This window comes from Arthrobacter sp. NPDC057259, from assembly GCF_042668995.1.
GTDB lineage: Bacteria > Actinomycetota > Actinomycetes > Actinomycetales > Micrococcaceae > Arthrobacter.
This window is the reverse complement of record NZ_JBHUYA010000001.1, coordinates 731,675-788,888: the sequence shown is the minus strand read 5'-3', so window position 1 is coordinate 788,888 and position 57,214 is coordinate 731,675. Positions and strand designations below refer to the sequence as shown.

Below are 57,214 nucleotides of genomic sequence, written 5' to 3'. Positions count from 1 at the left end.
GAGTTCACCTCCTACTACGGCCGCCCCGTCGTCAAGCCGGCGCCGTGGGGTGACGACGTCGCCGCGTACCTGTTCCTCGGCGGCGTTGCCGGCGGATCGGCCCTGCTGGCAGCCGGCGCCCAGCTGAGCGGACGGCCGCTGCTGAGGCGGAACGCCCGGCTGGGTGCCCTGGGCGCCGTCGGCCTCGGCGCCGCCGCCCTGGTCAAGGACCTCGGACGCCCGGAGCGCTTCCTGCACATGCTGCGCACCTTCAAGGTGACGTCTCCGATGAGCGTCGGCTCCTGGATCCTCAGCGCCTTCAGCGCCGGGGCCGGCGTCGCCGCCGCGGCTGAGGTGGACCGGCTGACCGGCGAACGGCTGCCGCTGGGACCGCTGCGGGGCGTGCTGCGCGCCGTCGAGGGCCCGGCCGGCCTCGAAGCCGCCGTCTTCGCGGGCCCGCTGGCGGCATACACGGCCGTCCTCCTCGGCGACACCGCGACGCCGACCTGGAACGAGATGCACGGGGAACTGCCGTTCGTGTTCGTCAGCTCCGCCAGCCTGGCCTCCGCCGGGCTCGCGATGGTGACGACGCCGGTCCGCGAGGCCGGGCCCGCGCGGAACCTCGCGCTCCTCGGCGTGGTCGGGGACGTCGTGGCGATGAAGATCATGGAACGCCGGATGGACCCGGTGGCCGCGGAGCCCCTGCACCAGGGCAAGGCCGGCACCATGCTGACCTGGAGCGAGCGGCTTGTTGTGGCCGGGGGACTGGGCACCCTGTTGGGAGGCCGGAACAGGATCGTCGCGGCGGCATCGGGAGTGGCGCTGCTGGCAGGTTCGGCGCTGACCCGCTTCGGCGTGTTCGAGGCCGGGCTCGCCTCGGCCAGGGATCCGCGCTACACGATCGAACCGCAGAAGCGGCGCCTGGAAAAGCGGCGGGCCGCCGGGATCACCGGCGACGCCATCACCACCGGCAGCTGACACAGCGTCCCGGGCCGACCTCGCGGCGCCGGCCGCCCCGCACAGTCGCCCTGCACGGCCGCCCCGCATGGCAGCGCGCCGGGCCTAGCGGATCCGGATGCCTTGGCCCGCCGTCGTGTGGCCGATCACCGGGTAGCCGGGCACCTCGCCGACCACCAGCAGGCCGCCGGAGGTCTGCGCGTCCGCCAGGAGCAGCAGGTCGTCCTCGGTGATTCCGGCATCGGCGTCAAGGTGGGCGCGCACCCAGTCCAGGTTGCGCTTGGTGCCTCCGGAGACGAACCCGTCGCGGAGCGCCTCGCGGGCCCCGTCGACCAAGGGGACGGACTGGAGGTCGATCACGGCGCCGATTCCGGAGGCGCGGACCATCTTGTAGAGGTGTCCCAGCAGGCCGAAGCCGGTGACGTCCGTGGCGGCTTTCGCCCCGGCGGCGACGGCGGCGTCGGAGGCGTCCCGGTTGAGGCGAGCCATTGTCTCGACCGCCTCGGCGAAGATCTCCCCGGTTTGCTTGTGGCGGTTGTTGAGGAGCCCGACGCCGATGGGCTTGGTCAGGGTGATGGGCAGGCCGGGCGCGGCGGCGTCGTTGCGCAGCAGGCGGTCCGGATGGGCGACGCCGGTGACGGCCATGCCGTACTTGGGCTCCGGATCGTCGATGGAGTGGCCGCCCAGCACCGGGCAGCCCGCCTCGGCGGCGACGCTGAGCCCACCGCGGAGGACCTCGGTCATGAGTTCCATCGGCAGCACGCCGCGCGGCCAGCCGAGGAGGTTGATGGCCGTCACAGGCCGGCCGCCCATGGCATAGATGTCCGAGAGGGCGTTGGCCGCGGCGATGCGGCCCCAGTCGTAGGCGTCATCGACCACCGGGGTGAAGAAGTCGGCCGTGGTGAGGACCGCCAGGTCCTCGCGGACCAGGACGGCGGAGGCGTCGTCGCCGCTGTCCAGACCGACCAGCACCTCCGGCCCGGGGTGCCCGATCAGGCCGCGGACGGCGTCCTCGAGTTCGCCCGGCGGTATTTTGCAGGCGCATCCTCCGCCGTGGGCAAAGCCTGTGAGCCGGATGGGCTCGGCGCCCTCTTCCGGCTCCCGGATGGTTGTCTGGGCCTCGGTCACCCGCCCAGCGTACCCCCAAGGCAACCCTGCTATATTGATGCGCGGTGGCGTCCGGGTCCTGGTGGGCCCCCCGGTCTTCAAAACCGGTGCGGCCGAGCATCTCGGCCTGGCGGGTTCGATTCCCGTCCGCCACCGCCAACTTCAGGCGTGACTGCCGCCGGCCGAGGAGGACCGTGGACCAGACCGACCCCCGGCGGCATATTCCGCGGACGAACGACCTGCTTGCCCTGCCCGCCGTCCTGGACGCCGCCGGACGGCTCGGCGGCCACGTCATCCGCGAGCTGGTCCGGGACGTCCAGGACCGGGCCCGGCGCGGCGAACTGGCCCCCGGCCAGGTGGAATCGACGCTGACGTCGGAGGTGGACGCCCGCCGTGCCACCACATTGCGGCCGGTGCTCAACGCCACCGGGGTCATCGTCCACACCAACCTCGGACGCGCCCCGCTCTCGGACGCCGCAAAGGAAGCCCTCATCGCCGCCAGCGGCTACGTCGACGTCGAACTCGACCTCCGGGACGGCAGCCGCTCCAGCAGGGGAGCCGGCGCCCGGGCGGCGCTGCTCGCCGCCTGCCCCGCCGCGGAGGCCGCGCTGGTGGTCAACAATGGAGCGGCCGCCCTCGTCCTGGCCACCACCGCCCTGGCGGCCGGCAGGGAAGTGATCCTGAGCCGCGGCGAACTGGTCGAAATCGGCGCCGGCTTCCGGCTGACGGACCTGATGGAATCCACCGGCGCCGTGCTGCGGGAAGTCGGCACCACGAACCGGACACACCTGGCCGACTACGAGGACGCCATCGGAGCGCAGACGGGGTGCGTGCTCAAGGTCCACCCCAGCAACTTCCGGGTCGACGGGTTCACCTCGGCCGTCCCGGTCCAGGAACTGAGCCAGCTCACCCGGTCTGGCGACGTTCCCCTGGTGGCCGACCTCGGCAGCGGATTGCTGGCCCCGGACCCCCTGCTGCCGGACGAGCCCGACGTGACCTCGGCGCTCCTGGACGGCGCCGACGTCGTGATCGCCAGCGGCGACAAGCTGCTCGGCGGCCCCCAGGCCGGGCTGCTGCTGGGCCGCAAGGACATCATCGACAAACTGGCCCGGCACCCCCTGGCCCGCGCGGTCCGCGCCGACAAACTCGCCCTCGCCGCCCTCGAAGCCACCGTCACCGCCGGCGCCACGCCCGTGCACCAGGCACTGCACGCCGACGCCGACGAGCTGCGCCGGCGCACGGACCGTCTCGCCGCCGCCCTCGACGTGCTGGTCGTGGCCCACGACGGCAGGGTCGGCGGCGGCGGCGCGCCCGGCGTGCCGCTGCCGGGCTGGGCGCTGCGGCTGCCGGAACGGCTCGCCGGGCCGTTGCGTACCGGCACCCCGGCCGTGTTGCCGCGGGTTCACGACGGCGCCTGCCTGATCGACCTCCGCTGCGTGCCCGCCGACGACGACGACCGGATCCTCGACGCGGTCCGCCAGGCCCAGGCAGGGTTCGCTGCCGCCGGCGCTGCCGCCGGTGCCGGGGGCGCGGCCTGACCCATGCACGTCATCGCCACGGCCGGACACGTTGATTCCGGCAAAAGCACCCTGGTCCGCGCCCTCACGGGAATGGAACCGGACCGTTGGGAAGAGGAGCGCCGCCGCGGGCTGACCATCGACCTGGGCTACGCCTGGACCCCGCTGCCTTCCGGCCGGGATGTCGCCTTCGTGGACGTTCCGGGACATGAGCGGTTCCTCGGGAACATGCTCGCCGGCATCGGGCCCGCGCCCGTGGTCTGCTTTGTGGTGGCCGCCGACGAGGGGTGGCAGGCGCAGTCCGGTGACCACCGGGACGCCGTCCTGGCACTCGGCATCGAGCACGGCGTGATCGTCCTGAGCCGGTCCGACCGGGCCTCGGAGCAGCGCCGCGCCGAGGTCCTGGCAAGGACCCGTGCGGAGCTCGCCGGAACCGGCCTGCGCGACGCGCCCGCCGTCGCCGTCGCCGCCATCGACGGCACCGGACTGGACGAGCTGCGGGCCGCGCTCGACGACGTCCTCGCCCGGGTGCCGGCGCCCACCCTGACCGGACGGGTGCGGCTCTGGGTGGACCGGTCCTTCACCATCACCGGCTCCGGGACCGTGGTGACGGGGACCCTGGCCGCCGGAACCCTGGCCCGCGGGGACCGGCTGATGCTCCTCGGGGACGCCACCGCACGGCCGGTGACCATCCGCGGGCTGCAAAGCTGCGACACGGCACGGACCTCGGTGGAACCGGTCAGCCGGGTGGCCTTGAACCTCCGCGACGTCGGCCCCGCCGAAATCCACCGGGGCGACGTCCTGGTCACCCCGGACGCCTGGCCCACCACCGCCGTCGTCGGCATCCAACGCGCATCGGGCCTGGAGTACACGGAGGTGCCGGAGAACATCATGGTGCACGTGGGAAGCGCCGCGGTCCCGGCCCGGCTGCGTCCGTTCGGAGCCGACCTTGCCCGCCTGGTGCTCGACCGGGCGCTGCCGCTGGTGCTGGGGGACCGGCTGGTGCTGCGGGACCCCGGCCGGCACTCCGTCCTGGGCGGCGCCCGCATTCTCGACGCCGACCCGCCCGCACTGGAGCGCCGCGGCGATGGGGCGAAATGGGCGAGGCGGCTGGCCGCGATGGACCCCGCCGGCGACCTCCCCGGCGCGGTCGCGGCCCGCGGCGCGGTCCGGGAGGATCACCTGCGGCGGCTGGGGCTGCTGACCGGCCAGGACCCCGCGGGGTTCGACGACATTTACGTCGTGGGGGACTGGTGGGTGCACGCCCCCGTCCTGGAGGCGTGGCAGCAGCGGCTGCGGGCGGCCGTTGAGGACCTGCAGCAACGGGACCCGCTGGCCCCGGGGCTCTCCATGGGGGCCGCGGCGGGCCTGCTGAACCTGCCGGACGAACGGCTGCTGCCCCACGTGATCGAGGGAGCCACGCTGGAGGCCGACGCCGGCCACATCCGGGTGCCCGGCAGCCGTGACGATCTCGGCGCCGCCGAGACCGCCGTCGCTGAGATCGAACGCCGGCTGACCGCGGACCCGTTCCACGCCCCGGAGGCCGACGACCTCGCCCGGTTGCGCCTGGGCAACCGCGAACTGGCCGCGGCCGAACGCGCCGGCCGGCTGCTGCGGCTGAGGGACGGGGTGGTGCTGCTGCCCGCAGCGCCGGCCTTTGCCATGCGTGCGCTGGCCCGGCTGGACCAGCCGTTTACCACCAGCCAGGCCCGGCAGGCGCTGGATACGACCCGCCGGGTGGCTATTCCGCTCTTGGAACACTTGGATTCCCGGGGCTGGACCCGGCGCCTGGACGCGGGCCACCGCACCGTGGTGCGCTGACCCGCTCCGGCCGGGCTACGGGTTGGTGCCGCCGCTCGGGGTGCCGCCGCCTTGGGCGCCGTCCTGGGAGCCGCTTTGGGAACCCGGCGCCGTCGGCTGACCCTGCCCGCCGCCGCGGCGGCCCTGGTTGTTGAAGCCGCCCTGGCGGCCGTTCTGGAACCGCTGCGCGGCCTGGTGCGCCGCATCCGACTTCCCCATCGAATACCCAATCGCGGCGCCGCCGCCACCGGCGAGCAACACCGCGAGACCGGCAGCTACCAGGACCTTCGGCAGGCTCCACCACGATCTCTTGGCGGGCCGTCCCGGGCCGGGGGCGCCCGGGACTGGGGTTCCGGGACCGGGGGTACCGGGACCTGCGGATCCATTGCCCGGGTAGGCCGGGCCCGGGGTTCCCCACACCGGGGCCGCCGGGGCCGACGACACCGGCTGCGGCCCCGCGTTCGATGTAACCGGCCCGGCATTCGGTGCAGCCGGCCCGGTGTGCGGCACCGGCATGGTGGGCGGCGTGGTGGGGCCATAGGGCGGGGTGCCGGGGGCCTGGCCGGCGCCCTCCGGGTAGCTCTGTTCGTCCACGGTATTTCTCCTCAAAACTGGATGTTTCCGCCCCAAGTAAAGGGCAGAAGACTGGGCGGATGCTGTGATCCGGCAGGGGATCCGCCGCGCACTGGCGGGACGGGGCGGACGACGGCGGAACCGGTCCGTCATCCGGAACGCCGCGGCCAAACCCTTGGGCTGCCAACAATTTGCAGTTACGATGCAAATTGTTGCCCCGATGTGACCTGGATCGCAGGGGCCGCGCACCCCTAGGCAAAGGAGCCCCGCAGTGTCCGGACCGGAGATCACCAGTGATTACTTCCTGCTCGACGACGAACTCTCCGCGGAGGAACGCGGGCTGCGGGACCGGGTCCGGGCCTTCGTCGAGGCGGACATCCTTCCCGTGATCAATGACCACTGGGAGCGGGCCGAGTTCCCCTCCGGACTGATTCCAGGCCTGGCCGGCCTGGGCATCATCGGCAGCACCATCCGGGGCTACGGCTGCCCGGGACTGAGCCGCCGCGCCGCCGGCATCGTGGCCCGCGAGATCGCCCGCGGCGACGGCTCCATCAACACCTTCGTCGGGGTCCACTCGAGCCTGGCCATGGGCAGCATCAACATGCTCGGCTCCGAGGACCAACGCCGCCGCTGGCTCCCGGCCATGGCGGCCATGCAAAAGATCGGCGCCTTCGCCCTCACCGAACCGCTGCACGGCTCCGACTCCGTCGCCCTGGAAACCTCCGCCCGACGGGACGGGGACAGCTACATCCTCAACGGCCACAAACGGTGGATCGGCAACGGCCACATGGCCGACGTCGTCGTCATCTTCGCCCGCGACGACGCCGACGGGCGGGTGAAGGCGTTTGTCCTGGAAAGGGACGACGACGGCAACCACCCGGCCGGCTACCAACCCACCGTCATCACCGGCAAGATCGGCAAGCGCGCCATCCAGCAGGCCGACATCGTCATCGACAACCTCCGCATCCCGGCAGAAAACCGGCTGGAGAACTGCACCTCCTTCAAGGACGTCACCACCGTCCTGTCCGCCACCCGGGGCGGCGCCGCCTGGGAGGCCATGGGCCACGGCATGGCCGCCTACGAGATCGCCGCCCGCTACGCGCTGGACCGGGAACAGTTCGGCCGGCCGATCGGCTCCTTCCAGCTGGTACAGAACAAGCTCGCCAACATGCTCAGCGAACTGACCGCCATGCAGCTGATGTGCCACCGCATGGCCGAACTGGCCGAGACCGGGCGGCTGACCGGGCCGATGGCGTCCATGGTCAAAATGTCCACCGCGCAGAAGGCCAAGTGGATCTGCGCCGAGGCCCGCGACATGCTGGCCGGCAACGGCATCCTCCTCGAGCGGCACGTCGCCCGCCACATGACCGACATGGACGTCGTCAGCACCTACGAGGGCACCGACTCCATCCAGTCCCTCCTGGTGGGCCGCGACATCACCGGCATCTCCGCCTTCAGCTGACCCCTCCACGCCGGAACGGCCTCGGCCACCGGCAGAAAGGCAGGCACCCCGTGGGCGAACCTGCAGATCGAATCGTCGACGTCTCAATAGCGGACGGCGTCGCGCGCCTGACCATGCGCAGCGGCAGCGTCAACGCCCTGGGGCGGGACCTGCGCCGTGCGCTGGCTGCCGCGCTGGACCGCGCCGCCGCCGACCCGGACGTCACCGCCGTCCTGCTGCTCGGCCAGCCACGGGCCTTCTCCGCGGGCGCGGACATCACCGAGTTCAAGAGCACTGAACCAGAAGTTGCCGGCGCCGGGCAACCCGGGCACGCGGACGGCCCGGACCTCCGGGCACTGGTGGCCCGGGTGGAGGATTTCCCGAAGCCCGTCATCGCCGGGATCACCGGCGTGGCCCTGGGCGGGGGACTGGAACTCGCCATGGCCGCGCACGCCCGGATCGCCGACCCTGAGGCCCGGCTCGGACTGCCGGAAATCACGCTGGGCCTGATCCCCGGAGCCGGCGGCACCGTCAGGCTGCCCCGCCTGGTCGGGCCCCGGCGCGCCCTCGGGATGATAGTGACGGGCAAGGACGTCACCGCGGCCGATGCGCTCCGCGACGGGCTGATCGACGCGATGGCGGAAGACCCCGGCGCATCCGGCGCCGTCAGGGATGCCATCGCCCGCGTCAATGCCCTGCCGGCGCGGCGCACCCGGGACCGGGATGACAGGATCTCGGAGACTGCCGCCACCCCCGGCTCGGTGGAACGGCTCGCCGGGGCGGCGCTCAGCAAGGCCAAGGACCCATTCGCCGCCCGCGCCGCGGTGGACGCCGTCGCGGCCGGCATCGAGCAGTCCTTCGACCACGGACTGGAGGTGGAGCGGGAGAAGTTCCAGGAACGGCTTGCCAGCGCAGAATCGGCGGCCCAGCGGCACCTCTTCGCCGCCGAACGTGCGGCCCGCCGCCCGGCGGGCCTGGACCCGGAGGCGGCCCAGCCCGTCCGCCGGGCCGGGGTGGTGGGCGCCGGAACCATGGGCGGCGGCATCGCCATGGCACTGGCCTCCGCCGGCATCCCGGTCACGGTGGTCGAAGCCGAACGCTCCGCCCTGGACCGCGGCCTCGCCCAGGTGGACAAAAACCTCGCCGTGTCCGTCTCCCGCGGCAGCCGGGGCGAGGAGGACGCCGCGGCACTGCGGTCCCTCATCACGGGAAGCCTCGATTACGCGGACTTCGCCGACGCCGACCTGGTTATTGAGGCCGCCTACGAGGACCTGGGCGTCAAGCAGGGGATCTTCACCACGCTGGACGCCGTGGTCCGTCCCGAATGCATCCTCGCCTCCAACACCTCCTACCTGAGCATCGACGTCATCGCCGCGGGCACCCGCCTGCCGTCCCGGGTGCTCGGCCTGCACTTCTTCAGTCCGGCCAACGTCATGCCGCTGGTGGAGGTGGTGCGCGGGGCCGCCACCGACGCCGCGGCCCTGGCCACCGGGGTCGCCACGGCGCGCCGGATCGGCAAGACTCCGGTCGTCGTCGGGGTCTGCCACGGATTTGTCGGCAACCGGATGCTGGAGGTCCGTTCCGCGCAGGCCGAGCAGCTGCTGCTGGAGGGGGCGCTGCCGGGCCAGGTGGACCGGGTCCTCAAGGACTTCGGATTCCGGATGGGTCCCTTCGAGATGGGGGACATGGCCGGCCTGGATATCGGGTGGCGCAACCGCAAGGCCGAGGGCACCACCGCCCCGGTCTCCGACGCGCTCTGCGAGGCGGGGCGGTTCGGCCAGAAAACCGGCGCCGGATACTACGCCTACGACGGGCGGGAGGGCCGCGAGGACCCTGAGGTGGAACGCCTGATCGTCGAGGTCTCCCGTGCCGAGGGGATCACCCGGCACAGCCTCACCGACGGCGAGATCCTCGAGCGGCTGCTGTTCCCGATGATCAACGAGGGCGCCCGGATCCTGGCCGAGGGCATCGCCGAGCGCGCCGGGGACATCGACGTCATCTGGGTCAAGGGCTACAACTGGCCCGCCTACCGCGGCGGACCCCTCTGGTACGCCGGCCACGTGGGCCACGGGTACGTCGCCGAACGGCTGCGGCACTACGCGGAGCAGACCGGCGACGCCTCGCTGCTCCCGGCCGGGTTCCTCGCCGGCGCATGACCGCCACGGACGGGCGCAACGCACGGACCCTGCGGACCCGGCAGGTCATCCGCGACGCCCACATGGACCTCCTGAGGGACGGCGAACTCAAACCCTCGGCCCGGCAGATCGCGGCCCGGGCCGGGGTCTCGGTCCGTGCCCTCTGGGACCACTTCAAGGACCTGGAGAGCCTCATGGCCGCGACGGCCGCCCGGCAACTGGCCGACCAGGACGCCGGCGTCGAACCCGTCCCGGCGGTGCTGCCACTCGGGGAGCGGATCGCGGCCTACTGCGCCCAGCGCGCCGCCGTGCTGGAAGCCCTGGCGCCGCTGGCGCGGGCGGCGGACGTGCAGCGGCCCTTCTCCGCGGCGCTGCAGGAGAACCTGCGCGGGAACCTGGACCGGATCAGGGCCGACGTCGAACGGCTGTTCGACGCGGAGCTGGCCGCCCTGGACCCGGAACACCGCACCCGCACGGTCCTCTCCGTCTGCGCCGCGGCGGACTGGGCCACCTGGAAACTGCTGCGGGACCACCTGGGGCAGTCCCCGGAGCAGGCCCGGGCGGTCCTGGAGAACACCCTGACGGCCGTCCTGGCCGGAACCCCCACCGGACGTGAACACGAGAGAAAGCAGAACCCATGACAGCGTTGTCGCTCGCTTCGATCCTGGCCGAATCCGCCCGCAAGTACCCGGAGAAGACAGCGGTGATCAGCGGGGGCCGGTCCTATTCGTACGCCACCCTGTGGCGGCAGGCCCTCAGCTACGCCGGCCAGCTGGAGGCCGCCGGGGTCCGCCCCGGGGACGTGGTGGGACTGATGGCCCCCAACGTCGTCGAATTCCCCGCCGCCTACTACGCCATCCAGGCAACCGGCGGCGTGGTGGTGCCCGTGCACCTGTTGCTGACCGTGCAGGAAGTCATCCACGTGCTCCGCGACAGCGGCGCCACCGCGCTCCTCTGCCACCCGGCGTTCCTTGAGGTGGGGCGGCAGGCGGCGGGGGAGGCCGGGATTCCACTGCTGTTGGTCGGCCCCGCGGCGGCCGACGGCGGACCGGGCCCGGGCGGGACGGGCCGGAAGGGCGACGACGGCGTCCGGCACCTCGACCCCGAGGCCCCCGGCGGCCTGGAGACCTACGTGAGCCGTGAGGCGGAGGACCCCGCGGTCATCTTCTACACCTCCGGCACCACCGGCCGTCCGAAGGGTGCCATCCTGACGCACCTGAACATGGTCATGAACGCCACCGTCTCCGCCGTCGACGCCAACGACGTACGCTCCAGCGACGTCGCCCTCGGCTGCCTGCCCCTGTTCCACGTCTTCGGGCAGACGGCCAGCATGAACGCCCTGTTCCGGCTGGGCGGCACCCTGGTACTGCTGCCCAAATTCACCGGCGAGGCGGCGCTGGAGCTCATCACCACGCATCAGGTCGACATCTTCCACGGCGTCCCGACGATGTACATGCAGCTGCTCGCCGCCGCCGAAGGCCGGCCCAAGCTGCCCACGCTGCGGCTCTGCGTCTCCGGCGGCGCGCCGATGCCGCTGGCCGTGATGGAGAAATTCAACGCCGCCTTCGACGTCACCATCTACGAGGGGTACGGCCTCTCCGAGACCTCTCCGGTGGTCTCCACCAACACGCCCCACGCCGGGGCGCGGCCCGGGAGCGTGGGCCATGCGGTCTGGGGCGTGGAGGTCACCATCGCCGACCACCGCGAGCCGGAGCGCGTGGTCCCCATGCCCACGGGCGAACTGGGGGAGATTCTGGTCCGCGGCCACAACGTCTTCGCCGGGTACCTGAACAACCCGGAGGCCACGCGCGAGGCCATGGTGGACGGCTGGTTCCGTACCGGCGACCTCGGCACCATGGACGAGGACGGCTTCATCTACGTGGTAGACCGGACCAAGGACGTCATCATCCGCTCCGGCTACAACGTGTACCCGCGCGAGGTGGAGGAGGTGCTCTCCCGGCACCCCGCCATCGCCCAGGTGGCCGTCGTCGGATTGCCCGACGAACTGCGCGGCGAGGAGGTCTGCGCCGTCGTGGTGCTGGACCCAGCGCACGCCGACAACCCGCCAACCGAGCAGGACATCATCGACTGGAGCCAACAGCACCTGGCAAAGCACAAGTACCCCCGGCATGTCCGGTTCACCGGCGAATTCCCGCTGGGGCCAAGCCACAAGGTGCTCAAGCGGGAGCTGCGCCGCACGCTGGCGGACGGCAAGGCGTAAGGGGCGACGCGTCGTAGGCAGACGACGGCGGCGGGGCCGGGTGAGGGGGCGGAGCGGGACGTCCACCGCCGCGCAGTGTGATGTTCGCCGGGAGTAGGCCCGGCCGTTACCTTGCACTGGAACAGTGCGGCGGGGGTCAACTGTAGAACAATGCATGAGGAGCAACTCAGTGCCAGCCGTGAACCGCCGTCGTTTCCTTCAACTCTCCGCCGCCGCCGGTGCGGCCACCGCGATCTCGCAGATGATGGGGCAGAGCATCGCCCGCGCCGCCGAGATCCCTGCGAACCGGGCGACCGGGTCCATCAAAGACGTCGAACACGTCGTGATCTTTATGCAGGAGAACCGCGCCTTCGACCACTACTTCGGCACGCTCAAAGGCGTGCGGGGCTTCTCGGACCCGCACCCGGCCCTGCTGCCCTCCGGGAAGGATGCCTTCCACCAGGCCAACGCCACCCGCGAAGTCACGCCCTTCCACCCACCGGCACCCGACCTGGGCATGCAGTTCATGGAGGACCTCGACCACTCGTGGCAGCTCACCCATGAAGCCTTCAACAACGGCCGGTACGACAAGTGGCTGCCGGAGAAGACCGATGCGACGATGGCGTTCTACGGGCGCAAGGACATCCCGTTCCATTTCGCCCTGGCCGACGCGTTCACCGTGTGCGACCAGTACCACTGTTCGGTCCTCGGCCCCACGGACCCCAACCGCTACTTCATGTTCACCGGCGGCGACGACCCGGGCCGGAAGGGCGGCGGGCCCGACCTGTGGAACGGTGAAAAGGGCTACTGGTGGAGCACCTACCCGGAAGAGCTCGAGAAGGCCGGGGTGGGCTGGAAGGTCTACCAGGACATCGGACAGGGCCTCGACCCGGCGCACTACGAGGGCTGGACCGATGACGCGTTCATCGGCAACTACGGGGACAACTCCCTCCTGTACTTCAAGCAGTACCAGGACGCCAAGCCCGGTTCGCCGCTCTACGACAAGGCCCGGACCGGGACAAACGCCAAGGCCGGCGATGACCTGTTCGGGATCCTCCGGGAGGACGTCAAGAACGGGAAGCTCCCGCAGGTGTCCTACATTGTGGCGCCCGAAGCCTACTCGGAGCACTCCAACTGGCCGCCCAACTTCGGCGCCTGGTACGCGGCCAACGTCATGGACATCCTGACTTCCAGCCCGGAGGTCTGGAGCAAGACCGCGGTGTTCTTCATGTACGACGAGAACGACGGCTTCTTCGACCACATCGTCCCGCCGCACCCGAACACCCCGCAGATCCCCGGCGCCTCGACCGTACCGACCGACGGCGAGTGGTATGACGGTACCCCCACCTTCTACGGCAGCAAGGACGTGCCGGGCCACTTCGGCCTGGGCGTCCGGGTGCCGATGATCGTGGCGTCGCCGTGGAGCATGGGCGGCTTCGTCTGCTCCGAGACCTTCGACCACACGTCCATCATCCGGTTCCTGGAGAACCGTTTCGGCGTCGCGTCGCCCAACATCACGCCGTGGCGCCGCGCGGTCAGCGGCGACCTGACGAGTGCCTTCGACTTCTCGGCCGCGGGCGGGGCGGCGCCGGCCCTACCGGACACCTCCGGGTACAAGCCCGCCGACCACGCCCGCCACCCGAGCTACGTACCGACACCCCCGGCGACGAACACGGTGCCGACACAGGAGAGCGGAACGCGACCGTCCCGCCGCCTCGGCTACGCGCTCGACGTCGAGACGAGCCTCGCCGGCGGGAAGCTCGCGGCCCGCTGGACGAACCGGGGCACGCTCGGGGCGCAGGTGCAGGTCCGCTCGAACCTGCTGCCGGCCGCGCCGTACTCCTACACCATCGGTGCCGGCGCGGCCCTCGACGCATTGTGGGTCCTCGGTCCCTCCTACGACGTGCAGCTGCACGGCCCGGCGGGCTGGTACCGGCGCCTCGCGGGAACGACGGCCTCCCCGGACCTCCGGGTCAGCGTCGCCTCCGATGGCAAGTCCCCGCACGCCCGGTTCCGGATCGAAAACACCGGCCGCGCCGCCGCGCCGCTGACCCTCAAGGACGCCTATGGTGCCGGCAACCAGGTCCTCACGCTTAACCCGGGGCAGGCGAAAACGGTCATCATCCCCACCCAGGGCGGCTGGTACGACCTCACCATCACGTCGGCCGCGGACCCCACGCTGGTCCGGGTCCTCGCCGGACGGTTTGAAAACGGCGCCGGGCTCACCAGCGACCCGCAACTCGGCACCGCGTCCACCGGCCGCTAGCTCCGGCCCGGCCTGCCGCGATTTTCCCGTGGCACCCTCAGCGACACTCCACAACTCATGCGCCGGCCCTCCCCGGCGCGCCCTGAAAGGACCATCCATGCCCAGCATCATGAAGAACAGGCGGGCGAAGGCAACAGCCCTCGCCGCCGCCGTCGCCCTCACCGGCCTTGCCTCAACCGGCGCCGCAGCTCCCGCTGACGCACGGACGCCTGCGAACGCCGCTGCACGGTCTGAGGGTCAGGGCGCCAACGGCCCCGACCACGTTTTCGTCATCATGATGGAGAACCACGGCTACGACCAGGTGATCGGCAACACGGCGGACGCCCCGTACATCAACTCCCTCGCCCAGCGGTACAACACGGCAACGAACTACCACGGCGTCACCCACCCCAGCCTGCCCAACTACCTGGCCAGCATTTCCGGAAGCACGCAGGGAATCTGGGACGACTGCAGGGCCGGAGCCGACGTGACCTGTGCACCCGAGGAATTCGTGCCGGGCTCGAGCGACCCGGGGGCCACCGGAAGCCTCACCGCTGCCCAGGCCGCGAGCGCCGCATCGACCCCGCACATGTTCTCGGGGAAGACCATCGTGGACCAGTTGGAGGACAAGGGCCTGAGCTGGAAGGCCTACATGGAGAGCCTGCCGGCCACCGGCTCCCAAGTGGAATACGCCCCCACAGTCGGGTCCACCCCGGTCAAGCTCTACGCGCAGAAGCACAACCCGTTCATGTACTTCTCCAACATCAACTACCCCGGCAGCCCCCGGCTGCAGCACATCGTGCCCCAGGAAAACAACCTCACCGCTGACCTGTCCAGCGGTAAGGTGCCGAACTTCGTCTGGATCAGCCCCAACCAGTGCCACGACATGCACGGCATGGCACCCTCGGGCGCCGACCTGATCGGGGTTCCCGACTGCGGATACCCCGCATCCGGTCTGGACCACAGCGTGATCCAGCGCGGCGACAACTACGTCAAGAGCACCGTCCGGCAGATCATGGACTCGACGACGTGGAAGACCAGCAAGTCCAGCATCGTCCTGGCCTGGGACGAGAACGACTACTCCGGTTCCGACGGCGGCCCCGGCAGCCCCGTGGGCCAGAATGGTGACGTGCTGGGCGGGGGCCACGCCCCGATGATCGTGATCAACTCGGCGGCCGGACCGCAGAAGAGCACCAACCGCGTGTCGGATCACTACACCCTGCTGTCCACGATCGAGCACATGTGGCACCTGGGATGCCTGGCAAACACCTGTTCACCGGAAACCTCGGGCACCTTTGAGGAACTCTTCCGGCCCTGACGCCCCGGCGCTCCGGCGGCCCCTTATGCCGGGGGCCTGACCTCCGAATGAGGGTTCCTGGAGCGGCCCGTCCGCGCTACGGCGTGGGCGGGCCGCTCCTGTCGCTCCGTCGGGGCCGGGCGGATTCCGTCGGGGCCCACGGCAGGGGAAGTACCCAGCGTGTCCCCAGCAACCACGGAGCGTGTTCCCACCCTGCAGGCCGACAATGGGCTCGACACCACCAGATGGTGGCGCACGGTATGGTTCGGGGGAGATCCCCCGAACAGCTCGAGAAGGACCGGCCATGACTGTCCCGCCAAGCACCCCAGACCCCGGGTACGGCGCACCCGGTAACCTGCCCGCGCCGGGCTGGTACGCGGACCCTGCGGGATCCGGTTCGCTGCGCTGGTGGGACGGGACGGCCTGGACCGGACACCTCAGTGCGGGGCAGCTGAGCGCCCCTGCCAACCCGTACCGCATGGGGCGCCCGCAGATCAGCCCGTCCACCCCGGTCTACAACCCGTTCATATGGCTCATCGCCACCCTGCCGATCATCCCGCTGATCAGCCTGGCATTTTGGAATCCCGTGCTCCGGACCAGGACGACGGGGCTGCGACGGGTGCAGACCATGGACCCGGCATCGATCCTCACCCTGCCCTACCTGCTGGCTCTGGGCACCGGCCTGGTCATCTACGCCGTCTCCGCCGTGCTGGCCTATCTCGACTGGCAGAAGCTGCGCCGTGACGGCGTGGTCCGCCCGTTCCACTGGGCCTGGGTCTTCCTCAGCCGGGAGCTCTACGTGATCGGCCGATCAGTGGTGGTGCACGAGGCCGCTCCCCGCCGCGGGCTGGCGCCCGTCTGGGTGACCCTCGGCATGATCGTCCTGACGGCCGCACTCATCGGCATCAAGGTCTCCACGCTAATCACCGCCGTCGCCGGGCACACCATCATCTGAGTCTCCGGCGACAGGCTCGATATGGGGGGGGAATGAATTCCGCGACCGGGCACCGGGACAGGGCCGCCGTCGTCAGTACCGGCCGGTGGATTGCCGCGGCGCGGGCGCAGGAATCGACCCGCCCGGACCGGCTTTTCGACGACCCCTGGGCCTCGGCACTGGCCGGGGAAGCCGGTAAGGCGGCCCTCGCGACCGCCCCGTACAACCCGTTCCTGCCCGTCCGCACCCGCTACTTCGACGATCTCATCCTTGCCTCCGCCACGGACTGCCCCCAGGTGGTGCTGCTTGGCGCAGGTCTGGATACGCGCGCCTTCCGCCTCCCGCTGCCGGCGACATCAGTGCTGTACGAAGTCGACTATCCGGAGGCCTTTGACGGGAAGGATTCCGTCCTTGGCCGTTCCCCGGCGGCGTGCGGGCGCAGAACCGTTGCAGCGGATCTCGCCGGCCCGTGGTTCCCGTCATTGCGGGCGGCAGGCTTCGACCCGGCGCTCCGGACCATCTGGGTGGCGGAGGGCCTCTTCTACTACCTCACGGCGGCGGCCGCCGAGGCCTTGATCCGGAGTACCGCCGAGGCCTCGTCACCCGGCTCCAGCCTGATCGCCGATGTCTTCGGCACCGGTCTGCTGGACCTCGCATCGATGGCCCCTCTGGTTTCAGCGCGTCGGAAGGCCGGGCGCGAGCTGCCCTTCTGCACTGATGCGCCGGCAGAGCTATTTCGCCACGGTGGCTGGGAAAAGTGCCGGATCGTCAGCCCCGGCCAGGCCGCCGCCAAGTTCGGCAGGCTGGCGCCCGTGCCTGATGACGCCGGCCCGGGCAGCAACACCACGCTGCGCACACATTTGGTGCGCGCAACATTGTAGGTCGGCGGGGCCGCGCCCAAGGACCCACCCGATGTCCTGGCGCGGGCCCGGCGCCTCGGGGCGCGGGGGCTTAGTCCTTCTTCCCTGCGATGTTGACCAGCCACGCGACGCCGTACTTGTCGTTGCACATGCCGAACGCGTCGCCCCAGGGCGACATGGACAGCGGCATCGTGACGGTGCCGTCCTGGGAGAGCTTGTCCCAGTAGCCGCGCAGCTCCGCGTCCTCGTCGCCGCTGAGCGAGACGCTGAAGGTGTTGCCCGGCGTGTAGTCCATCCGCGCCGGGGTGTCCGAGCCCATCAGGACGAACCCGCTGGGGGACTCCAGCTGGGCGTGCATCACCAGGGTGTCCTCCGACGGATCCTGGCTGGCCTGGAAGTCCGCGAAGGTGCTCACGGTCAACTGGCCGCCGAAAACATCGCGGTAGAACTCCATGGCCTCGCGGGCGTTGTCGCGGAAGCTCAGGTAGGGGTTGAGGTGTGTGGCCATGGCGGTTCTCCTTGCGGGCTGGGGTGGGACTCCGGGATGTGGGCGCCTTACCGGGGTTCGGCGGCGTCCGCGCCCATGCTAGCAACGCGCCGCCGTCCCGGACAGGGGTCCGGGACACTTCGGAGGGCGCGGTGCCGGGAGACGGCGCACGGGCGGTGCCCAGGGCCCGGGCGCGGGAGTCTACCGACGTCGGTGCCGGATGGTTTGATTAGTCGGTGCTCCGACTCAAACGACTCCTCGTCTTCGGCCTGCTGGCCGCGGCCGTCATCGCCGGTTTCTCGTTCTGGGCGGTGGGCCGGCCCGGCGAGGGCATCCGGACCGCCGTCGCCGCCCCGCCGAGCGCGGTAGCAAAACTCGAGGGCGCCGACATCACCACGGCGGTCAACGTCACCCCCAGCCCGGATGCGCAGTGGCTAACGGGCGCCGCCGCACGGACCGGTATACCGGCCCGTGCGCTGCGGGCCTACGTCGCCGCCGCGGTCACCGCGAACGCCACCACTCCCGGCTGCGGCATCGGCTGGAACACCATCGCGGCTATCGGCTTCGTCGAAACGGCGCACGGCAGCTACGGCGGCGGCAGCCTCAACGCGGCCGGCCAGGTCAGCGGCCCGATCGTCGGTCCCAGCCTCAACGGCGACGGGTTCGCCGCGATCCCGGACACCGACGGCGGCGCGCTCGACGGCGACCCGCACTGGGACCACGCAGTCGGACCCATGCAGTTCATCCCCTCCACCTGGCGGCTGGCGGGGCGGGACGGCAACGGCGACGGCGTCGCCGATCCCTTCAACATCGACGACGCCGCCCTCAGCGCCGCCGACTACCTCTGCGGCCACGGCCGGGACCTCACCACCCCGCGCGGCTGGACCGACGCCATCTACGCCTACAACCAGTCCGACGCCTACATCCGCAACGTCCAGGCCCGGGCCACCGCCTACGCAGCGCAGGCGGCGGCCCAGGGCTGAAAGACCGGCCACGGCGGCGCGCCGGACCGGACCGCGGCCCCGCCCGGGGAGGCCGCGGCTCCGAAGACCTTGAGCGGACCGCCCGCCGCTCCTAGAGTGGGCACGGAAACCCGGCCACCCGCCAAGGAGCTCATATGTCCCTCGTCCGCGTACACAACTTTTCCATCTCCCTGGACGGCTACGGCACGGGCGAGGGCCAAAGCCTCGACGCGCCGTTCGGCCACGCCGGCGGCCGGCTGATGCAGTGGGCGTTCGGCACCCGCACCTTCCGCGCCATGGGCCTGCCCGGCGACGGCGAACCCTCCTTCGGCGTCGACGAGGCCTTCGCCGGCACTTGGGCGCCCGGCATCGGCGCCGAAATCATGGGACGCAACAAGTTCGGCCCCCAGCGCGGACCCTGGCAAGACGAGGAATGGAAGGGCTGGTGGGGGGACAATCCGGTCTTCCACACTCCCGTCGTCGTCCTCACCCATCATCCCCGGCCCGTGCTGGAGATGGAGGGCGGAACCACGTTCCACTTCCTCGACGCCGGCCCCGCCGAGGCGCTGGAACGTGCCCGGGAGCTCGCCGGCGGCAAGGACGTCAGGATCGGCGGCGGGGTGGACACGGTACGGCAGTTCCTCGCCGCGGACCTGATCGACCACCTGCACCTGGTCCAGGTGCCGATCCTCCTGGGCCGCGGGGAACGGCTCTGGGACGGGCTTGAAAACCTTGAGCAGCGCTTCGAGATCGAGGCGACGCCCTCGCCGTCGGGCGTCACCCACCTGGTCTTTACCCGGCGTCCGCGGGACTAATTCCCGTCCCGCCGGAGTTATGACCTCGGAACCGCACGGTTCCGGGCGCCGTACGGCGTGGACGACGACGGGAACGAAACCAGTGACGACAACAAGCGACGGAGTCGGCTTCCGCTCCACCCGGGGACCGATCCTCATTGCCCTGATGCTCTCGACCGGCCTGGTGGCGATCGATTCGACGATCGTGGCCACCGCCGTGCCCTCGATCGTGCGCGACGTGGGCGGCTTCTCGTCCTTCCCCTGGCTGTTCTCCGCCTACCTGCTGGCGCAGGCCGTGTCCGTGCCGGTCTACGCGAAGCTCTCCGACGTGGTCGGCCGCAAACCCATCATCCTGATCGGCATCGGCTTGTTCCTGCTCGGATCCATCCTCTGCGGCATTGCCTGGAGCATGTCGGCGCTGATCGCCTTCCGGGTGCTGCAGGGCCTCGGCGCCGGTGCGGTCCAGCCGATGGCCATCACCATCGCCGGGGACATCTACACCCTGACCGAGCGGGCCAAGGTGCAGGGCTACCTCGCCAGCGTCTGGGCCATTTCCTCCGTCGTCGGCCCCACCCTGGGCGGCGTGTTCTCCACCCTCGGCATCTGGCGGGGCATCTTCCTCGTCAACATCCCGCTCTGCCTCCTGGCCGGCTGGATGCTGCTGCGCTCCTTCCGGGAGGACGTCAAACGCCAGGGCCACACCGTGGACTACCTCGGCTCCGCGCTGCTCACGGCGGCGCTGACCCTGCTGATCCTCGGCGCCCTCGAGGGCGGCCAGGCCTGGGCCTGGAACTCCGCCCCCAGCATCGGCGTCTTCGCGGGAGGCGCGGCGCTGCTGGCCGTCTTCGTGCTGGTGGAACGCCGCGCGGCCGAGCCCGTCCTGCCGCCGTGGGTGGTCTCCCGCCGGCTGCTGGCGACGACGGCGCTGGTTTCCTTCGGCGTCGGCGCCGTCATGCTGGGCCTGACCTCCTACGTGCCGACCTTCCTCGAGGGGTCCATCGCCACGTCCCCGATCCTGGCCGGGCTCGCCCTGGCGGCACTGACCATCGGCTGGCCGATCAGCGCCTCCCAGTCCGGCCGCTTCTACCTGCGCCTGGGCTTCCGGACCACCGCGCTGATCGGCATCAGCATCACCGTGGTGGGGACCGCGGTGCTGGCGTTGACCGCCTCCTCGCCGAGTGTGCTGCTGGTCGCGGCCAGCTGTTTCATCGTGGGGCTGGGCCTGGGGCTCGTCGCCACGCCCACGCTGATCGCCGCCCAGTCCAGCGTGGAATGGAACGAACGCGGCGTGGTGACCGGCACCAACCTGTTCGCCCGTTCGATCGGCAGCTCGATCGGCGTGGCGGTCTTCGGCGCCGTCGCGAACGCCATCTACGCCGGGTCCACGGGCGGGGACACCAACCCCGGGACCGTCGTCACGGCCTCCGGCGCGGTGTTCCTGGCGGTGCTGGTGGGCGCGGTGCTGACGGTGATCGCCGTCGTCGCGATGCCCGCCACGGGCCGGAAGCCCGCCGAGCAGGCCCACGCCGGTGACGCCGCGGATTCCGCGGTGGCGGAGCGCAGCTAGGCGCCTTGCTTGTTAGAGGCGGGGCTGGCTAGGGACGCTGCGAGGCGGCGGCCTCGGGGCTGAGATCCGAGAGGTCGAGCCGGTGCCGGGGCCCGTCCGGGAACGGAAACGTGGACGTGACTGCCAGGTCCGGGCCCACCCGCAGCATTTCCCCGGGGGCCAGCGCACGCCAGCCGGGGTCGTGGTCCATCGGCTCGGTGGCGATCAGCACCTGCGGCCCGGCGGCGAGGTCCTCGCTGCGGGCGTGGATGCGGTGGCTGCGCGCCTCCAGCGGCGCGGCCGGGCCGTGGATCCGCCCGGGATCGCGCTCCAGCAGGTGCAGCTCATGGGTTTCCGGGTAGCGCAACGCCCACAGCTCCGTGCCCGTGGTGACGATCAGGTTCAGGCTGAGCACCGGCAGTTCGGCGGCGGCCCAAGCCACGGCGCGGGTGATCCCGGTGCCGACGTCGCCGTCCGCCCGCCGGGTTTCGGCGGTGATCAGGGCGAAGAGGCGTTCGCTGTCCGTCTGCCCGAGGACCAGGTCGGCGACACCGAGCTCCGCGAGCCGTGCGTCCAGCCGGTCCAGGCCGCCGAACGCGCCGTTGTGCGCGAACAGCCGCCCGTCCTGCTCGAAAGGGTGCGTGTTGGCCACGGTGTGGGCGCCGGTGCTGGCGTAGCGGACATGCGCGAGGAACGTGGTGCTCCGCAGGGTCCTGGCCTCCCGGGCGAAGGCGTGGTCCTCCCACGCCGCGAGCGGCTGTTTCGCCACGTGCGGCTGTCCGAACTCGTCGAAGGTGCCGATGCCCGCCCCGTCCGGCTCGCGCCGGCTCTGGACGGACAGGCTGTCCGGCGCGTCCAGCAGCCAAAATGTGGCGCGGACCGTTCGGGCGCCGGCGTGGAGCCCGAACAGTCGGCACATGGTGGCTCCTCCGTGGTTTACGCGGCGTTATGGGAGCCAGTGTACGTCCGGGCTACTGCCAGGCGCGGACGTAATCGACCAGGACCTGCGACGCCGGGCCGTAGGCCGGGTTGGTCGAGGAGGCACCGACGTTCAGGACCAGGTATTGCGGGGCGTTGCCGTCGTTGGTCGGGTAGGACTTGACCTTGACGCCGTCGAAGTAGACGTCCGAGGAGCCGGCCATCCGGTGCAGGCCGAAGGTGTGGTACTCGTTGGCCCAGTTGCCTCCCACGCCGCCCTGGTTCTGGGCGCCGCTGGTGGAGTGGTAGTTGACCGTCATCTTGGCCTTGAGGACCTCGGCGATGTCGTTCTCGCCGGTGGCGGGCCAGGACTGTCCGGTGGACCAGAATGCCGGCCAGTTGTAGAGGCCGTTGGCGTTGCCGGGGAACTTGATCCGGGCCTCGACGTAGCCGGTGGTGAACTGGTAGCCGGTGCCGGCGCCGCCGCGGGGGTTGGAGGAGACCAATGCACCGGAAGTGGCCGACGCCAGGTTCAGGACCAGGTTGCCGTTGCTGACCGAGACGTTGGCAGGGCTGGTGCTGACCTTGTTCATGGTTCCGCAGCCGGGCGCGAACCAGCAGGCGGCCCACTTGTTGGTATCCAGGCCGGCGCCGTTGAAGTCGTCGTTGAAGGCCAGGGACCAGTTGCCGGGGACACCCAGGGGAGCGGGGCCGCCGGTGGAGGCTACGGCCAGGGCGGGTGCCGGGGCGGCCTGCACGGCTGCGGGGGCGGGGGCCGCCGCCGGGGGAGCGGCCTGCGCCGGTGCGGGGGCCGCCGTCGTCGCCGGGGCGGACGGGGCTGCGGCCGCGGTGCTGGCCGGTGCGGCCGCGGTCGCCGACGGCGAGGCCGGGGCGGAAGCGGGGGCGGCCTGGGAGACCTCCGACGCCTGCGCCTGGGTCAGGCTGTTCAGGGTGGCCTGGCCGAGTGAACCGAGGCCGACGACGGCGACGGCCGCCGCGGCGGCGAGGGACAGGACGCGGGGGGACTTCAGCCGAAGGGCGGTGCGTCGAAGGGGGGAAGGAGCGGTCTGGTCACGACGGCGCGCGGGGGCGCACGTCTGATCCTGGGGTGCAGACATGGAAGGTATACCTCTCAACGCCTGCGGAGTTAGCTGTCGGGTTCGGATGAGGTCATCCGGCCGTGGGACACCACGGCTTCACCCCGAGGGCAGGCCAACGCCATACCCGGGACACTCGGGTCCCCCGCCTCTGCCTTATATCTAGCGGATCCCGGGCGCGGCAGAGCTCAGCGACGCACGGAATTGGGACCAACGTTGACGGTCCACCCGTCGACCGTACGGCATCGAGCCGGTTAATCACAATTAAGTAACGGCAGTCACCGGCCTCCGCGTGGCGGCTTGAGGTGCGACGGCGTCCGGGGGCGGGTTTAGGGAACAAAGCGGCGGTCAGGGTCCGCGGCGTCCCGGCAAGGCGGAATGCAGCAGCGGGAGCACGGAGACGGCCAGGAGCGCCGTTCCGAGCACCGGGTCGTCGTGCCGGAGGATGGCGCCGGCGATCAGCAGGGCGGCGAAGAGGACGGCGGACACCGCGCGGCGCACGGTGCGGTCCAGCCGGGCCACCTGGCGCTCCAGCCGGGGGTTGCCCACGGTCAGGGAACCCTCCTCGGCGCGCGCCGCCAGCCGGTCGAGGCGCTGCGGCAAGCGGAAGGCCACCGCCGCGGCGTCGAAGACCTGGCGGCCGGCGTCCTGCAGGAGGTTTCCGCGCTCCTCGCGCAGCAGCCGCGCCGCGTACGGCTCCACCGAGTCCCAGAGGTTGAAGCGCGGGTCGAGGGAACTGCACACCCCGGAGGTGAGCGACATCGCCCGGATGATGAGCAGGAAATTCTCCGGGACCTGGAACGGCAGCGAGCGGACCAGTTCGCCGAACTCGTTGGCGAAGGCCAGGAACTCCCGCGGGTCCACCTCGCGCAGTTCGGCGAAGCCCATGCCGCCGAAGCGGGTGAACAGCCGGGACATGGCACGCTCCAGTTCGGCGGTATCCGCCGTGGGCAGCAGCACCCCGATCTCGCCGATCGCCGAGACCAGGCCTCCGCCGTCGCGCGCGGCCGCCGCGATGAGCAGCTTCCGCAGCCCACTCCGGGTGCCCGGGGGCACCTCGCCCATCATGCCGAAATCGATGAACGTCAGCCGCCATGGCAGCCCTCCGGCGCCGGGGGCCGGGGTGACGAAGATGTTCCCCGGGTGCGGGTCGGCATGGAAAAACCCGGTGGTGAAGAGCTGGTCGAACATTACCGATGCGAAGACCGGAGCCACCTCCACGGGGTCGATCGCCGCGGCGCGGAGGCCCTCCGTGTCCGTGATCTTGATGGCGGTGACGTCTTCCAGGGTCAGGACCCGGCGGGTGGTCCGTTCCCAGGCGACGCGGGGGACCGCCACCCGCTCGTCGCCGGCGAAGTCGGCGTCGAACCGCTCGGAGTTGGCCGCCTCCTGCAGGTAGTCGACCTCCTCGAGGCTTGTCTGGGCGAACTCCTCCACCAGGGACGGCATGTCCGCCCGGTCCGAGACCAGTCGGAAGTGGCTCAGCCAGCCGCCCACCCGGCGCAGGGCGGCCAGGTCGACGTCGACGATCGCCTCGATCCCGGGGCGCTGAACCTTCACCACGACGCCGCTCATGCCGGCATCCTCCGCCGCCGCGGGCAGCAGCGTCGCGCGGTGCGCCTGCCCGAGGGACGCCGCGGCGATGGGCGTCTCCTCGATGACGGCGAAGATGTTCTCCAGCGGTGTGCCCAGTTCCGCCTCGGCCAGGTCCCGGATGGCCGGGAACGGGACCGGGGGAACCTCGTCCTGGAGGTCCTCGAGTTCCCTGGTAATCTCCGGCGGGAGGACGTCCAGGCGCGAGGAGAGGAACTGGCCAACCTTGATCATCAGGCCGCCCAGCTCCACGGCCAGGGCGCGGAAGCGCCGGGCGAAGCGGATCATCCGTCGGGTCCGGCTGCGCTCGGTGACCCGGCGCAGGCCCAGGCGGGGGAGCAGCAGCTCGTACCACCAGGTTACGGCGAGGTGCCAGGCCGCGAAGCGCAGGATCCGCCGGTAACGGGCGCGGGTGCTCCCGGTCCCGGCCGCCGGGTCCGCCCGGGCCCGGCCAGCCTCCGCCACCCGCGTCAGTCCTGGGCCAGGATCGAGTACAGCCGGCGCCGCGCCTCGTCCAGCACGGCCACGGCCTGCTTGACCTGCTCGGGCGTGCCGGTGCGGCCCACCTGGGATGCCGCCTGGGCCAGCTCGATGCCTGCCTTCGGCAGTGCCCCGAAGCCGGGACCCTGGTCCGCGTCGGCGGACTCCCAGGGAGCCGAGGTGCCGCCGGAGACCTCGTCGCGGCCGGCGTCCGTCAGGGAATAGATCTTCCGCCCGTTGGACTCCTCGGCGCGGATCAGGCCCTCGTCGGCCAGCAGCTGCAGGGTCGGGTAGACGGAGCCGGCGCTCGGCTTCCAGCTGCCGCTGCTGCGCTCCTCGATCTCGCGGATGATCTGGTAGCCGTGCATGGGCCGCTCCGCCAGGAGCGCCAGTACGGCCGAGCGGACTTCGCCGCGGCCGGCGCGGCTGCCGGTGCGCTTTTCGAAGCGTGAACGCAGGTCCTCGACAGCCTGCCACATGCCATCAAAGCTGGGGGCGCCGAAGCCGCCTATCGGGTATGAGTTACGCATGGTGCTCTCCTCCAAGGGTTCGCTAACGATACTTAACGATACGTCCCGATATGCGGAAACAACAGGGTTGCGCTGTGGGCGATAGGGCGACGGGGGTGGGAGCCTCAGGCGGCTGCGGGCCGGGGGAGGTGGACGAAGACCTCGCCGCGCTGCTTCATCGCATCGAGGGCGCGGGCCAGGCCGGCCGCGGTCCCGCCGGCGGGGTGGTTGCCGTGGGAGATGACGATGTCCCCGGCGTGTGCGCCGGAGATTTCCTTGGCCACTGCCGAGGCGGGGAGCGTCGCACCGGCGTCGCCGTTGACGGAGAAGCCGACGGGCGTGACCCCGAGGGCATGCACGATCTGGGCGGAGACGTCGTCGAGGTAGGCGGTCCCTGGCCGGAAGAAGAGCGGGCGCTTTCCGGTGAGCTCGGCGATGCGGGCGTCGTTGGTCATGATCTCGTCGTAGACCTCGCCCGGGTTGCGGGTGCCCGGGATGTTGTAGGCGCTCTTGCCCGAGACGGACAGCGGCCGGTGTGAGGTGCCGTGGTTGGCGAGCTCGAAGAGGGGGTCCGCGGCCAGTTCCGCGGCCAGGGACGCGTTGGCGGCGATCCAGCGGTGGTTGAGGAACAGGGTCGCCGGAACGCCGTGGCGGCGTAGCTCGGTGAGGACGCCGGTGTCCGCGGCGTTCCCGCCGGGGCCGCCGCAGAAGTCAAACGTCAGGGCGACGCCGGCGGGCGCGGTCAGGCGCGACAGCACACCCGGGGCGGCAAGCCCCCAGTAGCCGGCGGTGCGGTGGGAAAAGGCCCCAATGACCTGGTCACGGGACGGGGCACCCTGTGGCTGGGCCGTGGCCGGGACCGGGGCGGGCTGCGCGTCGGCGCCGGCCGTCTCCACCAGAGGCCCGTCGGCCGGAGTGGCGTCGGGCCCGCTGAGATCCTTCGGGCGGCTGTCCTGCGGCAGCGCCGCCAGGCCCCCGAGGGAAAGGGCGGCGGCCGCCACCAGGAATGACCTCCGGTCAGGGGTCCACGCCACGTGCATGTCCGTTCTCTTCGCGGCCCGTCTACTGGGTAGTCTGCGGAATCCTGTCGTCTCAAACCTCGCCCATCGTAGTGGACGCCGGGCGTGCCGGCGCCCCGGTGACGCGGGGTCCGGTTGCGTGTCGCCCGCTACCCGCCGGCGGTGGCCTGGCAGGTCGTGTCGCTGCCGGTCTGGGACACCGCCCCGCCGGCCTGCGACGGCGGCGCCGCGGGCTTGGAACCCGTGGCGAAGTCCTCGCCGGCGTAGAGCTGGACGCCCTGCACCCCGGGGACCTGCTGCACGCTGGAGGCCGGGAGGCCGAACACCGCCGCCACGTCGGCGGCGACGTCCTCGAACCCGGCGCCGAAGTAGACCATGGTCTGCTGGCGCGGCTGGGCCGGGATGCGGGAGAGCTTCGTGAACCCGGCGTCGGAGAGGATTGTGCCGATCTCGGCGCCGCGGCTGGCGACGTTGGTGCCGTTGGCCACGGTGATCGGCTGCAGTGCCTTGTTGTAGGCGGGGGCGGCCGGGGCGCTGGAGGTCTCCGGGGCCGCGGAGGCCGGCGCGGGCTGGGACAGGTCCGGGCTGCGGCGCAGGGCGGCGAAGAGGTTGTCCGCCGCCGGCTCGTCCAGGGTCAACCGGTTGGGATCCGACGGCGCCGGTACGGTGGGGGTGGTGATGAAGTTGACCTTGGCCGGGTCGATGTTCTTCAGCCGGTTGGCGAGGGTCAGCATGGTCGGGACCGAGGCGAGGCCGTCGTCGACGGTGAGGTTCTTGGTCATGGTGTCCGCGATGCTGAGCACCTTCTGCGGGTCGCTGAGCGTGCCGTCGGCCTTCAGCTTCCGGGTCAGGGACGCCAGGAACGACTGCTGGGCCTTGATCCGGCCGAGGTCCCCGCCGTTGGCGAAGGCGTGCCGGGTGCGCAGGAAGGCCAGGGCCTGTTCGCCCTGGACCTGGGAGGTGCCCTTGGGCAGCTTCAGGCCGGAGTCGGGATCGTTGACCGCGGTGTCCACGCAGACGTCGACGCCGCCGACGGTGTTGGAGAGTTCTTTCACGGCGTTGAAGTCGGCCATCATGAAGTGGTCGATTTCCATGCCGGTGAGCTTGTTGACGGTGTCCACCGCGCAGCCGATACCGGCCTCGGCCATGGCGGAGTTGATCATGACTCCGGAGCGGGCCGCGTGCTGTTCGTTGGTGGCGCTGTCCTTGCAGGCGGGGACGTCCACCAGGAGGTCGCGGGGGAAACTGACGACGTTGACGTGGTTGTTGTCCGCCGAGATGTCCAACAGCATCATCACATCCGACTGTCCGTAGCCGGAGGAGTCGGCCGTCGAGCCGTACTGGCCGTTCTTGCCGCTGCGGGTGTCGCTGCCCAGGACCAGGATCTGCAGCCGGTCCTTACTGTCGTTGACCGGGCCCTCGGTGCGGACCCCGCCGGCGCCGAGCGCAGAGGTGCTGATGTTGGACTGGAGCCGCCAGAGCCAGTAGCCGCCGAAGGCGATCACGCCCACCAGGAGCACGGCCGCGGTGATGCCGGTGATCTTGAGCCAGCGCGGCCGGCGGGCCCGACGGTAGTTGCTGCTGCCCTCCACCAGGGTGCCGTAGCCCGGGTAGGGCTCAGGGGTCCCCTTGCCCGGGGCGGACGATTCGTGACGCAATGGAGCAACCTCTCGACAGACTCTCGAACCCGGCCATGATACTGGCCGTCGCTGGAGATTTGCCCGGAAAACGCCAGCGGCACCGGCCGGGGCGAGATGTCCCTGCCGGTGCCGCTGTCAACGAGCGAGTGGTTTCTCAGTCCACCTGGGCGGTCAGGCCGGCCGCCCGGACGGCGGTTGCGGCCGCCGTCTCGTCGTTGTCCGAGGTGTCCCCGCTGATGCCCACGGCGCCCAGCAGTGCGCCGTCGCTGTCGCGGATCAGGACCCCGCCCGGGACCGGGATCAGCCGGCCGCCGATCGCCGCGGCGGCCGCGGCGATGAAGTACGCCTGCTGCTCGGCGCGCGCCATGATCGAGCGGGAGCCCATGCCCAGGGCCAGCGCCCCGTAGGCCTTGCCCTGGGCGATCTCGAAGCGGTTGTTCGATGCGCCGTCCTGGCGGGCGGCCGCGGTGACGTGGCCGCCGGCGTCCAGGACGACCACCGTAAGCGGCTTGAAGCCGTGTTCGGCGCCCGTGGCGAGGGCCTGGTCGATGATGGTGCGGGCGGTGTCCAGGGTCAGGGTCATGAGGCGTTCCTTGCGAGGTCGTTGGCGTGCTTGTGGGCGGCCCGGCGGCGGTGCAGCACGGGTTCGGTATAACCGGAGGGCTGGGCGGCCCCCTCGAGGACCAGTTCGCGGGCGGCGAGGAAGGCCTCGCCGTCGAACGCGGGGGACATCGGCCGGTAGCCGGGGTCGCCGTCGTTCTGCCCGTCGACGACGGCGGCCATCCGCCGCAGCGAGGCTTCCACCTCCTCCTGCGTCACGATGCCGTGGAGCAGCCAGTTGGCCACGTGCTGGGAACTGATCCGGCAGGTGGCGCGGTCCTCCATCAGGGCGGTGCCGTGGATGTCGGGGACCTTGGAGCAGCCCACGCCGTCGTTGACCCAGCGGACCACGTAGCCCAGGGTGCTTTGGATGTTGTTGTCCAGCTCGTTCCGGCGGTCCTCGGCGGACCAGCCGGCCGGGTCGCCCAGCGGGATGGTGAGCAGCTGTCGCAGGGTTGAGCGGCGGTTGCCGGCCAGTTCGGTCTGCCGGGCGTCGACGTCCACCTGGTGGTAGTGGATGGCGTGCAATGTTGCCGCGGTGGGGGACGGGACCCAGGCGCAGTCGGCGCCGGCCTGCGGGTGGCCGGCCTTCTGCGCCAGCATGTCCGCCATGTTGTCCGGGGCGGCCCACATGCCCTTGCCGATCTGGGCGCGTCCGGCGAAGCCGCAGGCCAGGCCCGTGTCCACGTTGGACTCCTCGTAGGCCTTGATCCAGCTGGAGTTGCGCATATCCGCCTTGCGGACCATGGGGCCGGCCAGCATGGAGGTGTGGATCTCATCGCCGGTGCGGTCCAGGAAGCCGGTGTTGATGAAGGCCACGCGGTCCCGGGCCTCCTTGATGCAGGCCTTGAGGTTGGCCGAGGTGCGGCGTTCCTCATCCATGATGCCGATCTTCAGGGTCAGCGGCTCGAGCTTCAGCACCTTCTCGGCGCCGGCCAGCAGCGCGCAGGCCACGGCGACCTCCTCGGGGCCGTGCATCTTGGGCTTGACCACGTAGGCGGACCCGGCGCGGGAGTTCCGTCCGGCCGTGGCGCCGCGCAGGTCGTGCACCGAGCCCAGCCCGGTGAACAGTGCGTCCAGGATCTCCTCGGGGACGGGCTGCCCGTCGGCGTCCAGGACGGCGTCGCTGGTCATCAGGTGGCCCACCTGGCGGATCAGCAGGAGGGAACGGCCTGGCAGGACCAGCTCGGAACCGTCCGGGGCGGTGTAGCTGCGGTCCTCGTTCAGCCGGCGGGTGTAGCTGCGGCCGCCCTTGGACACCTCGGCGGTGAGCGTGCCCTGCATCAGCTTCAGCCAGTTGCGGTATCCGTCCACCTTGTCGCCACCGTCGACGGCGGCAACGGAGTCCTCGAGGTCCATGATGGTGGTCAGCGCCGATTCGAGGACGATGTCCTTGACGCCGGCCGGATCACCGGAGCCGATCAGGTGCCCGCGGTCCACCTGGATCTCGATGTGCAGCCCGTGGTGGACCAGCAGGATGGCTTCGGGCTGGTCTTCGTTGCCGCGGTAGCCGGCGAACTGGGCGGGATCGGCCAGGCCGGTGGTCCCGTCGGGGGTCTCGGCGGCGAGCGCGCCGTCGGTGATCCGGTAGGCCGTGACGTCGGCGTGGGAGCCGGAGGCCAGGGGCGTGTGCTCGTCCAGGAGCCGCCGGCCGAAGCTGACGACGGCGGCGCCGCGGACGGGGTTGTAGCCTTCCGTGTGCCCGCGGCCGTCGGCGTCGTCGATGGCGTCGGTGCCGTAGAGGGCGTCGTAGAGCGAACCCCAGCGGGCGTTGGCGGCGTTGGCGGCGAAGCGGGCGTTCAGCAGCGGGACCACCAGCTGCGGGCCGGAGACGCTGGCGATCTCGCCGTCCACGCCGTCGGTGCTGATGCTGAAGTCGGCCGGTTCCTCCACCAGGTAGCCGATGGAGCGCAGGAATTCCTCGTACGCCTCGGGATCGATCTCGGCGCCGCCGTGCGTGCGGTGGTACTCGTCGATCTGCTGCTGCAGCCGGTCGCGGACCTCGAGGAGTTCGCGGACGCGGGGGGAGAATTCGGCGATCAGGCCGGCCGCGCCGTTCCAGAACTCCCCGGCGTCGAGTCCGGTGCCGGGCAGCGCCTCGTCCCGTACGAAGGAGTACAGCTCCTCCGCGACGTGGAGTCCGTTGGTCTCCAGGTGATTCGACATTCGGGTCACGCTCCGTTCAGTTGCTGTGGTGCATTGCGGGTGTCCCTGCGGGCGTCTCGGCAGTTCCGTAATGCGGAAAGAAAATATCAATAAGTAAAAACTATCCAGCCCTGCGGCGGGCTGTCAACGCCCGTCCGCGGGCCGTCGGGGGTGGTCCGACCATTCTGCGGCAAGCTGTTGACTGTGATGTGGATCGCACATATGGTCTATCCACACAATAAGAGATTTATTTCGCCATGCGGAAAATCTTCCCGTCGCCCCATGACGCCCGGGTCAGAGGCCCGCCACCACTCGTAAAACAAAGGAGTTTTTGTGAGTCCCAGGTTTGAGCCGTTTCAGCAGGTCGTAGACCCGATCGCCGGGTCCCTTGCTGTTTCCGCCGTGGTGGCCGCGCTGCCGCTGCTCCTCTTGTTCGTCCTGCTCGGCGTGTTCCGGGTCAGGGCGCCGAAGGCAGCCATCGCCAGCCTGCTGCTCTCGATCGTCCTGGCGATCGTGGGCTGGCATATGCCGATTGTCCAGGTCCTCAGCGCCACGGCCCAGGGGGCCTTCTACGCGATCTTCCCGATCCTCTGGATCCTCATCAACGCGTTGTGGGTCTACAAACTGACCGTGGCCACCCCGTGGTTCGAGGCGCTGGGCCGCACCATCCGCTCCATCTCAAACGACCTGCGGATCCTGGCCATCCTGGTGGCGTTCTGCTTCGGCGCCCTGCTCGAGGCCCTCGCCGGCTTCGGCGCGCCGGTGGCCATCTCCGGGGCCATGCTGATGGCGGCCGGCATGAAGCCGCTGAAGTCGGCCATCGTGGCGCTGCTGGCCAACACCGCGCCCGTCGCGTTCGGCGCCATGGCCGCGCCGATCATCGCGCTCAACGGTGTCACCAACATCCCGCTCCACGAGCTCAGCTCCATGGCCGGCCGGCAGACCCCTTTCGTCGCGGTCCTGGTCCCGCTGATCCTGGTCTTTATCGTCGACGGCAAGCGCGGCGTGCGCCAGACCTGGCCCGTCGCCCTGGTCTCGGGCGTCGTCTTCGGCGTGGCCCAGTTCCTGGCCTCGAACTTCCTGGTGGTGGAACTGACCGACGTGATCGCCGCGATCGCCACCGTGGCCGTCGTCCTGGTGATGCTCCGGTTCTGGCAGCCTGCAGAGATCGTCGGCATGCACAATGTGAAGGGCAGCGACACCGACGCCGCCGAGGCCGAGCTGGTGGGCGCCACGGCTACCGGCCGCACCGGCTACGGCACCTCCTCCGGGCTGGGCGGCGTCAGCCGCAACGGACAGCCCCTTCCTGCCAACGCGGCAGGCCCCGGCGCCGCCGGATCGGACGCGGCCGGGACCGGCACGGACACCGTCGCCCGGCCGCCGGCCCGCGATGTGTGGATGGCGGTGGCCCCCTACCTGATCATCATGGCCGTCTTCTCCATCGCCCAGCTTCCCGGCGTCAAGAACTGGCTCACCGCCGTCGGCTCCGTCACCTTCGACTGGCCCGGCATCGACGCCGTCGACCCCTCCGGCCACCAAGTCTCCGCCCACAAGTTCAAGCTGGACCACCTCAAGGCCACCGGCACCCTGCTGCTGATCTCCGGCATTATCACCATGGCGCTGTACCGGCTCAAGCCGCTGCAGGGACTGCGGATCTACCGCGACACCCTCTTCCAGCTGCGCTGGACGATCGTCTCGGTGACCTCCGTCCTGGCCCTGGCGTTCGTCATGAACGTCTCCGGCCAGACCAACTCGCTCGGGTTCGCCCTCGCCTCCGCCGGCGGCTTCTTCGCCTTCCTCTCCCCGCTGCTGGGCTGGATCGGCGTGGCCCTCACCGGGTCCGACACCTCGTCCAACTCGCTCTTCGGCCAGCTCCAGGTCACCGCCGCGCAGCAGACCGGCCTCTCGCCGGTCCTGATGGCCGCGTCCAACTCCTCCGCCGGCGTGCTGGGCAAGATGCTCTCGCTCCAGAACCTTGCGGTGGCCTCCGCCGCCGTCGGCCTGGACGGGGCCGAGAGCGTCCTGTTCCGCAAGCTCCTCGGCTGGAGCCTTGGCCTGCTGGCCTTCATCACCATCCTTGTCCTGCTGCAGTCCACCCCGGTCCTGGGCTGGATGGTCCCCTAGGGACCCCGCCCGCGCCGATCACCTCCTGCACCCGATAGAAAGCAGTCCCCGTGAGCACCACCGCCAATGACACCACCGCCACCCGTTCCGCCGCCGGCCTGATCGCCGCCGCCCGGAACGGCTCCACCGAGGAGGCCGACCGCCGGAGCGTCAACACGGACCGCTCCGGCTACACGCCGGCGTCCCTGCCGGACGGCGTCGTGTACGCCACCGCCGTCGAGGACGTGGTGGAGACCATGGTCCGGGCGACGGCGGACCGGATCCCCGTCGTCGCCCGGGGCGCGGGGACCGGCCTCGCCGCCGGCTCCTCCGCCCAGGCGGGGGAGATCGTCCTGGACCTCTCGCGGATGAACCGGATCCTGCGCATCGATCCGCTGGAGCAGCTGATCGTGGTCGAACCGGGGGTGCTCAACGCCGAGGTCAACGCCGCCGCGGCCGAGCACGGCCTCTTCTACGCGCCGGACCCGGCGAGCACGGCCATCTGCTCGATTGGCGGCAACATCGCCACCAACGCCGGGGGCATGCGCTGCGCCAAGTACGGAGTCACCCGCGAATCCGTGCTGGCGCTCAAGGTGGTGCTGCCGGACGGCCGGATCCTGGTCACCGGCCGCGAGACCATCAAGGGCGTCACCGGCTACGACCTGAATGCGTTGTTCATCGGCTCCGAGGGGACCCTGGGCGTGGTGGTGGAGGCGACGTTGCGGCTGCGGCCCATGCCGGTCTCCACCGCCACGGTGGCCGCCTACTTCCCGGACATCGTCGCCGCGGCGGAGGCGGCGTCGGCGATCATCGCCTCCCGCATCACGCCCTCGGTGCTGGAACTGATGGACGGGCCCACCCTCGCCGCCGTCGACGCCGCCCTCGGCACCGACTACCGCAGCCGGGGCGGGGCCTTCCTGCTCGCCCAGACCGACGGCTACGGTGCTTTCCTGGAGCAGGACGTGCTGATCAAGGCGATCGAACCGTTCGCCACCTCGTACGAGAAGGCCACGGACCCGGACCACACCGCGGAGCTGCTCCGGGCCCGCCGCGAGGCCATCCCGTCCCTGGAACTGCTGGGCACCGTGTGCATCGGCGACGTCGGTGTTCCGCGCGGCCGGTTGGCCGAGATGGTTACCGGCATCGAGGAGATCTCCCGCCGCACCGGCGTGCGTATCTTCACGGTGGCGCACGCCGCCGACGGGAACCTGCACCCGATGATCGTCCTGGACGAGGGACAGCCCTCCACCGAGGGCCCGGCGAAGGCAGCCCTGGCGCAGATGTTTGAGCTGGCCCGGAGCCTGGGCGGGACCCTGACCGGCGAACACGGGGTGGGACTGCTCAAGCGCGACTGGCTGGTGGACGAGCTGGGCAACGATTCCCTCGGCCTGCAGCAGGCCATCAAGGGCGTCTTCGATCCGCTGGGCATCCTCAACCCGGGCAAGGGCATCTAGGGGCATCTTCACGGGGGATCCGGTGGTGGCCGCGAGGTCCTGCGGTATCGTGGGCCTCGGAAACTTTCACGATGCGGATATTTCGCTCCGCGGGTGCATTCACGCGGCCCGACGGGTGTCCACGCAACGAAAGTCAGGAAAAAGGTGCCGGCCGGCGACGGGCGGCACCATGGAGGAGGGGTGGCATGGCGGAACGGGCCGCAGGCGGCGTGCAGTCGGTGGAGCGCGTCTTCGAGCTGCTGGAGCTGATCGCCGACGCCGGGGGAGAGGTGATGCTCAGCGAGCTCTCCTCGGCCACCGAGCTGCCGCTGCCCACCATCCACCGGCTGCTGCGGACCCTGGTGACGCTGGGCTATGTCCGCCAGCTGCCCAACCGCAGGTACTCCCTGGGCCCGCGGCTGATCCGGCTTGGCGAGGGGGCGTCCAAGCAACTGGGCGTGCTCGCCCGGCCGCAGCTGAAGCCCCTGGTGGACCGGCTGGGCGAGACCGCCAACGTGGCCATGCTCGACGGGGACATGGTGGTCTATGTCGGCCAGGTCCCCTCCCGGCATTCCATGCGGATGTTTACCGAGGTGGGCCGGCGCGCGCACCTGCACTCCACCGGCGTCGGCAAGGCGATCCTCGCCCAGCTCGACGACGAGCGGGTGCGGGCGATCGTGTCCCGGACCGGCATGCCGGCCGCGACACCCAAGAGCATCGGCGACGTCGAGACCCTGCTGCAGGACCTGGACACCATCCGGCGCCGCGGCTACTCGATCGACGAGGAGGAGCAGGAACTCGGGGTGCGGTGCTTCGCCGCCGCGGTGGCCGACGCCCCGACGCCGATGGCGATCTCCGTCTCCGGCCCGGTCTCCCGCGTGGACCAGGCGTTCGCCGACCGCGCCGTCCCCCTGCTGCAGGAGGCTGCCGCCGCGATCTCGGCGGAACTGAGCCTCACCTAGGCCCCTCGCGGGCCTGCTCCCGGGTCTACTCCGGACCTTCCGCCCCACTTTCCGCCGGACCTTCTACCTGCGGCCGGAGCGCCGCTGCGTAAGACTCGAGCCGGTGCTGCATGTCCCAGTACGGGGTGGCGGACGGGGCGGTGCCCCCGTCCCGCAGTGCCGCGACGGACGCGACGGCGGCATCCACCGCCGCGCGGTAGGGCAGCGACCCGGAACTGACGCGCCGCACCCCGAGCCCACCAAGTTCCGCCACGGTCAGGGTGGGATGCGGCAGGACGTTCACCGGCAGCTCCAGGGCCCCGGTGATGGCCTCGATCTCGGCCGGGTTCGCAAGCCCGGGGACGAAGATGCCGTCCGCCCCGGCGTCGGCATAGCGCCGGGCCCGCACCAGCACGGCGTCCACGGTCGGGTCCTCCTTGAACCACAGGTTGTCCACCCGGGCGTTGATGAACACGCCGGGGCAGCGCTGCCGGACGGCGGCGATCTTCGCGGCGGCGTCCTCCGGGGCCACCAGATGCCCGTCCAGGCTGTCCTCCAGGTTGATCCCGGCCACGCCTGCCTCCACCAGGCCCGCGACGAAGTCGGCAGCCTCGCCGGGATCCGGGGAGTAGCCGTCCTCGACGTCGGCCGTCACGAACACCGGCAGCCGGCACAGCAGCGGCACCAGCGCCGCCGTCGCCGCCTTGCTGGCCCGCCCGCCGTCGGGATAGCCGGCGCTTGCCGCCACGCCGAAGCTGGTGGTCCCGATCGCCGGGTAGCCATCCGCCACGAAGGCGACGGCGGAGCCCACGTCCCACGCGTTGGGCAGCAGCAACGGTGACCCGCCGCGGTGAAGCTCCCGAAAAGTGTCCATGTGTCCTCCCTGTGTCCTCCACGGTGTCGTCCCCGCCGGCGCACGGCCCTGACTATGGGTCTACGCCCGGTCCCGGAGTCCGTCAACGGCTGTCAGGCTGTGCGGCTAGCATGGCCGCATGAACGAGACGACGAAGAACACCACCCGCACCGTGGCCGTGCTCGGCCTGGGCATCATGGGCGCCGCGATGGCCCGAAACCTGCTCCGCGCCGGCCTCGACGTCCGGGTCTGGAACCGCGACCCGGCCAAGACCGGCCCCCTGGCCGAGGCCGGTGCGCACGCGGCCGCTACCCCCGCAGAGGCGGTCGAGGGCGCCGACGTGGTCCTGACGATGCTCTACGACGCCGCCGCGGTGACGGAGGTGATCCGGCAGGCAGCCGCCGGCATCAGGCCCGGCACGGTCTGGGTGCAGTCCACCACGGTGGGCGTCCACGACGCCGGGGCCCTGGCGGAGCTGGCCCGGGAGGTGGGACTGGAGCTGGTGGAGGCTCCGGTCTCCGGCACCCGCGAACCCGCCGAGGCCGGCCAGCTGCTGGTGATCGCCGCCGGTGCTCCCGCGGTCCGGGACACGGTGGCGCCGGTCCTGGACGCGATCGGGGCGCGCACCACCTGGACCGGTGAGGATGCCGCCGCTGGGACCGCCACTCGACTGAAGCTCGTGGTCAACAGCTGGGTGATCGCGGCCTCCAACGCCACCGGCGAGATCCTGGCCCTGGCCGGCGCGCTCGGGGTGGAGCCGCAGCAGTTCCTCGACCTGATCGAGGGCGGCGGACTGGACCTGCCCTTCCTGCGGGGCAAGGCCGGCCTCATCCTCGGCGACACGCTGGACCCGGCGTCGTTTGCGGTGGACACCTCGCTCAAGGACGCCCGGCTGATCCTGGCGGCGGCAGAGGAACACGGTATCCGCCTCGACGGGACCGCGGCCGCGGCGGCCCGGCTGGAGCGGGTGGCCGCCCGAGGCCGGTCCAAGCAGGACATGGCGGCCGCGTACTACGCCAGCACGCCGGAAGACGGCGGTTCGGGGGACTGACGGCAACCGTCAGGACCGGCCGGCCCAGGGATCGTAGTCGGCCAGCAGTTCTTCCTGCGGCGGCCGCCGGTCTTCCGGGATGTGCTGGAGGTTGATCCGGACCCGGTACCAGAGCGAGCTGGAACCCCGCATCCCGTCGACCATAACGTCGGCGGGGTGCAGGCCGGCCGCCGTCCCGGCATGGCCCGCCTTCCACGCCTCGAGGGCCGCGAGCGCTTCCGCCTTGGTCCTGGTCCGCGCCACCTCGATCAGCGGCATCACGGACTGGCGCCGCCCGGAGCCGTCCTTTCCGGCGCCCCTCGGCGCCTTTTCCGCCGGGCCCAGCGTCCCGGCCAACTCCAGCAGGGCCGCCAGGCTGCCGGCTGCCCCGTCGGTGCCCGCATGCGGGTCGCCCTCCTTGGCGTACCGGTCCGGCACGGTCAGCACGGTGAACTGTTCCGGCCGGGCGGACGGCACCTCCTGCCAGGTCAGCGGCGCGGACACCCGGGCGTCTGGCAGCGGACGCACCGAGTAGGCGGAGGCAACGGTGCGGTCCTTGGCGTTCTGGTTAAAGTCGACGAAGACGCTCTCGCCGCGTTCCTCCTTCCACCAGCGGGCGGTGGCCAGGCCGGGGGCCCGGTTCTCCACCTCCCGGGCCAGGGTCTCGGCGGCCAGGCGCACCTGCGGATAGGACCAGTCCGGCGTGATGCGGACCAGGATGTGCAGGCCGCGGGAGCCGCTGGTCTTCGGCCAGCCGACCAGTCCGACGTCGTCGAGCACGCCCCGGGCGATCAGGGCGGTGTCCACGATCTGCTCCCAGCCCACGCCCGGCATGGGGTCCAGATCGATCCGCAGCTCGTCCGGGTGCTCGAGGTCCGTGGCCCGGACGGGGTGCGGGTTCAGATCGAGGCAGCCGAGGTTAACAAGCCAGGCCAGCCCGGCGGCGTCCCGGATCACGGCCTCCTCCGCGGAGGTCCCGGAGGCGTAGTGCAGGGTAGCGGTGTCGATGAAGTCCGGGTGGTTCTCCGGGACCCGTTTCTGGAAGAAGGGCTCCGCGTCGATGCCCTTGGGGAACCGTTTGAGGACCATCGGCCGGCCGCCCGCGCCGCGGAGGGCGCCGTCGGCGACGGCGAGGTAATAGTGCACCAGGTCCAGCTTGGTCAGCCCGGGCCCGGGGAAGACCACCTTGTCCGGGCTGGAGATGCTGACCTCGTGCCCGGCCGCGGTGATGATCTCTGGCGGAGTCTTCGACGGGCTCATGCGGCCACGCTAGCAACGTTCCCGTGCTCCAGCCAGAGGCCGCCGCGGCGCGCTGCCAGCCGGCCATCAGGTTCTGCCGGGATAATCCGCAGTCAGCAACGGTATAAACCGCGTGCGCCCGGTCCGCGGGCTGCCCGACGGTGACGAAGGAGGATTCCCATGTCCGAGCAGGAATACCAGAATCCGGCGCCGGAGCCCGCCGCGCCGTCGAAGAGCCCGGCGGCGAAGGGCCCGGCGGCCCTCTGGTCCGACGGGCTGGGCCGCGCCGGGACCCGGGCCGCCCAGGTGCTGCTGCTGGTGGGCCTGGCATGGGTGGTGATCCGGGTCCTGACCCTGGTGCCGCTCGTGGTCATTCCGGTGCTCCTGGCGGTCATCCTGGCCGCCGCCATCTCCCCGCTGGTGCGCTGGCTCGCCGGCCACGGCTGGCCGCGGGCCCTGGCGGTCCTGACCTCCTTTGTCGCGGTCCTGGCCGTGTTCGGCGGCGTGGTCACCGCCGTGGTTGCCCTGGTGCGGATGCAGTTCAAGGAGTTGGTGACCCGTGCCCTGGCCGGAATCGACCAGCTGCACGCCTTCCTGAATAACGGGCCGGTCCCGGTTTCGGACCAGGAGCTCGCCAACGCCAAGGAGTCGGTGCAGAAGTTCTTCAGCAGCGGCAACCTGGGCTCCGACGCCCTCACCGGCCTGCGCACCGGCGGGGAGATCCTCGCGGGCATGGTCCTGATGGCCGTCATCCTGTTCTTCTTCCTCAAGGACGGCGCCGTGATCCGCGGCTTCCTCTTCGGATTCCTCCCGGCCCGGCACCGTGACCGGGCGCACCGCGCTGCCGCGGCCAGCACCCGCGTCCTCGGCGGCTACGTGCGGGGGACCGCGCTGATCGCCGCGATCGACGCCGCCATTGTCGCCGTCGCGCTGTTGATCCTCGGCGTCCCGCTGGCGGTGCCGCTGGCGGTCTTCGTGTTCATCGGCGGGTTTATTCCGATCATCGGCGCCACCGCCGCCGGCAGCCTGGCCGTCCTGGTGGCCCTGGTCTCCAACGGCCCGGTTCCCGCCGTGGTGGTCCTCGCCGTGCTGGTGGGCGCCAACCAGCTCGAACACCATGTCCTGCAGCCGCTGCTGATGGGCAAGGTGCTAAACATCCACGGGCTGGTGATCCTGCTGTCCCTGGCCGCCGGGACCATGCTCGCCGGTGTCATCGGGGCGCTGCTGGCGGTGCCGCTGGCCGCCGTCGGCTGGACCATCATCAAGGTCTGGACCGGCCGCGACGCCGCCGACCAGCCGGCACCCGGGCAGTCCCCACCCCACGAGCCGGCAGTCGCCGGGTAGGCCCGTCCAGAGCCACGAATCAGTGGTCGCGGGCCAGTCGCCCGCGTCAGTAGGTCGCGGCGTTCGAGAGGATCAGCGGCGGCTGCGGGGCCTGGTTGAAGTCGAACGCCGTGGTCAGGTCGCCCAGCAGGGGGTTGGTCTCCCGCACGCTGGGCCGGCCGTCCGGGCGCCCGTCGGTGCCGGGGTCGATCCGCTGGCCGTGCAGGAAGTCGTCCTCGATGAACTTGATGTAGGCGTCGTGGCTGGCGGTCTGGTGGTCGATGTAGCCCTTCCGGGCGTACGGGCTGATGATCAGTCCGGGCACCCGGAGGCCGTAGCCGTTCTCGTCCGCCACGGGCGGGGCCACGTGGTCGTAGAACCCGCCCCAGTCATCCCAGGTCAGGAAGATCGCGGTGCTGTCCCAGTCCGGTCCGGACATGACGGCGTTGACCAGGCCGGCCACATAGGCCTGGCCGGTCTTGATGCTGGCCGGGGCGTGCTCGCTGACCTTGTCGGTGGGCGCCACCCAGCTGACCGCCGGCAGGGTGCCTTGCTTGGCGGCGTCGTAGAAGTTCCCCAGCGCCTGGATGTTCCCCAGCTCGCCGTCCTCCTTGACCGTGTCGAAGTACAGCAACGGATTCCAGAGGCCCGGCGTCTTGGCGTCCTGCTTCACCGGGGCGCAGGTCGCGGCGTCGTCCCGGCAATCCGGTTCGGTGCCGTTGAAGACGTAGTAGGCCCACGGGACGTGCTGCTGGTGGAGCAGGTAGGTCAGGTCCGTCCAGGCGTAATCGGGGAGCTCGAGCTTCTTGGCGGCGTCGCTGAGCTTTTTCTTCAGCGCGGCCGGCACCTGGGCCGCGTCCACCGCGGCCTGGCAGCTGGGGTAGGAGTCCGTGGGCTTGCAGCTGGCACTGATCAGCTGATCGATCTCGGTGGCCAGGTCCGGGCTGATGCCGGCCGCCTTGAGCGCGTCCTGGCAGGGCTGCAGGTCCAGGCCCGTCTGGCACTTGCCGATCAGGGTGTTGCGGATGATCTCGGGGTCGGGTCCGCTGTCCGGGTTCTGCAGCTCGTTGACGCACGACGACGGGTCCCCGGCCCTGCTGCACTTGGCGGACCACTCCGAGACCAGGTAGAGGTGGGCGGGGAGGCTCCAGGCCGACGCCGCGGCGAAGAGGTGGTCCTGCAGGGTGAAGTTCTGGGCGTAGGCCCAATAGTTCGGCAGGTCGGTGCCGTCGTGATAGCCCATCACGTCGGTGGCCTTGGTGTTGTACGTGCACGTTGCGGCCGTGGCGGTGCAGCCGGAGAGCCCCTTCTCCGCCTGGGCCACGAAGCCGTCCATGGCCCCGCCGTTGACGTCGGCGACCTCGTCGGAGTGGCTGTGCGGTGCCCCCGCGTTGTTGACCTCCGGGTTGTGGTACGGCCGGATGCAGCCGCCGCGGCCCGGATCGGGCAGGCAGACCGACGGCGTCCCATCCTGCATGGGGATGCCGTCCGCCCCGGGGTAGGTGCCGAAGTAGCTGTCGAAGGACCGGTTCTCCTGGGTGATGATCACCACGTGCTTGATCTTGGCGATGCCCTGGGGCGGCGCCTGCAGCAGTTGGAGGCCGCCCAGGACGTTGCCGATCAGCCCGGTGCCGCCCGCTCCGGCGCCGGCCAGCACCGCCACCAGCACCAGCAGGGCCACGGTGGAGCCGGCGGCGATCACCAGGCGGCGGCGCCCGAACCGGCCGAGGCGGCCACGGAGGGTGCGCTGACTCATGGCTGCCCCTGGGATCCGGAGCGGTAGACATCGCCGCCGAAGGCGTTGACCCCGGGCTCGGCCGCACCGGCCAGGCGCGGCAGGCCGAAGATGTCCTCCATGCTGGCCAGCAGGCTGTAGTGGTTGTACGCCCGGTCCGAGCTGCCGCCCGGGACCGTGAACGGCGAGAGCACCAGGGCCCCGACCTTGCCTCCCGCCGTGCCGCCGGTGACGCCCGACGACGGTCCGACGGCGCCGCCGTCGGCCTCGTCGAAGGTGATCACCAGCATCCCGTCCTGCTGGTAGGCGGGGGAGGCGAGGATCGCCGGGACCTGGCTCTTCAGCCACTCATCCGCCGTGCCCAGGCCGCCGGCGGTTCCGTCCACGCAGGGGCTGTCGTGGCCGTCGTGGCAGAGGTTTGGCGTGATGTAGGACAGGTTGGGGGTGGTGGCGGCGGAGGAGAGGTCGTGCGCCAGCGCCGAGTAGTTGACGACGTTCCGGCCGCAGCCGGAGCCGTCCGTGATGGAGCGGAAGTAGACGAACGGGTTGTGCCGGGTGGCGTACTGGTCCCCGGCGGTGGCGGCGACGTGGGTGTCGACGGCGTCCGGTTGCGGGTGCTCGCACGGGGTGGCCATGTCCTCCATGTAGCCGCGCCAGGTCTTGTGCGCCGCGTCCAGTTGCCCGGCGAGGGTGGGAACCTCGGCCGGGAAAAGGCACCCGTCGCCCAGCAGTTGGCCCTGGGAGTCCAGCCCCGTGCCGCTGAAGGGCGTGTACGTGTGGCAGTCATGTTCGGTGCTGCTGTTCGGCGGCTGGCCGGAGATCTGGGCCAGGTAATTCGGCAGCGAGTTGTGGGAGACGCCGTAGTAGCTGTCCAGCAGGACGCCCTGGGCGCGCAGGGTTCCGGCCAGGTAGGGGGCGGGGGAACCGCTGTCCCAGACCCGGTCGAAGCCCTTGTTCTCGAGGTTGATCACGAAGACGTGCCCGGGTGTCCCGGTCCGTTGCGGCGCGGCGGCGGGGGACTGGCAGGCCGTGATCGCGGTGAGAAGCAGGGCGAGCAGGAAGGCGACCCGTGCGGCACTGCGGCGCCGACTCCGGTGCGCGCTCCGGTGGGAAAGCAGGGTCACGGTCAGCTCCTCTCGGGACCGCCGGGGAACCCGTTTCCGCGCCTCCGGGTGGGGGAGCAACGGGATACCCGGTTCAAAAACTGTGCCATGCCGCGGAGGCTCCGCTCCCGCGTGAAGGCTGTGAGTTCCCCTTGAATTTCGGTGGCCCGAAACTTACTGGCGTCTCGCCGGCTACTCGGCGCTGGGCCGGCGGCGCTGCTGCTTCGTCGCGGAGCGCAGTTTCTTCCCGGCCAGCCGCCGCCGGGTGGAGCCGCGGGTGGGCGAGGTTTTGCGCCGGGCGGCGGGTCCGGGCGCCAGTGCCTCCGCCACCAGGTGGACAAGGCGGGCTGCGGCGGCCTCCCGGTTGCGGAGCTGGGACCGGCGCTCGGACGCGGCGACGGTCAGGACACCGCCGGTCAGCCGGCCTTCCAACCGGCGGCCCAGCGACTCCCGCTGGTCCTCCCGCAGCGAGGGCGATCCGGTGACGTCCCAGGACAATTCCACCCGGCTGTCCGAGGTGTTCACGTGCTGGCCGCCGGGGCCGGAGGAACGCGAGAACCGCCAGCGCAGTTCCGACGCCGGGATCGTCAGGGAATTGTTCACCTCCAGGTCCATGCCACCAGCGTGTCACAGAACTCGCGGCCGTCGGCGGAACGATTGGCGGGACGACCCGGCGCCGCGCCCGCCGCCGTCGGGCCCCTCACCCGGCGCTCCGCCCTGCGGTGCGGCGTGGCGCCGTTCCGGGTGCGGCGTGTAATCTCTGAACACGGCGATGGATCCCGCCGGAACGGCCTGCACTCCGCACCCCGTTCGAACCGCCTCCTGGCTGATGGTTCCTGCCTTTGCACCAACGAAGGTGGGTGACCCGTGCTGACAGCCGCGTCGCCGCGACGCCTCACACAGACGCCACAGGACAGGAGCATCATGACACCAGCAGGACCCGTCCCCGGCCCGGCGGACCCCGCCGCCGGAGGGCAGCACGCCGCGTCCGGACACACCTCCGGCTCCATCGATCGCATCGCCGGACCCGTGGTCATGGGCGCGGTCCCGGGCCAGCCGCCGGCCGTCGCCCACCGGGCCGCCGAGCTTGCGCTCAGCCTGGGTGTTCCCCTGATCTGCGCCTACGTGGACGTCACCAGCTACCTCGCCGATGACCCCGCCGGCCGCCGTCCTGGTGATCCCAGCGGCGCCCGGCCGATCGATCCCGACGGCATCGACGACGACGTCGAGGGGATCGCCGCGGCGCTGAAGGCCCGGCTGGGGGAGACCCTGGACGCCGGCGGCGTGCCTTGGTCCTTCGTCGCCCTGGCCGGGGACCCCGCGCGGGCACTCGGCCGGCTCGCCGAGGCCAGCGGCGCCTCGATCATCGTCGTCGGGACGCGGGAGCGTGGCCTCGGCGCCCGCTTCGAGGAGCTGCTGGTCGGCTCGGTGGCCGTGCACCTGACCCACCGCCAGCACCGCCCTGTCCTGGTGGTCCCGCTCGCCCCGCAGCCCCGGCACCACGCACGGGAGGGCCGGTAATGGAACCCCGCACCCCGGACACCGTCCCCGCCGCCCGGCCGGACGGCACCGACGCCGCGGCGTCCGGCCCCGGGCACCGTGCCCCCGGCTCCGGGCACCCCGCGCCGGAGCCGGCACGCCTCCGGCGACCGCTGCACCTGCACCCGGGCTTCCTGCTGCTGGTGGTGGCCGGCGGGATCGCCGGAACGCTGGCCCGCTACGGCCTCGGCTCCGTCCTGCCCGCCCCCGGCGGCTGGCCGCTGCCCACCCTCGTGATCAACCTGGCGGGGGCGTTCCTGCTGGGCCTGCTGCTGGAGGCCCTGATCCGCCGCGGCCCCGACGCCGGGCGGCTCCGCGTCATGCGGCTGCTCCTTGGCACCGGGTTCATGGGCGCCTTCACCACGTACAGCACCCTGGCCTTGGAAAGCAACGGACTGCTCGCCGCCGGCCGCTCCCTCGACGCGCTGGCGTACGTGGGAGCCTCCCTGGTGGGCGGTTTCCTCTCCACCTTCGCCGGCATCCGGCTGGCCTCCGCGCGGAAGGGGGCAGCCGCATGAGCCCGCTCACCGTCGCCCTGCTGGGCCTGGCCGGGGGCCTCGGCGCCGCCTCCCGGTTCCTGCTGGACGGACTGATCCGCAGCCGGGTCCGCGCCGCCCTCCCCGTGGCCACAATCGTCATCAACGTCACCGGCTCCCTCCTCCTCGGCCTGATCGCCGGGGCCGTCGGAGCCCACGCCGCACCGCCGGAACTCCAACTCATCGTCGGGACCGGGTTCCTGGGCGGCTACACCACCTTCAGCACCGCCAGCTTCGAGACCGTGCGCCTGGTCCAGTCCGGCCGGTCCGGGCTGGCGCTGGTCAACGGCCTCGGCACGGCCCTCGCCGCGGTCGGTGCGGCCGCCGGCGGCCTGGCCCTGGGCGGGCTGCTGTGAGCTCCCTTGGCCAGCCGGCACAGGCCCAGCCGGTAACGGCCGCGCGCCGCGGAAACCGGTTCGGCCCGATGGGCTTCGTCCTGTCCTTCGGCGTGGTCAGCATGCTGGCCGACGTCGTCTACGAGGGCGCCCGCGCCATCACCGGCCCATACCTGGCCACCCTCGGCGCCAGCGCCGTGATGGTCGGCTTCATCACCGGCGTCGGCGAGGCAGTGGCGCTGGTCCTCCGGCTCGGAACCGGGCCGCTGGCTGACCGCACGCGCAAGTACTGGCCGCTGACCATCGCCGGGTACGCCCTGACCGCCGTCGCCGTCCCGCTGCTGGCCCTCGCCGGGTCCCTCTGGCAGGCCTCCGCCCTGGTGATCACCGAACGCTTCGGCAAGGCCGTCCGCACCCCCGCGCGCGACACCATGCTCTCCCACGCCGGGGCGACGCTGGGCCGCGGCCGGGCCTTCGCGATCCACGAGGCGCTCGACCAGTCCGGCGCCCTGGTGGGCCCGCTCCTGGTCAGCCTGATGATCGCGGTCTCCGGTTATCAGCTGGGATTCGGCGTCCTCGCCATCCCCGGCGCGCTGGCCATCGCCGCGGTCGTCCTGCTCCGGCGCTTCGTCCCGGCCCCCGAGCGGTTCGACGCCGGGCTCGCCGGCAACGGCGAACTCGCCAACGCAACGGCTCACGTGACGGTGCCCGCGGCACCGGCCGTCCGCACGCCGTTGCCGGCCCGGTTCTGGTGGTACAGCGGCTTCACCGCCGTGTCCATGTTCGGGTTCTCCACCTTCGGCGTGGTCTCCTACCACCTGGAGGTGGAGAAAGTGCTGTCGCCGGCGCTGATCCCCGTGACCTACGCCGTGTCGATGGGCGCGGCGGCCCTCGCGGCGCTGGCCTCGGGTGCGCTGTACGACCGGATCGGATTGCGCGGGCTGCTGGTGGCTTTGCCGCTCACCGCCGCCGTGCCGTTCCTGTCCTTTTCGGATTCACCCGCCCTGGTGTGGGCCGGCGCGGCGGTCTGGGGCGCGGCCCTGGGCATCCACGAATCCACCCTGCGCGCCGCCGTCGCGGACCTGGTCCCGGCCGCCCGGCGCGGCACGGGGTACGGGATTTTCACCGCCGTCTATGGCCTTGCCTGGCTCGCGGGCTCGACCATCATCGGCGCCCTGTACGCCTCGTCCCCGGCGGGGCTGGCGGTCTTCACGATCGCCACCCAGGTGGCCGCCCTGCTGGTCTTTATCCCGCTGCTGCGTTCCGGCGCGGGGCGGTCCGCCGCGTCGGCGTAGGCGCCTATACCGCCGGGTCGGCGGCGAGTTCGCGCTTGAGGATCTTGCCGCTGGGACCCAGCGGCAGTTCGCTCAGCAGCCGGATGATGCGCGGGTACTTGTAGGCGGCCAGCTGCGAGCTGGCGAACTCGACCAGTTCCGCTTCCGTGACCGTGGCCCCGGCGTCGAGCACGATCGCCGCGGCAACCTCCTGGCCGTGGACCTCGTGCGGGACGCCGTAGACGGCGGCGCTGACCACCTGCGGGTGGGTCAGCAGCAGCTCCTCGACCTCCCGCGGGTACACGTTGTAGCCGTTGCGGATGATCATGTCCTTCTTGCGGTCCACGATGGTGAGGTAGCCGTCGTCGTCCTTGGTGCCCAAGTCGCCGGTGCGGAACCAGCCGTCGACCACGGCCTCCGCGGTGGCCTCGGGCCGATTCAGGTAGCCTTTCATCAGCAGGTGGCCGCGGACCACCAGTTCGCCGAGTTCGCCGTTGGGCAGCAGTTCGATGCTCTCCACGGTCTCGGCCCGGGCGATTTCGATGTCCACGCCCCAGATCGGGATGCCGATGGTGCCCGGCCGCGGCGTCATGCCGACGTGGTTGAACGCCGCCACCGGGGAGGTCTCGGTCAGCCCGTAGCCCTCGTGGATTTCGATGCCGAACACATCGCGGAACCGGTCCATCACCGCCAGCGGCAGCGACGCCCCGCCGGAGATTCCGTAGCGCAGGTCCGCCGGCCGCACCGCCGTCGACTTCGCGGCCTCCAGCAGCGCCACGTACATGGTGGGTACCCCGACGAAGACGTTGACCTTGTGCTTGGCCACCAGCTCCAGGGCGCCCTGGCCGGTGAACCGAGGCAGCAGCACCACGGTGGCGCCCGCGCGCAGCCCGGCGTTCAGGACCACCGTCTGGCCGAAGGTGTGGAAGAGCGGCAGTCCGCCGAACAGCACGTCACCGGGCTTGAAGTCCATCACGCTGGTCAGGATCACGGAGGTCTGCTCCACAAGCGCGAAGTGCGTCCCCAACGCACCCTTGGGCTTGCCCGTGGTGCCGGAGGTGTAGAGGATCGTGGCGGTGTCCGAGGGGCGGCAGGGTTCGTAGCTGCGGATCGGTTCCGCCGCGGCGGCCTCCGCCTCGAGCCGGGGCAGGTCCCCGCCCTCGGGCGACATGACGGTGAGGACGTCGACGCCGCTGGCCGCGGCCCCGGCGGCGCCCTCGCCCAGGAGGGCGTCCGCGCAGATCATCAGCCGCGCGCCGCTGTCCTGCAGGACGTACTCGATTTCGCGGGCCTTGAGCAGGGCGTGCACCGGCACCACGATCGCGCCGAGGGCCAGCACCGCGTAGTACACGCGGGCGAAGTCCGGCACGTTCGGGATCAACACGGCGACCGCGTCGCCCGGGCCGATGCCGCGGGCCCGCAGGGCGCCGGCGTACTCCCGGGTCTGCCGCCAGAGATCGCCGTAGCTGGTCCGGTCCTCCCCGACGATCAGGGCCGTCCGGTCCGGGGAGCGGCGGGCGGACTCCGCCAAAATCGCCGCGACGGAAATGGTGGCGAAACCGTCGCCGCTGGTGGTGTTGGTCATGGCCTGCTTCTTCGTCGGAGGGGGTGGTTAGGCTTTGAGGACCAGGGCGTCGCCCTGGCCGCCGCCGCCGCAGAGGGCGACGACGCCGGTGCCGCCGCCGCGGCGCTTCAGGGCGAGTGCCTGGTGCAGGACCAGGCGGGCCCCGGAGGCGCCGACGGGGTGGCCGAGGGCGATCGCGCCGCCTTCGGCGTTGACGACGTCGGTGTCGATGCCCAGGTCGTTGGCGGACTGGATCAGCACGGAGGCGAAGGCCTCGTTGATTTCCACCAGGTCCAGGTCCTTGGCGTGCAGTCCCTCCTGGGCCAGGGCGCGGTCGATGGCCCGCGCCGGCTGGGAGTGCAGGGAGCCGTCCGGGCCGGCGGTCTGGCCGTGGGCGCCGATCTCGGCGATCCACTCCAGGCCGGCGGCGATCGCGGCTTCCTTGCTGGCGATGACGAGGGCCGCGGCGCCGTCGGAGAGCGGCGAGGCCGAACCGGCGGTGATGGTGGCGGCGGCGTCCTTTGAGAACGCCGGGCGCAGCTGCGCGAGGGACTCGGCGGTGGTGTCGGCACGGATGCCCTCGTCGTGCTCCAGGGTCAGGGCCTGGCCCTTCCGCTGGGGGACTTCGATCGGGGCGATTTCCTCGGCGAGGATCCCGGCGGCACGGGCGGCCTCGGCGCGCTGGTGCGAGCGGGCCGCGACGGCGTCCTGCTCCTCGCGGCTGATCTGTCGTTCGACGTTGCCGGCGTCCGTGGCCTCGCCCATCAGCTTGCCGCTGACCGGGTCCTGCAGGCCGTCGTGGTTGAGGGAATCGAGCATGGGCGCGTCGCCGATCACGACGCCGGCGCGCAGTCCGGGGACCAGGTGCGGGGCGTTGGTCATGGATTCCTGGCCGGCGGCGACGATGAAGTCGGCCTCCCCGGCGCGGATCATCCGGGCGGCGTCGATCACGGCGGTGAGGCCGGAGAGGCAGAGCTTGTTGATGGTGACGGTGGGGACGTCCCAGCCGATGCCGGCGGCGAGGCTGGCCTGCCGGGCGGGGCCCTGGCCCGCGCCGGCCTGGATGACCTGGCCGACGATCACGGCGCCGACCTGTTCGGGGGCGACCCCGGTGCGCTCCAGTGCGGCGCGGATGGCGTGGGCACCCAGCTCGCTGGAGGAGAAGGCGGACAGGCCGCCGCGGAAGCGGCCGAAGGGGGTGCGGGCGCCTCCGAGGATGACCGGGGTGATGGCGTTCTGGTTCATGGGTGGGTCCTTTGGTGGGTGGCGTCTGTCAGGGGACGGCGGATCAGGCGAAGGCGTGGAGGGGTCAGGCGAAGGCGGAGGTGCCGGTGATGCCGCGCCCGATGATGAGCGCCTGCATCGTCTCGGTGCCTTCGTAGGTGTGGATGGCCTCGATGTCGGCCAGGTGCCGGGCGACGCGGTTGGCCAGCAGGATGCCGTTGCCGCCGAGCAGGTCTCGGGCGTTGGAGGCGATGCCGCGGGCAAGCCGGGTGCAGGTGTACTTGGCCAGCGCGGCCTGCTCGGCGGTCAGGGCGCCGGCCTCGTCCAGCCGGGTCATCTGTACGACCATCAGCTGCATGGTCGAGAGCTCGCTGAGCATGCGGGCCAGCCGTTCCTGAACGATCTGGGAGGAGGCCAGCGGGCGGCCAAACTGCTTGCGCTGCTTGGCGTACTGGACGGCGGTTTCGTAGCAGGCGGTGGCGTGGCCGACGGCGGACCAGGCGACGCTGAGCCGGGTGGCCAGGAGCACGCGGGCGGTGTCCTTGAAGGTCCGGGCGCCCGGCAGGATGTTCTCCTCCGGAACGAAGACGTTCTCCAGCCGGATGTGCGCCTGCCAGATGGCGCGCAGGGCAAGCTTGCCCTCGATGGTGGTGCCCGCGTATCCGGGGGAGTCCTGCGGGACGAGGTAGCCGTGGACCTGCCCGTCGTCGCCGCGGGCCCACACCACGCTGAGGCCGCCGATGGAGCCGTTGCCGATCCATTTCTTCTCGCCGTTGAGCAGGACACCGCCGTCGGTGGGGGTGGCGGTGGATTCCAGGCCCACGGAGTCGGAGCCGTGGGTGGGTTCGGTGAGGGCGAAGGCGGCATACTCGGTGCCGTCGGCGATGGGAGCCAGCCAGCGCTGCTTCTGTGCCTCGGATCCGCATTCCGCGACCGAGCGGAGGGCCAGGCCGCCCTGCACGGCGATCATCGTGGCCACGGAGCCGTCGCCGCGGCTGATTTCCATGGTGACCAGGCCGGCGGCCATGCTGCTCATCGGGGCGTGGCCCGCGACATCGATCCCGTCGCGCAGCAGGTCCAGTTCGCCGAGGCGGCGCAGCAGGTGCACGGGGTATTCGGCGCGTTCCCAATAGCCGTCGATCACCGGCAGCACCTCGTCCTGGACGAAGCCGCGGGCGCGGTCCCAGTAAGCGCGGTCCTCGTCGCTGATGCCGGTGAAGAGGGCTGCCGGGTCGGTTTCCAGCGCCTCGGTCAGAAGGTAGTCCGGCTCCACGGTGCCGGCGGGGAAGCCGGCCGGGACGGTGCGGGAATGGTCGGTGGCCGCGGAGGCGGGCGACGTCGTCGTCATGTGCGTGCTGGTCCTCGTCGATAGCGTCGGCGGCTGCGTGCCGCCCGTGGCGTGGCTCACACCACGTCGATCAAGGATGCAATGAAACGCAGTTCCACGTCAAGAAACTCCGTTCCAAGGATCCGGTACGTCTGGGGGAACTCGTCAGGGGAGTGCGTCGCGGACCGCGCGGGCCACGGCGTCCTTGTCTGCGGCTCCTGCCAGCACGGTCACCACCACGGTGCTGGCTGCCGCTGCCGGGGCGGTGCCGAGCAGGACCGGCCGGAACAAGGCGGAGAGGCCGCGGAGTTCTGCGGCGAGATCGCCCACCCGCCCGGTGTCGGCGTTCTCCTGCTGTCGGGTTTCTTCGGTGGCGGGGGAGCGCAGCCACTGGCGGAGGAAGGCGTTGTGGACGGCGACGACGGCGGCGGCGTAGGCGACGGCGGTGTGTTCGCGGTGGTCGGCGGCGGCGGGCCGGTCGGCGACCCCTGTGGCGGCGGAGGCGGCGGCCGGCAGACGGTCCAGCAGGTGCACGAGGAAGGCGCGCTCGTACCGGTGCGAGGTGACCAGTTCCCGGTCCCGGAGCGAGGGCACGGCCTGCATCAGTTCGTAGCGTGCCCGGGAGGTTTCGCGGTGGCGCAGATGGTGCTCGAACACCAGCAGGGCGGCGTCCTCGACGGCGGCGAGCGGATCCTGCCGGGATTCGGCCAGCCGACCGGTGACCTGCGCCAGGATCCGTTCGTGGTCGGCGAAGACCACGTCTTCCTTCGACCCGAACTTGCGGAAGAAGGTGCTGCGGCTCATCCCGGCGGCCTCGGCGAGTTCCTCCACGGAGGTGGCGTCGAAGCCCTGCCGGGCCAGCAGCCCGATGGCGGCGGCCGCCGGGCTGTCGGCGTCGTGGGTCACGGGCTGGCTGGTCATGGCCCGAAAGTAGCACACCGCCGCTCCCCGGCTCTGATCGGCGCGGCCCGGCCCGGCGCTGGGTCAGCGCCGCTGCGCGGGGACGCCGGAGTCCTGGCTGGCCGGCGGGATGAGCCGTCCCATCAGGGACCCGGCCCCGCTGCCCGGAGCCGGCGTGTAGACCACCAGGTGAAGGTCCGGCCGGTCCGAGGGGGAGAGCTGATGGTGTTCCAACTGCAACGTGCCGACGCCTGGGTGGTGGAAGACCCTCTCCCGCGACTCAAAGCCAAGAATGTCGTACCGGTCCCAGCCTTCCCTGAACCCCGGGCTGGCGGACTTGAGCCGTTCCACCAGGTTCCTGACGTCCACGTCGCCCAGGCGCTGCCCGGTTTCGGCACGGAACTCGGCCAGGAACCGCTGGCTGGTCACCTCCCAATCCGGCAGGAGGTCCCGGACGTAGGGGTCGGTGAAGACGAGCCACAGCAGGTTGCGGTCGGCGGCGGGCACGGTGGCGATGTTGGGGAACAGAGCCGCGTAGGCGCTGTTCCAGCCCGCGATGCCCCAGTCCGGGAACAGGGCGAACGACGGATTCGGGTCCAAGGCGTCGAGCAGGCGCTGGAGATGGGCGGGGGCGGTGGCCGCCGCGGCGGGCCCCGGCCCGACGGCGGCGTAGCCCCCGAGGGAGAGGACGTAGTCCAGTCCGGCGTCCGAGAGATGCAGGGCCCGGCCGACTGCTTCGAGTACCTGGCGGGACGGATTGATGTCCCGTCCCTGCTCCAGCCAGGTGTACCAGGTCACGCTGACGCCGGAGAGGAACGCTACCTCCTCGCGGCGCAGTCCCCGCTCGCGGGTGCGGGACAGGGGTGGTAGACCGTAATCCACCCGGACGGCCTGGTTCCGGCGGGCCCGGAGGAAGAGCCCCAGTTCTTTGCGACGATCGGAGTGCTGCACCTAGAAATACTATTACTCTGTTAGTACTACTACTAGTATTAGGGCCGTCTTCTCCCCGGGCCGCGGCGCGGTGCAGGATGATACACATGCCTGCACTTCGCTCTAAAACCGTCACCCACGGCCGGAACATGGCCGGAGCCCGCGCACTGCTGCGCGCCTCCGGCGTCGCCAACTCGGACATCGGAAAGCCGATCATTGCCGTGGCCAACTCCTTCACCGAGTTCGTCCCCGGCCACACCCACCTCGCCCCCGTCGGGCGGATCGTCTCCGACGCGATCCTGGCCGCCGGAGCGGTTCCCCGCGAGTTCAACACCATCGCCGTGGACGACGGCATCGCCATGGGCCACGGCGGCATGCTGTACTCCCTGCCCTCCCGCGACCTGATCGCCGACTCCGTGGAGTACATGGTCAACGCCCACTGCGCCGACGCCCTGGTCTGCATCTCCAACTGCGACAAGATCACCCCCGGCATGCTGATGGCCGCGCTGCGCCTGAACATCCCCGTGGTCTTCGTCTCCGGCGGCCCCATGGAGGCCGGCCGCGTCACCCTCACCGACGGGTCCGTCCGCTCCCTGGACCTGGTGAACGCCATCTCCGACGCCGTCGACGAGTCGATCTCCGACGCCGACATCAACCTCATCGAAGAAAACGCCTGCCCCACCTGCGGATCCTGCTCCGGCATGTTCACCGCCAACTCGATGAACTGCCTCACCGAGGCCATCGGCCTGTCCCTGCCCGGCAACGGCTCCGTGCTCGCCACCCACACCGCGCGCAAGGCGCTGTACGAGAAGGCCGGGAGAACCGTCGTCGAGCTCGTGAAGCGTTACTACGACGGCGACGACGAGTCGGTGCTGCCCCGCTCGATCGCCACCGCCAAAGCCTTCGACAACGCCATGGCGCTGGACATCTCCATGGGCGGATCCACCAACACCATCCTGCACCTGCTGGCCGCGGCCCAGGAGGCGGGCGTGGACTATGGCCTGGCCGAGATGGACGCCAAGTCCCGCCAGGTACCGTGCCTTGCCAAGGTGGCCCCGAACGTGGCCAAGAACCGGACCTACTACATGGAGGATGTGCACCGCGCCGGCGGCATCCCCGCGCTGCTGGGCGAGCTGAACCGCGGCGGGCTCCTGCACAAGGACGTCCATTCGGTGCACTCGGCCGACCTGGACGGCTGGCTGGACGACTGGGACATCCGCGGCGGCAAGGCCACGGAGGAAGCCGGCGCCCTGTGGCACGCGGCCCCCGGCGGCGTCCGGTCCTCCACCGCGTTTTCCCAGTCGAACGAGTGGACCTCGCTGGACACCGACGCGGCCGAAGGCTGCATCCGGTCCGTGGAGCACGCCTACTCCAAGGACGGCGGCCTGGCCGTGCTCCGCGGCAACGTTGCCGTGGACGGCGCCGTGGTGAAGACCGCCGGTGTGGATGAATCCATTTGGACCTTCTCCGGCCCGGCCGTGGTGTGCGAGTCCCAGGATGAGGCCGTGGAGAAAATCCTGAACAAGACCATCAAGGAAGGCGACGTGGTGGTCATCCGCTACGAGGGGCCCAAGGGCGGTCCGGGCATGCAGGAAATGCTGTACCCGACGTCGTTCCTCAAGGGCCGCGGCCTGGGCAAGAAGTGCGCCCTGATCACCGACGGCCGTTTCTCCGGCGGCACCTCCGGCCTGTCGATCGGGCACATCTCCCCGGAGGCTGCCTCCGGCGGAACCATCGCCCTGGTCGAAGACGGGGACATCATCAGCATCAACATCAGCCAGCGGTCCCTGCAACTGGAAGTCAGCGATGAGCTGCTGGCCGAGCGGCGGGAGAAGCTGCTGATCAACGGCGGCTACAAGCCCAAGGACCGGGAACGCCAGGTCTCGGCCGCGCTGCGGGCATACGCCGCCATGGCCACCTCCGCCGACAAGGGCGCCGTCCGCGACGTCACGCTCCTGGGCGGCTAATCCCCGCCGGCATACTCTCCGCGCACGGCAGCGCCGGCCCGTTGCCCTATCACCTATGGTGCCCATGACCCCTCCCTGGCACCCGGACGTGGTAGGGCAACGGGCCGTTCGTGTGCCAGCATGGGCGGACGAACGACGCCAGGGAGGCAATGGAATGAAATCCAACGAACTGCTGCTCGATGCCTTTGGCCGGATCCGCGAAACGGTGGAGGCAGTGCTGGACGGAACGGACGAACGCGGCCTGACCCGGCGCCCGGGAGGGACCGGGAACTCCATCGCCTGGCTTCTCTGGCACCTGGCCCGCGTGGAGGACGCCCAGGTCTCCTCCGCCGCCGGCCTCCCGCAGGTCTGGACCACCCAGGGCTTCGCCGGCAGGTTCGGCCTCCCGTTGCCCGAGCGGGACACCGGCTACGGGCACTCCTCCGCCCAGGTGGACTCCGTCACCGCCGGGCCGGACCTGCTGCTGGAGTACTACGACGCCGTCCACCGGCAGACCGCCGGCTTCATCGAAGGACTGGACGACGGCGGCCTGGACCGGGTGGTGGACGAGCGGTGGGATCCGCCCGTCACCCTGGGCGTGCGCCTGGTCAGCACGGTGGCGGACTGCCTCCAGCACGTGGGCCAGGCCGCCTACGCCGGGGGCCTGGGCGGCTGATCCGCCCAGGCCCGTGGTCAGGCTGGTTGCTTCGTGTGAAACCGCCGGCGGCTACCTGCGGGCGCTGAGCACCATGGCCGAGCCGCCGCCGCGACGGACCGGTTCGGCGGCGGCGGTCAGCCGTCCGTCCGGCCCGAACTCGATCGCCGTGGCGGCGCCGATCTCCGCCGCGGACGTGAAGGCGTCACCCGAGGGCGTGAACTGGTGCCCGAACGGGGTGAGCTGATCGCCGTAGGCCGCAATGAACGCCGGCTCGGCGGTGACCTTCGCCGTGTTCCGCTGCGAGGCGCGGGGCGCGGCGATGGCCTCCGAGATGGTCATGCCCAGGTCCACCCGGTTCAGGATGGTCTGCAGCACGGTGGTGATGATCGTGGACCCGCCGGGCGAGCCCAGGGCGACGAACGGGGCGGCGTCCTTGAGGATGATGGTCGGGGACATCGAGGAACGGGGACGCTTCCCGGGTTCGATCCGGTTCGGGTCCTGCGCGTCATAGACCGTGGAGAAATCGGTCAGCTCGTTGTTGAGCAGGAAACCGCGGCCGGGAACCACCATGCCGGAACCGCCGGTCTGTTCGATCGTGAGCGTGTACTCGGCCACGTTGCCCCACTTGTCCGCCACCGTGAGGTTGGTGGTGGAGATGTTCTCGGTGTCCTTTTCGCTGGCCGCCGGCGCCGTGGCGGCGGGGCACACGCCGTCGTAGTTGGCGACATCGCCCGGCGCCACCGGCTTGGTGGCCGCGTGCAGGGGATCGATCAGGCAGGCGCGCTCCTTGCCGAAGAGCGGATCGGTCAGGGCCGCCGTCGGGACCGTGACCTTGGCCGGGTCGCCGACATACTTGCCGCGGTCGGCGAAGGACAGGGCGCTGGCCTCCAGGTAGTGGTGCAGCGCGCCGGCGGTGGACAGGCCGGAGAGGTTGGTGGGGGCCAGGATGTTCAGGGCCTCGCCCACGGTGGTGCCGCCGCTGCTGGAGGGAGCCATGCCGTAGACGTCCAGTCCGCGGTAGCCCACCCGGGTGGGGGCCTGGTCCGCGGCCCGGTAACCGGCCAGGTCCGCCGTCGTCATCGATCCCGCGGGCACGGGCAGCGTGGTGCCGGGGGCCTTGGCGGGGTTCTGGACGGTGGCCGCGATGTCGGCGGCCACCGGCCCGGTGTAGAAGCCCGCGGTGCCTTGCCGGGCCAGGAGCCGGTAGGTCGCGGCGAGGTCGTGGTTCTGGAAGATGCTGCCGACGGCGGGGGCGTCGCCGCCGGGAAGGAACAGCTCGCTGGTGGCCGGGAAGGCGGCGAACCGGGCCTTGTTGTCCAGGGTCTGCTGGCGGAAGGTGGTGTCGACGACGAAGCCGCGGTCGGCCACCTTGATGGCCGGTTTCAAGGCGTCGCCCAATCCCAGGCTGCCCCACCGTTCCAGGGCGCGCTGCCAGGTGGCCGGGGTGCCCGGAACACCGACGGCGACGCCGCTGGTGACCAGTTCCGGGGTGAAGCGGTAGGGCTTCCCGGTGGATTTGTCGATGAAGGCGTCGGGGGTGATGCCGGCCGGCGCGGTTTCCCGGCCGTCGATGGTACCCACCGACTTGCTGTTGGCGTCGTAGTACACGAAGTACCCGCCGCCGCCGACGCCGGCGCTGTACGGTTCGGTCACACCCAGGGTGGCGGCAGCCGCCACCGCGGCGTCGGCCGCGTTGCCGCCCTTGCGGAGGACCTCGATCGCCGCGGCGGACGCCTCCGGATCGACGGTGCTCACGGCACCGCCGTACCCGGTGGCGGTGGGGGTCTTCTCCGTCTCGCGGGGATCGGCGACGGCGGGGCCCGCGACGGCGCCGCCGGCCACGGTGAGTGCCAGCGCCGCCGTCAGGGCGGAGAGCCTGCGTCCTGGTGTTTTCATGAATGCTCCCGGTGAAGAGGTCAGTCGATTTATGTCACACTACGTGTCGATTTTGTGACATTCAATGACAAGACGTTCTGCGACGGGGGCGTCAGGTCGGTTCCGGCCTCCCGTCGAGGCGCCGGACCAGGGCGTCGAGTATGGGGAGCTGGCCGCGGACCAGCCGGAGCCTGGCCTCGTCCTCGCCAACCCATTCGGCTGCGTCGATCTCGGGGAATTCCCGGATGGTGCCCGAGCCCCTGGGCCATTCCAGCGGGAAGGTGTTGCTGACAATGCGCTCCGGGGCGAAGTCCGTCTCCGCGGCGAAGACGGTGACCACCTTCCCGGATGACTGCCGGAAACTGCCCAACGGAACGTAGTCGGCCTCGGGCGGCGGGGTGCCGATCTCCTCGGTGAACTCACGACGGGCCGCGGCGAGCGGGTCCTCCCGGTCCGTGTGGATCCCCTTAGGTATGGACCAGGACGCGGTTTTCTTGCGCGCCCAGTAAGG

48 protein-coding genes, 1 tRNA gene and 2 riboswitches (2 of these 51 cut by a window edge) are annotated in these 57,214 nt (G+C 71.2%); of the genes, 26 read left to right on the top strand and 23 right to left on the bottom strand.

The features are described from left to right. Positions 1–957, top strand: the 3' portion of a protein-coding gene (nrfD, locus tag ACFUCU_RS03735; protein WP_377970745.1) for an NrfD/PsrC family molybdoenzyme membrane anchor subunit. It extends 135 nt beyond the left edge of the window; 957 of the gene's 1,092 nt are visible here — the last part of the coding sequence; its start codon lies beyond the left edge, outside the window; it ends in the stop codon at positions 955–957. A gap of 84 nt (positions 958–1,041) precedes the next feature. Here the strand turns inward: nrfD and selD are convergent, their stop codons facing one another. Further along, positions 1,042–2,043: a selenide, water dikinase SelD gene (gene selD, locus ACFUCU_RS03730; protein ID WP_377970807.1), complete on the bottom strand. Its 1,002-nt coding sequence runs from the start codon at positions 2,041–2,043 to the stop codon at positions 1,042–1,044. A gap of 64 nt (positions 2,044–2,107) precedes the next feature. On the opposite strand from selD, the gene ACFUCU_RS03725 reads away from it, so the two are divergent. From ACFUCU_RS03725 to selB, 3 genes are all read left to right on the top strand, one after another. Further along, positions 2,108–2,202, top strand: a tRNA-Sec gene (locus ACFUCU_RS03725). 35 nt (positions 2,203–2,237) lie between these two features. Continuing rightward, the gene (gene selA / locus ACFUCU_RS03720) at positions 2,238–3,581 is read left to right on the top strand and encodes an L-seryl-tRNA(Sec) selenium transferase (RefSeq protein WP_377970744.1); all 1,344 of its coding nucleotides are present in this window, start codon (positions 2,238–2,240) and stop codon (positions 3,579–3,581) included. Positions 3,582–3,584: 3 nt separating this feature from the next. Beyond that, a complete protein-coding gene (gene selB / locus ACFUCU_RS03715) occupies positions 3,585–5,381 on the top strand; it encodes a selenocysteine-specific translation elongation factor (protein WP_377970742.1) in 1,797 nt (598 codons plus the stop codon). Positions 5,382–5,396: 15 nt separating this feature from the next. Here the strand turns inward: selB and ACFUCU_RS03710 are convergent, their stop codons facing one another. Continuing rightward, on the bottom strand, positions 5,397–5,954 hold the full coding sequence (locus tag ACFUCU_RS03710; protein ID WP_377970740.1) for a hypothetical protein: 558 nt from the start codon (positions 5,952–5,954) through the stop codon (positions 5,397–5,399). Between the two features lie 250 nt (positions 5,955–6,204). Between ACFUCU_RS03710 and ACFUCU_RS03705 the strand changes: the two genes are divergently transcribed. The 8 genes from ACFUCU_RS03705 (at position 6,205) to ACFUCU_RS03670 (ending at position 17,066) form a co-directional block, all read left to right on the top strand. After that, positions 6,205–7,395, top strand: a complete 1,191-nt coding sequence (locus ACFUCU_RS03705; RefSeq protein ID WP_377970738.1) for an acyl-CoA dehydrogenase family protein — start codon at positions 6,205–6,207, stop codon at positions 7,393–7,395. Positions 7,396–7,445: 50 nt separating this feature from the next. After that, on the top strand, positions 7,446–9,530 hold the full coding sequence (locus tag ACFUCU_RS03700) for a 3-hydroxyacyl-CoA dehydrogenase NAD-binding domain-containing protein (protein WP_377970736.1): 2,085 nt from the start codon (positions 7,446–7,448) through the stop codon (positions 9,528–9,530). After that, entirely contained in the window at positions 9,527–10,150 is a 624-nt protein-coding gene (locus tag ACFUCU_RS03695; RefSeq protein ID WP_377970734.1) for a TetR/AcrR family transcriptional regulator, read from the top strand. Before ACFUCU_RS03700 ends, ACFUCU_RS03695 begins: the two co-directional genes overlap by 4 nt. Next, a complete protein-coding gene (locus ACFUCU_RS03690) occupies positions 10,147–11,730 on the top strand; it encodes a long-chain fatty acid--CoA ligase (RefSeq protein ID WP_377970732.1) in 1,584 nt (527 codons plus the stop codon). Before ACFUCU_RS03695 ends, ACFUCU_RS03690 begins: the two co-directional genes overlap by 4 nt. A gap of 169 nt (positions 11,731–11,899) precedes the next feature. Further along, positions 11,900–13,975 (top strand): phosphocholine-specific phospholipase C, encoded by a 2,076-nt coding sequence (locus tag ACFUCU_RS03685; protein ID WP_377970731.1) that lies wholly within the window; start codon positions 11,900–11,902, stop codon positions 13,973–13,975. Between the two features lie 97 nt (positions 13,976–14,072). Continuing rightward, positions 14,073–15,272 carry an alkaline phosphatase family protein gene (locus ACFUCU_RS03680; protein ID WP_377970729.1) on the top strand — a complete coding sequence of 400 codons (1,200 nt, stop codon included), beginning with the start codon at positions 14,073–14,075 and terminating at the stop codon, positions 15,270–15,272. A gap of 283 nt (positions 15,273–15,555) precedes the next feature. Beyond that, the gene (locus ACFUCU_RS03675) at positions 15,556–16,206 is read left to right on the top strand and encodes a DUF2510 domain-containing protein (RefSeq protein WP_377970727.1); all 651 of its coding nucleotides are present in this window, start codon (positions 15,556–15,558) and stop codon (positions 16,204–16,206) included. A 32-nt stretch (positions 16,207–16,238) separates the two neighbouring features. Beyond that, complete coding sequence (locus ACFUCU_RS03670) at positions 16,239–17,066, top strand: class I SAM-dependent methyltransferase (protein WP_377970725.1); 828 nt, start codon at positions 16,239–16,241, stop codon at positions 17,064–17,066. A gap of 70 nt (positions 17,067–17,136) precedes the next feature. Here the strand turns inward: ACFUCU_RS03670 and ACFUCU_RS03665 are convergent, their stop codons facing one another. Beyond that, a complete protein-coding gene (locus ACFUCU_RS03665) occupies positions 17,137–17,553 on the bottom strand; it encodes a VOC family protein (protein WP_364137586.1) in 417 nt (138 codons plus the stop codon). A gap of 215 nt (positions 17,554–17,768) precedes the next feature. Here ACFUCU_RS03665 and ACFUCU_RS03660 point away from each other — a divergent pair, with 215 nt between their 5' ends. The 3 genes from ACFUCU_RS03660 to ACFUCU_RS03650 all read left to right on the top strand — a co-directional run bounded on the left by ACFUCU_RS03660 (position 17,769) and on the right by ACFUCU_RS03650 (position 20,855). Beyond that, positions 17,769–18,515 (top strand): lytic transglycosylase domain-containing protein, encoded by a 747-nt coding sequence (locus ACFUCU_RS03660; RefSeq protein WP_377970724.1) that lies wholly within the window; start codon positions 17,769–17,771, stop codon positions 18,513–18,515. A 134-nt stretch (positions 18,516–18,649) separates the two neighbouring features. Then, positions 18,650–19,309, top strand: coding sequence for a dihydrofolate reductase family protein (locus ACFUCU_RS03655; protein ID WP_377970722.1), 660 nt, complete (start codon positions 18,650–18,652; stop codon positions 19,307–19,309). Positions 19,310–19,454: 145 nt separating this feature from the next. Further along, on the top strand, positions 19,455–20,855 hold the full coding sequence (locus ACFUCU_RS03650) for an MFS transporter (protein ID WP_377970806.1): 1,401 nt from the start codon (positions 19,455–19,457) through the stop codon (positions 20,853–20,855). 28 nt (positions 20,856–20,883) lie between these two features. Here the strand turns inward: ACFUCU_RS03650 and ACFUCU_RS03645 are convergent, their stop codons facing one another. From ACFUCU_RS03645 to ACFUCU_RS03610, 8 genes are all read right to left on the bottom strand, one after another. After that, on the bottom strand, positions 20,884–21,753 hold the full coding sequence (locus ACFUCU_RS03645; RefSeq protein ID WP_377970720.1) for a class II glutamine amidotransferase: 870 nt from the start codon (positions 21,751–21,753) through the stop codon (positions 20,884–20,886). Between the two features lie 52 nt (positions 21,754–21,805). Further along, positions 21,806–22,870, bottom strand: a complete 1,065-nt coding sequence (locus ACFUCU_RS03640) for a family 16 glycosylhydrolase (protein ID WP_377970719.1) — start codon at positions 22,868–22,870, stop codon at positions 21,806–21,808. A 6-nt stretch (positions 22,871–22,876) separates the two neighbouring features. Further along, positions 22,877–23,027: riboswitch (cyclic di-AMP (ydaO/yuaA leader) on the bottom strand. A 170-nt stretch (positions 23,028–23,197) separates the two neighbouring features. Further along, positions 23,198–24,907, bottom strand: a complete 1,710-nt coding sequence (locus ACFUCU_RS03635; protein WP_377970718.1) for an ABC1 kinase family protein — start codon at positions 24,905–24,907, stop codon at positions 23,198–23,200. Positions 24,908–24,912: 5 nt separating this feature from the next. Next, positions 24,913–25,452, bottom strand: coding sequence for a PadR family transcriptional regulator (locus ACFUCU_RS03630; protein ID WP_377970716.1), 540 nt, complete (start codon positions 25,450–25,452; stop codon positions 24,913–24,915). Positions 25,453–25,556: 104 nt separating this feature from the next. Next, entirely contained in the window at positions 25,557–26,471 is a 915-nt protein-coding gene (locus tag ACFUCU_RS03625) for a polysaccharide deacetylase family protein (RefSeq protein ID WP_377970714.1), read from the bottom strand. A gap of 128 nt (positions 26,472–26,599) precedes the next feature. After that, the gene (locus ACFUCU_RS03620; protein WP_377970712.1) at positions 26,600–28,108 is read right to left on the bottom strand and encodes an LCP family protein; all 1,509 of its coding nucleotides are present in this window, start codon (positions 28,106–28,108) and stop codon (positions 26,600–26,602) included. Between the two features lie 136 nt (positions 28,109–28,244). After that, entirely contained in the window at positions 28,245–28,673 is a 429-nt protein-coding gene (locus tag ACFUCU_RS03615; RefSeq protein WP_364137571.1) for a heme-binding protein, read from the bottom strand. Next, the gene (locus ACFUCU_RS03610; RefSeq protein WP_377970710.1) at positions 28,670–30,856 is read right to left on the bottom strand and encodes a malate synthase G; all 2,187 of its coding nucleotides are present in this window, start codon (positions 30,854–30,856) and stop codon (positions 28,670–28,672) included. The genes ACFUCU_RS03615 and ACFUCU_RS03610 overlap by 4 nt, the downstream gene beginning before the upstream one ends. Positions 30,857–31,168: 312 nt before the next feature. Here ACFUCU_RS03610 and ACFUCU_RS03605 point away from each other — a divergent pair, with 312 nt between their 5' ends. The 3 genes from ACFUCU_RS03605 to ACFUCU_RS03595 all read left to right on the top strand — a co-directional run bounded on the left by ACFUCU_RS03605 (position 31,169) and on the right by ACFUCU_RS03595 (position 35,333). Then, on the top strand, positions 31,169–32,959 hold the full coding sequence (locus ACFUCU_RS03605; protein WP_377970708.1) for an L-lactate permease: 1,791 nt from the start codon (positions 31,169–31,171) through the stop codon (positions 32,957–32,959). 50 nt (positions 32,960–33,009) lie between these two features. Further along, on the top strand, positions 33,010–34,392 hold the full coding sequence (locus ACFUCU_RS03600; protein WP_377970706.1) for an FAD-binding oxidoreductase: 1,383 nt from the start codon (positions 33,010–33,012) through the stop codon (positions 34,390–34,392). A 185-nt stretch (positions 34,393–34,577) separates the two neighbouring features. After that, positions 34,578–35,333, top strand: a complete 756-nt coding sequence (locus tag ACFUCU_RS03595) for an IclR family transcriptional regulator (protein WP_377970704.1) — start codon at positions 34,578–34,580, stop codon at positions 35,331–35,333. Positions 35,334–35,358: 25 nt separating this feature from the next. On the opposite strand, the gene ACFUCU_RS03590 is transcribed toward ACFUCU_RS03595, so the two are convergent. Beyond that, positions 35,359–36,186: an isocitrate lyase/phosphoenolpyruvate mutase family protein gene (locus ACFUCU_RS03590; RefSeq protein ID WP_377970702.1), complete on the bottom strand. Its 828-nt coding sequence runs from the start codon at positions 36,184–36,186 to the stop codon at positions 35,359–35,361. 118 nt (positions 36,187–36,304) lie between these two features. Between ACFUCU_RS03590 and ACFUCU_RS03585 the strand changes: the two genes are divergently transcribed. Next, positions 36,305–37,216, top strand: coding sequence for an NAD(P)-dependent oxidoreductase (locus ACFUCU_RS03585; protein ID WP_377970700.1), 912 nt, complete (start codon positions 36,305–36,307; stop codon positions 37,214–37,216). A 9-nt stretch (positions 37,217–37,225) separates the two neighbouring features. Here ACFUCU_RS03585 and ligD read toward each other — a convergent pair whose 3' ends face one another. Beyond that, on the bottom strand, positions 37,226–38,455 hold the full coding sequence (gene ligD, locus ACFUCU_RS03580) for a non-homologous end-joining DNA ligase (RefSeq protein WP_377970699.1): 1,230 nt from the start codon (positions 38,453–38,455) through the stop codon (positions 37,226–37,228). Between the two features lie 159 nt (positions 38,456–38,614). Here ligD and ACFUCU_RS03575 point away from each other — a divergent pair, with 159 nt between their 5' ends. After that, positions 38,615–39,778: an AI-2E family transporter gene (locus tag ACFUCU_RS03575; RefSeq protein ID WP_377970697.1), complete on the top strand. Its 1,164-nt coding sequence runs from the start codon at positions 38,615–38,617 to the stop codon at positions 39,776–39,778. Positions 39,779–39,824: 46 nt separating this feature from the next. Here the strand turns inward: ACFUCU_RS03575 and ACFUCU_RS03570 are convergent, their stop codons facing one another. From ACFUCU_RS03570 to arfB, 3 genes are all read right to left on the bottom strand, one after another. Further along, entirely contained in the window at positions 39,825–41,513 is a 1,689-nt protein-coding gene (locus tag ACFUCU_RS03570; protein ID WP_377970696.1) for a phospholipase C, read from the bottom strand. Then, the gene (locus ACFUCU_RS03565) at positions 41,510–42,616 is read right to left on the bottom strand and encodes an alkaline phosphatase family protein (protein ID WP_377970694.1); all 1,107 of its coding nucleotides are present in this window, start codon (positions 42,614–42,616) and stop codon (positions 41,510–41,512) included. Before ACFUCU_RS03565 ends, ACFUCU_RS03570 begins: the two co-directional genes overlap by 4 nt. A 171-nt stretch (positions 42,617–42,787) precedes the next feature. Then, the gene (arfB, locus tag ACFUCU_RS03560) at positions 42,788–43,210 is read right to left on the bottom strand and encodes an alternative ribosome rescue aminoacyl-tRNA hydrolase ArfB (RefSeq protein ID WP_377970692.1); all 423 of its coding nucleotides are present in this window, start codon (positions 43,208–43,210) and stop codon (positions 42,788–42,790) included. A 144-nt stretch (positions 43,211–43,354) separates the two neighbouring features. Beyond that, positions 43,355–43,441: riboswitch (Fluoride riboswitch) on the top strand. Positions 43,442–43,519: 78 nt separating this feature from the next. On the opposite strand from arfB, the gene ACFUCU_RS03555 reads away from it, so the two are divergent. From ACFUCU_RS03555 to ACFUCU_RS03540, 4 genes are read left to right on the top strand one after another with little or no spacing between them, the layout of a single operon-like run. Continuing rightward, on the top strand, positions 43,520–44,116 hold the full coding sequence (locus ACFUCU_RS03555; RefSeq protein ID WP_364137551.1) for a universal stress protein: 597 nt from the start codon (positions 43,520–43,522) through the stop codon (positions 44,114–44,116). Continuing rightward, the gene (locus tag ACFUCU_RS03550; RefSeq protein ID WP_377970690.1) at positions 44,116–44,652 is read left to right on the top strand and encodes a fluoride efflux transporter FluC; all 537 of its coding nucleotides are present in this window, start codon (positions 44,116–44,118) and stop codon (positions 44,650–44,652) included. Before ACFUCU_RS03555 ends, ACFUCU_RS03550 begins: the two co-directional genes overlap by 1 nt. Continuing rightward, positions 44,649–45,026, top strand: a complete 378-nt coding sequence (gene crcB / locus ACFUCU_RS03545; protein WP_364137547.1) for a fluoride efflux transporter CrcB — start codon at positions 44,649–44,651, stop codon at positions 45,024–45,026. The genes ACFUCU_RS03550 and crcB overlap by 4 nt, the downstream gene beginning before the upstream one ends. Continuing rightward, the gene (locus ACFUCU_RS03540) at positions 45,023–46,300 is read left to right on the top strand and encodes an MFS transporter (protein WP_377970688.1); all 1,278 of its coding nucleotides are present in this window, start codon (positions 45,023–45,025) and stop codon (positions 46,298–46,300) included. Before crcB ends, ACFUCU_RS03540 begins: the two co-directional genes overlap by 4 nt. A 4-nt stretch (positions 46,301–46,304) precedes the next feature. On the opposite strand, the gene ACFUCU_RS03535 is transcribed toward ACFUCU_RS03540, so the two are convergent. From ACFUCU_RS03535 to ACFUCU_RS03515, 5 genes are all read right to left on the bottom strand, one after another. Continuing rightward, a complete protein-coding gene (locus ACFUCU_RS03535) occupies positions 46,305–47,864 on the bottom strand; it encodes a long-chain fatty acid--CoA ligase (protein WP_377970686.1) in 1,560 nt (519 codons plus the stop codon). A 27-nt stretch (positions 47,865–47,891) separates the two neighbouring features. Further along, complete coding sequence (locus tag ACFUCU_RS03530; protein WP_377970685.1) at positions 47,892–49,088, bottom strand: acetyl-CoA C-acetyltransferase; 1,197 nt, start codon at positions 49,086–49,088, stop codon at positions 47,892–47,894. 64 nt (positions 49,089–49,152) lie between these two features. Continuing rightward, on the bottom strand, positions 49,153–50,415 hold the full coding sequence (locus ACFUCU_RS03525) for an acyl-CoA dehydrogenase family protein (RefSeq protein ID WP_377970684.1): 1,263 nt from the start codon (positions 50,413–50,415) through the stop codon (positions 49,153–49,155). Positions 50,416–50,559: 144 nt separating this feature from the next. After that, positions 50,560–51,315 (bottom strand): TetR family transcriptional regulator, encoded by a 756-nt coding sequence (locus tag ACFUCU_RS03520; protein WP_377970683.1) that lies wholly within the window; start codon positions 51,313–51,315, stop codon positions 50,560–50,562. Between the two features lie 63 nt (positions 51,316–51,378). Beyond that, a complete protein-coding gene (locus ACFUCU_RS03515) occupies positions 51,379–52,245 on the bottom strand; it encodes a helix-turn-helix transcriptional regulator (protein WP_377970681.1) in 867 nt (288 codons plus the stop codon). An 86-nt stretch (positions 52,246–52,331) separates the two neighbouring features. Between ACFUCU_RS03515 and ilvD the strand changes: the two genes are divergently transcribed. Beyond that, positions 52,332–54,191: a dihydroxy-acid dehydratase gene (gene ilvD / locus ACFUCU_RS03510; protein WP_377970679.1), complete on the top strand. Its 1,860-nt coding sequence runs from the start codon at positions 52,332–52,334 to the stop codon at positions 54,189–54,191. 154 nt (positions 54,192–54,345) lie between these two features. Next, the gene (locus tag ACFUCU_RS03505; RefSeq protein ID WP_377970677.1) at positions 54,346–54,846 is read left to right on the top strand and encodes a DUF664 domain-containing protein; all 501 of its coding nucleotides are present in this window, start codon (positions 54,346–54,348) and stop codon (positions 54,844–54,846) included. A gap of 51 nt (positions 54,847–54,897) precedes the next feature. Here ACFUCU_RS03505 and ggt read toward each other — a convergent pair whose 3' ends face one another. After that, a complete protein-coding gene (ggt, locus tag ACFUCU_RS03500) occupies positions 54,898–56,724 on the bottom strand; it encodes a gamma-glutamyltransferase (RefSeq protein WP_377970676.1) in 1,827 nt (608 codons plus the stop codon). Positions 56,725–56,815: 91 nt separating this feature from the next. Further along, positions 56,816–57,214 carry the 3' portion of an NUDIX domain-containing protein gene (locus ACFUCU_RS03495; protein WP_377970674.1) on the bottom strand. The gene runs 81 nt beyond the window's last position, so the window shows 399 of its 480 coding nt (coding positions 82–480); its start codon lies off the right edge, out of view — the gene reads right to left on this strand; the stop codon is at positions 56,816–56,818.

Excerpts from the sequence above, each read along its gene's own strand:
- selB (WP_377970742.1), top strand. The coding sequence starts at position 3,585 with ATGCACGTCATCGCCACGGCCGGACACGTTGATTCCGGCAAAAGCACC.
- ACFUCU_RS03695 (WP_377970734.1), top strand. The coding sequence starts at position 9,527 with ATGACCGCCACGGACGGGCGCAACGCACGGACCCTGCGGACCCGGCAG.
- ACFUCU_RS03690 (WP_377970732.1), top strand. The coding sequence starts at position 10,147 with ATGACAGCGTTGTCGCTCGCTTCGATCCTGGCCGAATCCGCCCGCAAG.
- ACFUCU_RS03680 (WP_377970729.1), top strand. The coding sequence starts at position 14,073 with ATGCCCAGCATCATGAAGAACAGGCGGGCGAAGGCAACAGCCCTCGCC.
- ACFUCU_RS03675 (WP_377970727.1), top strand. The coding sequence starts at position 15,556 with ATGACTGTCCCGCCAAGCACCCCAGACCCCGGGTACGGCGCACCCGGT.
- ACFUCU_RS03670 (WP_377970725.1), top strand. The coding sequence starts at position 16,239 with ATGAATTCCGCGACCGGGCACCGGGACAGGGCCGCCGTCGTCAGTACC.
- ACFUCU_RS03665 (WP_364137586.1), bottom strand. The coding sequence starts at position 17,553 with ATGGCCACACACCTCAACCCCTACCTGAGCTTCCGCGACAACGCCCGC.
- ACFUCU_RS03655 (WP_377970722.1), top strand. The coding sequence starts at position 18,650 with ATGTCCCTCGTCCGCGTACACAACTTTTCCATCTCCCTGGACGGCTAC.
- ACFUCU_RS03650 (WP_377970806.1), top strand. The coding sequence starts at position 19,455 with ATGCTCTCGACCGGCCTGGTGGCGATCGATTCGACGATCGTGGCCACC.
- ACFUCU_RS03645 (WP_377970720.1), bottom strand. The coding sequence starts at position 21,753 with ATGTGCCGACTGTTCGGGCTCCACGCCGGCGCCCGAACGGTCCGCGCC.
- ACFUCU_RS03640 (WP_377970719.1), bottom strand. The coding sequence starts at position 22,870 with ATGTCTGCACCCCAGGATCAGACGTGCGCCCCCGCGCGCCGTCGTGAC.
- ACFUCU_RS03630 (WP_377970716.1), bottom strand. The coding sequence starts at position 25,452 with ATGCGTAACTCATACCCGATAGGCGGCTTCGGCGCCCCCAGCTTTGAT.
- ACFUCU_RS03625 (WP_377970714.1), bottom strand. The coding sequence starts at position 26,471 with ATGCACGTGGCGTGGACCCCTGACCGGAGGTCATTCCTGGTGGCGGCC.
- ACFUCU_RS03615 (WP_364137571.1), bottom strand. The coding sequence starts at position 28,673 with ATGACCCTGACCCTGGACACCGCCCGCACCATCATCGACCAGGCCCTC.
- ACFUCU_RS03610 (WP_377970710.1), bottom strand. The coding sequence starts at position 30,856 with ATGTCGAATCACCTGGAGACCAACGGACTCCACGTCGCGGAGGAGCTG.
- ACFUCU_RS03595 (WP_377970704.1), top strand. The coding sequence starts at position 34,578 with ATGGCGGAACGGGCCGCAGGCGGCGTGCAGTCGGTGGAGCGCGTCTTC.
- ACFUCU_RS03590 (WP_377970702.1), bottom strand. The coding sequence starts at position 36,186 with ATGGACACTTTTCGGGAGCTTCACCGCGGCGGGTCACCGTTGCTGCTG.
- ACFUCU_RS03585 (WP_377970700.1), top strand. The coding sequence starts at position 36,305 with ATGAACGAGACGACGAAGAACACCACCCGCACCGTGGCCGTGCTCGGC.
- ligD (WP_377970699.1), bottom strand. The coding sequence starts at position 38,455 with ATGAGCCCGTCGAAGACTCCGCCAGAGATCATCACCGCGGCCGGGCAC.
- ACFUCU_RS03575 (WP_377970697.1), top strand. The coding sequence starts at position 38,615 with ATGTCCGAGCAGGAATACCAGAATCCGGCGCCGGAGCCCGCCGCGCCG.
- ACFUCU_RS03570 (WP_377970696.1), bottom strand. The coding sequence starts at position 41,513 with ATGAGTCAGCGCACCCTCCGTGGCCGCCTCGGCCGGTTCGGGCGCCGC.
- arfB (WP_377970692.1), bottom strand. The coding sequence starts at position 43,210 with ATGGACCTGGAGGTGAACAATTCCCTGACGATCCCGGCGTCGGAACTG.
- ACFUCU_RS03555 (WP_364137551.1), top strand. The coding sequence starts at position 43,520 with ATGACACCAGCAGGACCCGTCCCCGGCCCGGCGGACCCCGCCGCCGGA.
- ACFUCU_RS03550 (WP_377970690.1), top strand. The coding sequence starts at position 44,116 with ATGGAACCCCGCACCCCGGACACCGTCCCCGCCGCCCGGCCGGACGGC.
- crcB (WP_364137547.1), top strand. The coding sequence starts at position 44,649 with ATGAGCCCGCTCACCGTCGCCCTGCTGGGCCTGGCCGGGGGCCTCGGC.
- ACFUCU_RS03535 (WP_377970686.1), bottom strand. The coding sequence starts at position 47,864 with ATGACCAACACCACCAGCGGCGACGGTTTCGCCACCATTTCCGTCGCG.
- ACFUCU_RS03530 (WP_377970685.1), bottom strand. The coding sequence starts at position 49,088 with ATGAACCAGAACGCCATCACCCCGGTCATCCTCGGAGGCGCCCGCACC.
- ACFUCU_RS03525 (WP_377970684.1), bottom strand. The coding sequence starts at position 50,415 with ATGACGACGACGTCGCCCGCCTCCGCGGCCACCGACCATTCCCGCACC.
- ACFUCU_RS03520 (WP_377970683.1), bottom strand. The coding sequence starts at position 51,315 with ATGACCAGCCAGCCCGTGACCCACGACGCCGACAGCCCGGCGGCCGCC.
- ilvD (WP_377970679.1), top strand. The coding sequence starts at position 52,332 with ATGCCTGCACTTCGCTCTAAAACCGTCACCCACGGCCGGAACATGGCC.
- ACFUCU_RS03505 (WP_377970677.1), top strand. The coding sequence starts at position 54,346 with ATGAAATCCAACGAACTGCTGCTCGATGCCTTTGGCCGGATCCGCGAA.
- ggt (WP_377970676.1), bottom strand. The coding sequence starts at position 56,724 with ATGAAAACACCAGGACGCAGGCTCTCCGCCCTGACGGCGGCGCTGGCA.